Origin of the sequence: Brevibacterium sp. 'Marine' (assembly GCF_012844365.1) — a bacterium.
Classification (GTDB): Bacteria; Actinomycetota; Actinomycetes; order Actinomycetales; family Brevibacteriaceae; genus Brevibacterium.
In genome coordinates this window covers 576,717-634,387 of the sequence record NZ_CP051626.1, presented here as the reverse complement: position 1 = coordinate 634,387, position 57,671 = coordinate 576,717, and the positions used below count along the sequence as shown (strand labels likewise).

General features: G+C 65.6%; 48 protein-coding genes and 1 riboswitch (2 of these 49 cut by a window edge). Of the genes, 23 read left to right on the top strand and 25 right to left on the bottom strand.

The window, feature by feature from the left end; all coding sequences use genetic code 11:
• Positions 1 to 527, bottom strand: partial view of a nitrite/sulfite reductase gene (locus HF684_RS02780; protein ID WP_169251259.1) — the 5' end (the start) only. 1,201 nt of this gene lie to the left of the window's left edge; the window shows 527 of its 1,728 coding nt (coding positions 1–527); its start codon is at positions 525 to 527; the stop codon falls past the left edge of the window.
• 128 nt (positions 528 to 655) lie between these two features.
• Entirely contained in the window at positions 656 to 1,471 is an 816-nt protein-coding gene (locus HF684_RS02775; RefSeq protein ID WP_169251258.1) for a CbiX/SirB N-terminal domain-containing protein, read from the bottom strand.
• Between the two features lie 362 nt (positions 1,472 to 1,833).
• On the opposite strand from HF684_RS02775, the gene HF684_RS02770 reads away from it, so the two are divergent.
• Positions 1,834 to 2,751 (top strand): sulfite exporter TauE/SafE family protein, encoded by a 918-nt coding sequence (locus HF684_RS02770; protein ID WP_169251257.1) that lies wholly within the window; start codon positions 1,834 to 1,836, stop codon positions 2,749 to 2,751.
• A 329-nt stretch (positions 2,752 to 3,080) separates the two neighbouring features.
• Positions 3,081 to 3,755, top strand: a complete 675-nt coding sequence (locus HF684_RS02765; RefSeq protein WP_169251256.1) for a DUF4396 domain-containing protein — start codon at positions 3,081 to 3,083, stop codon at positions 3,753 to 3,755.
• A gap of 131 nt (positions 3,756 to 3,886) precedes the next feature.
• On the opposite strand, the gene HF684_RS02760 is transcribed toward HF684_RS02765, so the two are convergent.
• From HF684_RS02760 to HF684_RS02750, 3 genes are all read right to left on the bottom strand, one after another.
• Entirely contained in the window at positions 3,887 to 4,600 is a 714-nt protein-coding gene (locus HF684_RS02760; protein ID WP_169251255.1) for a class F sortase, read from the bottom strand.
• Between the two features lie 29 nt (positions 4,601 to 4,629).
• Positions 4,630 to 5,442 carry a hypothetical protein gene (locus HF684_RS02755; protein ID WP_169251254.1) on the bottom strand — a complete coding sequence of 271 codons (813 nt, stop codon included), beginning with the start codon at positions 5,440 to 5,442 and terminating at the stop codon, positions 4,630 to 4,632.
• A 242-nt stretch (positions 5,443 to 5,684) separates the two neighbouring features.
• On the bottom strand, positions 5,685 to 6,956 hold the full coding sequence (locus tag HF684_RS02750; protein ID WP_169251253.1) for an MFS transporter: 1,272 nt from the start codon (positions 6,954 to 6,956) through the stop codon (positions 5,685 to 5,687).
• A gap of 256 nt (positions 6,957 to 7,212) precedes the next feature.
• Between HF684_RS02750 and HF684_RS02745 the strand changes: the two genes are divergently transcribed.
• Entirely contained in the window at positions 7,213 to 9,741 is a 2,529-nt protein-coding gene (locus HF684_RS02745; protein WP_169251252.1) for an excinuclease ABC subunit UvrA, read from the top strand.
• 67 nt (positions 9,742 to 9,808) lie between these two features.
• Here the strand turns inward: HF684_RS02745 and HF684_RS02740 are convergent, their stop codons facing one another.
• From HF684_RS02740 to HF684_RS18985, 5 genes are all read right to left on the bottom strand, one after another.
• Positions 9,809 to 10,153 carry a hypothetical protein gene (locus HF684_RS02740; RefSeq protein WP_169251251.1) on the bottom strand — a complete coding sequence of 115 codons (345 nt, stop codon included), beginning with the start codon at positions 10,151 to 10,153 and terminating at the stop codon, positions 9,809 to 9,811.
• Positions 10,154 to 10,203: 50 nt separating this feature from the next.
• Complete coding sequence (locus HF684_RS02735; protein WP_169251250.1) at positions 10,204 to 11,031, bottom strand: ABC transporter ATP-binding protein; 828 nt, start codon at positions 11,029 to 11,031, stop codon at positions 10,204 to 10,206.
• Entirely contained in the window at positions 11,024 to 11,881 is an 858-nt protein-coding gene (locus HF684_RS02730; RefSeq protein ID WP_169251249.1) for an ABC transporter permease, read from the bottom strand. Before HF684_RS02730 ends, HF684_RS02735 begins: the two co-directional genes overlap by 8 nt.
• Before the next feature lie 71 nt (positions 11,882 to 11,952).
• Positions 11,953 to 13,266: an FAD-dependent oxidoreductase gene (locus tag HF684_RS02725; protein WP_169251248.1), complete on the bottom strand. Its 1,314-nt coding sequence runs from the start codon at positions 13,264 to 13,266 to the stop codon at positions 11,953 to 11,955.
• Between the two features lie 101 nt (positions 13,267 to 13,367).
• On the bottom strand, positions 13,368 to 14,225 hold the full coding sequence (locus tag HF684_RS18985; protein WP_169251247.1) for a pyridoxamine 5'-phosphate oxidase family protein: 858 nt from the start codon (positions 14,223 to 14,225) through the stop codon (positions 13,368 to 13,370).
• Between the two features lie 346 nt (positions 14,226 to 14,571).
• Here HF684_RS18985 and HF684_RS02715 point away from each other — a divergent pair, with 346 nt between their 5' ends.
• The 5 genes from HF684_RS02715 to HF684_RS02695 all read left to right on the top strand — a co-directional run bounded on the left by HF684_RS02715 (position 14,572) and on the right by HF684_RS02695 (position 18,996).
• The gene (locus HF684_RS02715; RefSeq protein ID WP_101596644.1) at positions 14,572 to 14,901 is read left to right on the top strand and encodes a rhodanese-like domain-containing protein; all 330 of its coding nucleotides are present in this window, start codon (positions 14,572 to 14,574) and stop codon (positions 14,899 to 14,901) included.
• Between the two features lie 233 nt (positions 14,902 to 15,134).
• Positions 15,135 to 15,431: a hypothetical protein gene (locus HF684_RS02710; RefSeq protein ID WP_169251246.1), complete on the top strand. Its 297-nt coding sequence runs from the start codon at positions 15,135 to 15,137 to the stop codon at positions 15,429 to 15,431.
• A gap of 119 nt (positions 15,432 to 15,550) precedes the next feature.
• Positions 15,551 to 17,191 carry a phosphoglucomutase (alpha-D-glucose-1,6-bisphosphate-dependent) gene (gene pgm, locus HF684_RS02705; RefSeq protein WP_169251245.1) on the top strand — a complete coding sequence of 547 codons (1,641 nt, stop codon included), beginning with the start codon at positions 15,551 to 15,553 and terminating at the stop codon, positions 17,189 to 17,191.
• 561 nt (positions 17,192 to 17,752) lie between these two features.
• Positions 17,753 to 18,223 carry a hypothetical protein gene (locus tag HF684_RS02700; RefSeq protein ID WP_169251244.1) on the top strand — a complete coding sequence of 157 codons (471 nt, stop codon included), beginning with the start codon at positions 17,753 to 17,755 and terminating at the stop codon, positions 18,221 to 18,223.
• Between the two features lie 101 nt (positions 18,224 to 18,324).
• Positions 18,325 to 18,996 (top strand): NADPH-dependent F420 reductase, encoded by a 672-nt coding sequence (locus tag HF684_RS02695; protein ID WP_348981423.1) that lies wholly within the window; start codon positions 18,325 to 18,327, stop codon positions 18,994 to 18,996.
• 404 nt (positions 18,997 to 19,400) lie between these two features.
• Here HF684_RS02695 and HF684_RS02690 read toward each other — a convergent pair whose 3' ends face one another.
• Positions 19,401 to 20,444 (bottom strand): LCP family protein, encoded by a 1,044-nt coding sequence (locus HF684_RS02690; RefSeq protein WP_169251243.1) that lies wholly within the window; start codon positions 20,442 to 20,444, stop codon positions 19,401 to 19,403.
• Between the two features lie 322 nt (positions 20,445 to 20,766).
• Here HF684_RS02690 and HF684_RS02685 point away from each other — a divergent pair, with 322 nt between their 5' ends.
• The 4 genes from HF684_RS02685 to HF684_RS02670 all read left to right on the top strand — a co-directional run bounded on the left by HF684_RS02685 (position 20,767) and on the right by HF684_RS02670 (position 24,193).
• Positions 20,767 to 22,008: an MFS transporter gene (locus tag HF684_RS02685; RefSeq protein WP_169251242.1), complete on the top strand. Its 1,242-nt coding sequence runs from the start codon at positions 20,767 to 20,769 to the stop codon at positions 22,006 to 22,008.
• A gap of 371 nt (positions 22,009 to 22,379) precedes the next feature.
• Positions 22,380 to 22,592 (top strand): helix-turn-helix transcriptional regulator, encoded by a 213-nt coding sequence (locus HF684_RS02680; protein WP_101555675.1) that lies wholly within the window; start codon positions 22,380 to 22,382, stop codon positions 22,590 to 22,592.
• Entirely contained in the window at positions 22,589 to 23,158 is a 570-nt protein-coding gene (locus HF684_RS02675) for a hypothetical protein (protein WP_169251241.1), read from the top strand. The genes HF684_RS02680 and HF684_RS02675 overlap by 4 nt, the downstream gene beginning before the upstream one ends.
• Positions 23,159 to 23,431: 273 nt before the next feature.
• Positions 23,432 to 24,193, top strand: coding sequence for an alpha/beta hydrolase (locus HF684_RS02670; RefSeq protein ID WP_169251240.1), 762 nt, complete (start codon positions 23,432 to 23,434; stop codon positions 24,191 to 24,193).
• An 825-nt stretch (positions 24,194 to 25,018) separates the two neighbouring features.
• Here the strand turns inward: HF684_RS02670 and dld are convergent.
• From dld to HF684_RS02630, 7 genes are all read right to left on the bottom strand, one after another.
• The gene (gene dld, locus HF684_RS02660) at positions 25,019 to 26,725 is read right to left on the bottom strand and encodes a D-lactate dehydrogenase (RefSeq protein ID WP_169251238.1); all 1,707 of its coding nucleotides are present in this window, start codon (positions 26,723 to 26,725) and stop codon (positions 25,019 to 25,021) included.
• A 137-nt stretch (positions 26,726 to 26,862) separates the two neighbouring features.
• A complete protein-coding gene (locus tag HF684_RS02655; protein ID WP_248279089.1) occupies positions 26,863 to 28,221 on the bottom strand; it encodes an MFS transporter in 1,359 nt (452 codons plus the stop codon).
• 8 nt (positions 28,222 to 28,229) lie between these two features.
• Positions 28,230 to 28,901 carry a GntR family transcriptional regulator gene (locus HF684_RS02650; RefSeq protein ID WP_169251237.1) on the bottom strand — a complete coding sequence of 224 codons (672 nt, stop codon included), beginning with the start codon at positions 28,899 to 28,901 and terminating at the stop codon, positions 28,230 to 28,232.
• Positions 28,902 to 29,022: 121 nt separating this feature from the next.
• Positions 29,023 to 30,048, bottom strand: a complete 1,026-nt coding sequence (locus HF684_RS02645) for a hemolysin family protein (RefSeq protein ID WP_169251236.1) — start codon at positions 30,046 to 30,048, stop codon at positions 29,023 to 29,025.
• Entirely contained in the window at positions 30,045 to 31,445 is a 1,401-nt protein-coding gene (locus HF684_RS02640) for a hemolysin family protein (RefSeq protein ID WP_169251235.1), read from the bottom strand. The genes HF684_RS02645 and HF684_RS02640 overlap by 4 nt, the downstream gene beginning before the upstream one ends.
• 352 nt (positions 31,446 to 31,797) lie before the next feature.
• Positions 31,798 to 32,664, bottom strand: a complete 867-nt coding sequence (gene hchA / locus HF684_RS02635; protein WP_169251234.1) for a glyoxalase III HchA — start codon at positions 32,662 to 32,664, stop codon at positions 31,798 to 31,800.
• Positions 32,665 to 32,880: 216 nt separating this feature from the next.
• Entirely contained in the window at positions 32,881 to 34,638 is a 1,758-nt protein-coding gene (locus HF684_RS02630) for an FAD-dependent oxidoreductase (RefSeq protein ID WP_169251233.1), read from the bottom strand.
• Positions 34,639 to 34,741: 103 nt separating this feature from the next.
• Between HF684_RS02630 and HF684_RS02625 the strand changes: the two genes are divergently transcribed.
• Positions 34,742 to 35,695, top strand: coding sequence for a LysR family transcriptional regulator (locus tag HF684_RS02625; protein ID WP_169251232.1), 954 nt, complete (start codon positions 34,742 to 34,744; stop codon positions 35,693 to 35,695).
• A 10-nt stretch (positions 35,696 to 35,705) separates the two neighbouring features.
• Here HF684_RS02625 and HF684_RS02620 read toward each other — a convergent pair whose 3' ends face one another.
• Positions 35,706 to 36,692 carry an LLM class flavin-dependent oxidoreductase gene (locus HF684_RS02620; protein WP_169251231.1) on the bottom strand — a complete coding sequence of 329 codons (987 nt, stop codon included), beginning with the start codon at positions 36,690 to 36,692 and terminating at the stop codon, positions 35,706 to 35,708.
• Between the two features lie 204 nt (positions 36,693 to 36,896).
• Between HF684_RS02620 and HF684_RS02615 the strand changes: the two genes are divergently transcribed.
• Positions 36,897 to 38,096: a PQQ-dependent sugar dehydrogenase gene (locus HF684_RS02615; RefSeq protein ID WP_169251230.1), complete on the top strand. Its 1,200-nt coding sequence runs from the start codon at positions 36,897 to 36,899 to the stop codon at positions 38,094 to 38,096.
• 158 nt (positions 38,097 to 38,254) lie between these two features.
• Here HF684_RS02615 and HF684_RS02610 read toward each other — a convergent pair whose 3' ends face one another.
• The gene (locus HF684_RS02610) at positions 38,255 to 38,902 is read right to left on the bottom strand and encodes a copper resistance protein CopC (protein WP_248279088.1); all 648 of its coding nucleotides are present in this window, start codon (positions 38,900 to 38,902) and stop codon (positions 38,255 to 38,257) included.
• Positions 38,903 to 38,967: 65 nt separating this feature from the next.
• A complete protein-coding gene (locus HF684_RS02605) occupies positions 38,968 to 39,546 on the bottom strand; it encodes a low molecular weight protein-tyrosine-phosphatase (protein ID WP_169251229.1) in 579 nt (192 codons plus the stop codon).
• 53 nt (positions 39,547 to 39,599) lie between these two features.
• Between HF684_RS02605 and HF684_RS02600 the strand changes: the two genes are divergently transcribed.
• Positions 39,600 to 41,570, top strand: coding sequence for a M13-type metalloendopeptidase (locus HF684_RS02600; protein WP_169251228.1), 1,971 nt, complete (start codon positions 39,600 to 39,602; stop codon positions 41,568 to 41,570).
• 108 nt (positions 41,571 to 41,678) lie between these two features.
• On the opposite strand, the gene HF684_RS02595 is transcribed toward HF684_RS02600, so the two are convergent.
• On the bottom strand, positions 41,679 to 43,385 hold the full coding sequence (locus HF684_RS02595; RefSeq protein ID WP_248279087.1) for a DUF1684 domain-containing protein: 1,707 nt from the start codon (positions 43,383 to 43,385) through the stop codon (positions 41,679 to 41,681).
• A gap of 135 nt (positions 43,386 to 43,520) precedes the next feature.
• Here HF684_RS02595 and HF684_RS02590 point away from each other — a divergent pair, with 135 nt between their 5' ends.
• From HF684_RS02590 to HF684_RS02575, 4 genes are all read left to right on the top strand, one after another.
• Positions 43,521 to 44,825, top strand: coding sequence for a M18 family aminopeptidase (locus tag HF684_RS02590; RefSeq protein WP_169251226.1), 1,305 nt, complete (start codon positions 43,521 to 43,523; stop codon positions 44,823 to 44,825).
• 74 nt (positions 44,826 to 44,899) lie between these two features.
• A riboswitch (TPP riboswitch) is annotated at positions 44,900 to 45,008 on the top strand.
• A complete protein-coding gene (gene thiC, locus HF684_RS02585) occupies positions 45,004 to 46,812 on the top strand; it encodes a phosphomethylpyrimidine synthase ThiC (RefSeq protein ID WP_169251225.1) in 1,809 nt (602 codons plus the stop codon). It overlaps the preceding riboswitch by 5 nt.
• Before the next feature lie 98 nt (positions 46,813 to 46,910).
• Positions 46,911 to 47,702, top strand: a complete 792-nt coding sequence (locus tag HF684_RS02580; RefSeq protein WP_169251224.1) for an amidohydrolase family protein — start codon at positions 46,911 to 46,913, stop codon at positions 47,700 to 47,702.
• Between the two features lie 31 nt (positions 47,703 to 47,733).
• Positions 47,734 to 49,479: an ABC-ATPase domain-containing protein gene (locus tag HF684_RS02575; protein WP_169251223.1), complete on the top strand. Its 1,746-nt coding sequence runs from the start codon at positions 47,734 to 47,736 to the stop codon at positions 49,477 to 49,479.
• A 10-nt stretch (positions 49,480 to 49,489) separates the two neighbouring features.
• On the opposite strand, the gene HF684_RS02570 is transcribed toward HF684_RS02575, so the two are convergent.
• Positions 49,490 to 51,901, bottom strand: a complete 2,412-nt coding sequence (locus tag HF684_RS02570) for a DUF255 domain-containing protein (RefSeq protein WP_169251222.1) — start codon at positions 51,899 to 51,901, stop codon at positions 49,490 to 49,492.
• Positions 51,902 to 52,013: 112 nt separating this feature from the next.
• Here HF684_RS02570 and HF684_RS02565 point away from each other — a divergent pair, with 112 nt between their 5' ends.
• Positions 52,014 to 52,967: a hypothetical protein gene (locus HF684_RS02565; protein WP_169251221.1), complete on the top strand. Its 954-nt coding sequence runs from the start codon at positions 52,014 to 52,016 to the stop codon at positions 52,965 to 52,967.
• Positions 52,968 to 53,150: 183 nt separating this feature from the next.
• Positions 53,151 to 53,603: a pyridoxamine 5'-phosphate oxidase family protein gene (locus HF684_RS02560; RefSeq protein ID WP_169251220.1), complete on the top strand. Its 453-nt coding sequence runs from the start codon at positions 53,151 to 53,153 to the stop codon at positions 53,601 to 53,603.
• 24 nt (positions 53,604 to 53,627) lie between these two features.
• Here the strand turns inward: HF684_RS02560 and HF684_RS02555 are convergent, their stop codons facing one another.
• Entirely contained in the window at positions 53,628 to 54,488 is an 861-nt protein-coding gene (locus tag HF684_RS02555) for a glycerophosphodiester phosphodiesterase family protein (RefSeq protein WP_169251219.1), read from the bottom strand.
• A 340-nt stretch (positions 54,489 to 54,828) separates the two neighbouring features.
• On the opposite strand from HF684_RS02555, the gene HF684_RS02550 reads away from it, so the two are divergent.
• Both HF684_RS02550 and HF684_RS02545 read left to right on the top strand, forming a co-directional pair.
• Complete coding sequence (locus tag HF684_RS02550) at positions 54,829 to 56,322, top strand: alanine/glycine:cation symporter family protein (RefSeq protein ID WP_169251218.1); 1,494 nt, start codon at positions 54,829 to 54,831, stop codon at positions 56,320 to 56,322.
• A gap of 111 nt (positions 56,323 to 56,433) precedes the next feature.
• The gene (locus HF684_RS02545) at positions 56,434 to 56,733 is read left to right on the top strand and encodes a hypothetical protein (protein ID WP_169251217.1); all 300 of its coding nucleotides are present in this window, start codon (positions 56,434 to 56,436) and stop codon (positions 56,731 to 56,733) included.
• 147 nt (positions 56,734 to 56,880) lie between these two features.
• On the opposite strand, the gene thpD is transcribed toward HF684_RS02545, so the two are convergent.
• Positions 56,881 to 57,671, bottom strand: partial view of an ectoine hydroxylase gene (thpD, locus tag HF684_RS02540; RefSeq protein WP_169251216.1) — the 3' portion only. The gene runs 118 nt beyond the window's last position; 791 of the gene's 909 nt are visible here — the last part of the coding sequence; its start codon lies beyond the right edge, outside the window; the stop codon is at positions 56,881 to 56,883.

The window sequence follows — 57,671 nt, the reverse complement described above, 5'->3', positions numbered from 1 at the left end:
CAGGCTTCGGTGGTCTGGAGTCCGACGGCTTCGAGGCGGCGCCAGATCTCGGGCATGCTCTCGATCTCGATCCAGTGCAGCTGGATGTTCTGGCGGTCGGTGAGATCGGCGCTGTCGCGGGCGAATTCGGTGGAGATGTCCGCAATGACCCGCAGCTGTTCGGTGGTGAGCTTGCCGCCGTCGATCCGGACACGGAGCATGAAGTATTCGTCTTCGAGCTCATGCGGTTCGAGCTTCGCGGTGCGACCGCCGTCGATTCCGGGTTTGCGCTGGGTGTACAGTCCCCACCAGCGGAAGCGGCCGTGCAGGTCGTCGGAGTCGATCGAAGAGAATCCGCGCTTGGCGTAGATGGTCTCAATCCGGGCGCGAACGTTGAGGCCGTTGTCCTCGGCCTTGTCGATTTCGTTTTTGTTCAACGGTTCATGACCGTCGATCTTCCACTGCCCATTGGACTTCTTCGGGCTGACGGGCCGCTTTGCGGCTCGTTTACCTGCCGTTTCCTTGTTCTCTTCCACCTGAGTGGACATTGCTGTCTCCAAACGCTGAGGGGAACCAGTGATGAGTCACGCTACATGAATGCCGAATTGCTCAACAAATTACCGAAGGGTTTGTGTCACGGAGTGACATATGGCGTCACGGTCTGCCACGAGTGCGGTCAGGCGTTGAGCATGTCCGGCGCGGATTCGTGGATCTGAGCGCGGGGTTGCTGCTGGGCGCGGACGCCTTCGCGGACTCGATCGCGGACGATGTCGACGAGCCGCGGCGGCACAGCGGAAGCGGCGCCGCCGGTGAGCAGAGGCGGAGCGAGGACACCCACCGGGCCACTGTCGCCGTTCGCCCCGGCCTCGACGAGTCTGCGTGCGAGGTCGTCGAAGAATCCCGGAGCCAGCAGGTAGTTCGCGAGCACGGGGCGGGCACCGCGACTGCGGCTCTGCTCGACGAGGTCTTTCAACGGCACTCCCCCGCCGGCGAGGAAGCCGACCTCGACGGGACGCTCGAGCTCTGCCGCCAGCAGCATGCCCATCTCACGGCAGGACTCGTTCGCCCGCTCGTCACTCGAACCGGCGGCGGCGAGGATGACCTCGTCATTGTCCCGCAAGGGCGGAAGTCGATCGGCGAGGATCTCCGCGAGCCGCGGATCCGGGCCGAGCGTGGGGGTCCGTCGAACATCACGGCCCGATTCAGCGGCACGACCGACCGCCTCGGCGAGGTCGACATGGACGTGATAGCCCGGCGAGAGCAGAAGCGGCACGAGAATCACCGGACGGTCGGCGGGCAGTCGGGCGATCACCTCGTCGACGTCGGGCTTCTGGACGTCGACATGCCCGAGCATGACCTCGTCGGCGATGCCCCGAATGCGCAGGTCCGTGGCGACCTCCGCGGCGAGCACCTCGATGAGGACCTGACCGGTCGGCGATGAGGTTCCGTGGGAGATCAGACCCACCGACGGCAGCCCCGTCACAGCGCCCACCGGTATCCCAGCGTCGGCCCGTGTCACAGTGCCCGCCCATGAGTCGAATACGTTGATTGCTCAACGGCTGAGCGGCCGGTGCGATCAGCTTTCGTCACTCTTGAATGCATTGCCACAGCGTAACCCATCCGCTTGGGGCCTGCACTCAGGCTTGTCATCAGCGTAATTTCGCCATGTGGCGTCATCTTTCGACATACGGCGACCGAGTTCGTAGGATTGCCGTTGATTTCCCATTCTGCTCAACAGTTTCGCTAGTGTGTGTTGTCAACGCACTTCTGCGCGTCTGACACGTCCGCGTCGTCGACGTCGTCCTCACCGTCTGCGCCTCCACCTCCTTCGCGTCATCCACGAAAGGCAAGCACATGCGTCAGCTCATCATCCTCGGGATCGTCGGCCTCATTGCGCAGCTCATTGACGGTTCCCTGGGCATGGCCTATGGGGTCACCTCAACCACGTTGCTGCTCGCGGCGGGGACGGCACCGGCGGCCGCCTCGGCGGCGGTGCATTTCTCCGAGCTGGGCACAAGTCTGGTGTCGGGGATCTCCCATCATCGGTTCGGCAACGTCGACTGGCGGACGGTGGGCATCCTCGCCGGGCCCGGCTTCATCGGCGCGGTCCTCGGGTCGACGTTCCTCGCCAGTCTCAATGGGGAGGCTGCGACCCCGTGGATCTCGGGGATCCTGCTCGCGCTCGGGGTGTACGTGATCTGGCGGTTCCTTGCACTGGGTGGGAAGCGTCCGGAGTTCAAGTCGCGGCCGAGTGCGGGGATGCTCGTGCCGGTCGGCTTCGTCGGTGGAGCACTCGATGCCATCGGCGGTGGCGGCTGGGGTCCGGTCGGGACGACGACGCTGCTCTCATCAGGTCGTTTGGAGCCGCGGAAGGTCATCGGATCGATCGACACGAGTGAGTTCGTCGTCGCCGTCGGCGGTTCGCTCGGGTTCCTCATCGCGTTGGGATCGCAGGGCATCGAGTGGCAGATCGTGGCGGCGCTGCTCGTCGGCGGCGTCATCGCCGCACCGTTCGCCGCATGGCTGGTCAAGCTGCTGCCGGCGAAGGTGTTGGCTGTCGCCGCAGGCGGAATCATCATCCTCACGAATATCCGCACCATCCTGCTCGCCTTCGGGTTGGATGCATCTGCTGTGTGGCTGACGCTCGCCGGCCTGGCTCTCGTCTGGTTCGCACTGCTCGCTCACGTCGTCCGCCTGGAGCGGGTGGCCGCGAAGGCGCGGAAGGCCGAGGAGGCCGAGGAGGCCGGCGTCGAGGTGGCCGTCGGCAACTGAAATTGCATCCGCGTGTTCAAAGGGCAGGCGCAGACCCATAAGGCTCTGCACCTGCCCTTTGAACACGCGGTTGCGGGCACTCACCACGGCGGGTGAGCGGCGTCGGGAGGCCGGGCCCGAAGCGACCACCGGCAGGTGAGTGGCGTTCATTCCGCCGCCCCGTCGAGCGGATTCGCTTAAGGTGCGATCGTGGCAACGACCCGGTCCCGGCACCCGGTGTACGAGCGCCGCGCATGGGAATAGAGTGGCCACAGTCGCGTCCGCCCACTGATCGAAGTGTGCGCCTGCGACAGACAGGAAGGCTCGGACCACGGCAGATCGGAGACGCCATGGAATGGCTTGAAGTGCTCGCCTGGACTTCCCTCGCCGTCAGCGCTGGCCAGGCAGTGACGATCAGCATCGACATCACGCGCCACCGGCAGTCGATGATGCCGATCATGAACCTCGTCTGGCCGCTCATCGGCCTTTTCTTCCCTCTCGTCGGCATCTGGGCGTACTTCACACTGGGACGGTCGCACCACGAATCAACGGATGCCACGGACTCCCACGATCAGGGCAAGCCGTTCTGGCAGAGCGTGTTCGTCTCTACAACTCACTGCAGTGCCGGCTGCTCACTCGGCGATATGATCGGTGCACCCTTGGTCTTCCTCACCGGCTTCGTCATCGCCGGTTCGAGCCTGCTCACCGACTACGTCGTTGAGTTCGCACTGGCATACATCTTCGGCATCGCCTTCCAGTACTTCGGGATGGGGTTCACCAAACACGACAGCCCCAAGGACGCCCTGAAGAATGCCATCAAGGCAGACACACTCTCGCTGGTCGCATTCGAAGTCGGCATGTTCGGCTGGATGGCACTGGTGTCTCTGGTCTTCTTCTCCTCGCCGCCAGAACCCGATTCACCGGTCTTCTGGCTGATGATGCAGATTGCGATGATGCTGGGCTTCCTCACGAGTTTTCCGGCGAACTGGGTGTTGGTCAGGAAGGGCGTCAAACATGCCATGTAGGCGGCAACTGAAGTTGCATCCGCGTGCTCAAAGGGCAGGCGCAGACCCCTAAGGCTCTGCACCTGCCCTTTGGACACGCGGTTGCGGGCGCTCACAAGCGGTTGCGGGGACTCACCCGCCGTCGCTTAGCCTCACCCGCCGTCGCTGAGGTGGCCGGTGACGACGATGTTGTCCTCATAGTGACCGGTGTCGTCGTCGAACTCCCCGCCGCAGGTGATCAGGCGGATCTCGGGGTCCTCGGTGTTGCCGTAGACCCGGTAGTCGGGGAACGAGTCCTTGCCGTAGTCGGTGACGTCGTCGATGGTGAACTCGGCTTCGGAGCCGTCTTCCCGGGTGACCGACACGGTGTCTCCGGGCTCGAGTGCACCGAGGCGGTAGAACACTGCAGGTCCCTCCGAGGCGGAGTCGACGTGTCCGACGATGAGGGAAGGCCCCACCTCGCCGGGGGTGGGTGAACGCTTGTACCAGCCGGCGGGCGCGTCCTTGCCCAGGGGTGGGACTTCGAGCTCGTCGTCGGCGGTCAGCCCCAAGTCCATGAGGCTGGTGTCGACGTCGATCGCCGGGATCCGCAGCCGGGTGGGGGCCGAGGCCTCCATACCGGCTTGCTGATCGCCGTCGCTGCTCTGTTCGGTCCGGGGAGTCGAGGGATCCGTCGGCTGTGCATCGGCCGACGGTGTCGTGCGCGACTCGGACTGTTCAGCAGCGGAGTCGGCATCGGGTTGGGGTGGTGAGTGGTCGGTGAGAAGACCGGCGGTGATGAGCACGGCAGCGATGGCAAGCAGGGCCAGGGCCGCCGCGGTCCATGCGATTCTGCCGCGGCCGGTCCTGGCCTGCTTGCCGTTCATCTCGCTCCTGTCTCAGTCGTGGTCGAAGGTCACCGGGTTTCGGCCGATGACTTCCGCTTCCGGGAGATCGCGAAAGCGGCTCCCGCTGCCACGAGGACTCCCCCGCCGGCGGCGAGCATCACGGTGTCATCGGTGCCGGCGGTGCTTCCGCCGCCGGTGTCCGGTCCGCCCTTGGGCGGCTGTCCCATCTGGCTGTCAGCCAGCGTCCCGCACAGTGCCGGGGCCGTGGCGGCCTGCGGCAGGCTGTCGTCGAGGGGGCTCTTGGCGTCCTGGACCTCCTGCGACTGCTTGGCGGGATCGAGTCCGTGCACGACGACGGTGGCGCGACCGTCCTTGATCGCTTCCTTCGTGTCGGCGTCGAGGTCGATGGTCCGCTCGTAGGTGGCCGACCCGCCCTTGATGCCGGCGTGTTCGACATCGACCGCGGCGTCGGCGCTGGTGTCACCGGAGTCGGTCAGGGTCGCGGACACCTCACCGTAGGCGGCTCCGCCTTCGGGGGTGTTGACGATTCCGTCGCCGTCCTCATCCGCCGAGGCGGTCGGGCACTCGGCGCTGCCGTTGGCCTTGACGTGGATGTGCTGGACGTGGGGGTACGGGCCGTCCTGGAAGTCTTCGGCCAGTCCTTCGACGTGTTCGGTGATCATCGCCTGATCGCCTTTGAGCGTGATCATGATGTCGCCCGAGGCGCCGCTGTCGTTGACCTCATTGAGATCGGCCTGGTAGGTCCAGCCCTGTTCGGAGTCGCTGCTTCCGGCTGTCGCCGCGGCCGCGGGGCCTGCTGCCAGGCCGAACGCGGTCAGGGCGAGCACCGGGGTGAGCATGAGCTTCTTCGCTGTGCGCATGGTGTCTTTCCTCCTCATAGTCGGACGGTCCCAGTCGGGATCGAACACTCGTGATTCGGAGCACTCTGCGCATCGGATGGGTCGGTGCGTCAATTCATGGTGAATCGACGTCTTCTCGGCGAGGTCAGCGCCGCCTCGGCGAGGTCAGCGCACCTCGGCGAGGCCAACCCCACCTCGGTGGGGTCGGCACCCGTGCACGAGGTCAGCGCCCCCACATGGGGTCAGCGCCGCCTCGGCGAGGATCACGCCTGCTTGTACCCCTTCCGGGCGACGATGACGCCGATCAGGGACAGCAGCGACAGGCCGGCGTAGTAGAAGCCGGGCACGGTCAGCAGACCCGTCGCGCCGAGCAGGGCGGTGAGGATGAGCGGGGCGAAGCCGCCGAAGATCGCGACACCGAAGCTGTAGGCGATGGTCATGCCGGAGCTGCGCACCTTGACGGGGAACAGTTCGGACAGCAGGGCCGGCATCGGGCCGAAGTAGAAGACCATGAACAGGCCGACGATCGCCTCGCACAGGGTGAGGACGCTGATCGACGGGTTCGCGGTCAGGAGGATGAACATCGGCCACGCGACGATGATGCCGACGATAGTCGTCGGGATCATCACGGTCGTCGGACCCACTCGGTCGGCCAGGCGGCCGGCGAACGGGGCGCCGATGAGGGTGATGAGGCCGGCGACGACGGCACCGGGGAACGCCGCCCACGGTTCGAGTCCGAGGTTGCCGACGGCGAACTGCGGCAGGAAGGTGATGAGGTAGACCGAGATCGTGGCCATCGCGATGATGAGGAACGCGGAGAACAGACGACCGAAGTGCTCGCCGAGGAGGACGCGCAGCGGGTTGTCGGTCTTCTCGGCGGCCTTGAATTCGGGGGTGTCGTCCATCTTCGAGCGGATGTACCAGCCGACGGGTCCGATGAGCAGGCCGAGGGCGAAGGCCACACGCCAGCCCCAGGAGTGCAGGTCCTCTTCGCTCAGGGTCGAGCTGAAGATCCACGAGACACCGGCAGCGAGGAACATCGAGATGCCCTGGGTCGCAGTCTGGAAGGACGCGTAGTAGGCCTTGCCGCGCTTGGCGTTCTCGGTGAGGAAGGCGGTGGCGGATCCGAATTCGCCGCCGGCGGAGATGCCCTGGATGATGCGGGCGATGATGAGGCCGATCGCACCCCAGATGCCGATGGTCGCCTCACCGGGCAGGATGACGATGATGAACACGCCGAGCGTCATCAGACCGATCGTCAGCGACAGGGCGGACTTGCGGCCGTGTTTGTCGGCGTAGCGGCCGATGAGGATGGCGCCGAGCGGGCGGACGACGAAGGTGATGGCGAACGTCGCCCAGGTCATCAGCTGCGCGGACAGGCCCTCGCCGGGGTAGAAGACCGCGGTGATGGAGGTGGCCATGAACCCGAAGAGGATGATGTCGTACCACTCGAGGGCATTGCCCAATCCGGCCGCCACTACGGCTTTGCGGGCCCGCGACTTCTCTTCGCGGGTGACCTCGATCGTCTCACTCATCGTGTGCCTCTTCTTGTAGGTGCCCGGGTGCCGTGGTCGGCGGAGCCGGTGGTGGTTCGTTGGCTTACGGGATGCAGGCACCGTTGCTCGCCATCCTGGGTCTGGTGTTGCTTGCTGTCGTTCCGATCGGTGTCTCTGATCTGGCGAGTACGCCCCTGTTGTCGTCAGCGTGACGATTGTAGTCCGGTCATACCCGGTCGCAAATACTGTCTCAGCAAGCGTCCGGCATGTCAGCGCTGGTTGTTACGATCACGATATGTCGACCGAAGCCCGCAATCCTGCTCCTGCCACGGCGGTCGAGGTCCGCGGTGCCCGCGTGCACAACCTGCAGGGCATCGACATCGACGTGCCTCTGAACACCCTCGTCGCCATCGCCGGCGTCTCCGGGTCGGGCAAGTCTTCACTGGCCATGGGAGTGCTCTATGCCGAAGGGTCGCGGCGCTACATCGAAGCACTGTCGACGTACACCCGCCGGCGCATGGCTCAAGCCGCCCGTGCCGATGTCGACACCGTCCGCCATATCCCCGCCGCCCTCGCCCTGCGGCAACGCCCCGGAGTCCCCGGAGTCCGCTCGACGTTCGGCACCTCCACCGAGCTGCTCAACGTCATCCGCCTGATGTTCTCCCGACTGGCCTCCCACCTCTGTCCCAACGGACACCGACAGAAGCCGACCCTCAACGTCGCCGCCGAGGAGCCCTTCGACTGCCCCGAATGCGGTGAGACCGTCCACGCTCCCGGCGCCGAGGAGCTTGCCTTCAATTCCGGTGGAGCCTGCCCCCGCTGCGAGGGCATCGGCACCATCAGAGAAGTCGACGATGCCTCCCTCATCCGCGACCCCGACCTGTCGATCGACGACGGCACCGTCATCCCCTGGCAGATGTTCGGCTTCAACGTCCAACCACAGATCGCCCGCGAGTTCGGCGTCCGCACCGACGTGGCCTGGCGCGACCTCGAGAGCTGGGAACGCGACATCGTCTTTGCGGGCCCCGAAGAGAAGAAGCACATCACGGTCACCTCGAAGAAGGGACTGCACGACCTCGACTTCACCTTCCGCAACGCCCGCCTGACCGTGACCGAGGAACTCAAACGCGCGGACGATGAGAAGCGCTTCGCCCGGGTCAGCCGCTTCCTCTCCGAACAGGTCTGCCCCGACTGTAAAGGCACCCGACTCTCCCCTGCCGCCCGTGCACCGCGCATCGGTGAGATCGGCCTCGCCGAGGCGACCGCCAAGACCCTCGACGAACTCGTCGACTGGGCCGCGGACGTACCTGCCGGGCTTCCCTCATCGATGCAATCCATGGCCAGATCGTTGGTGAACGTGCTGCTCGGAATGGCCCGCCGATTGCTCGATCTCGGACTCGGCTACCTCGCCCTCGACCGGGCCGGTTCGTCCCTGTCGACCGGTGAACGCCAACGCGTCCAGCTTGCCCGCGCCGTGCGCAATGAGACGACTGGAGTCCTCTACGTCCTCGACGAACCCTCGATCGGTCTCCACCCCTCGAACATCACCGGCCTTCAGGGCGTCATCACCGACCTCCTCGACGAGGGCAACTCCGTCGTCATGGTCGACCACGACCCGCTGGTCCTCCGCGCCGCCGACCACCTCATCGAGATCGGTCCCGGCTCCGGACGCGACGGCGGAACGGTCGTGGCCACCGGCACCGTCGCCGACCTCGACAATCATCCCGAGAGCCGCATCGGCCCCTACCTCACCGGCCGTGCCGAAACGCTCGTACGCGAGTCCGCAGCCGCCTCGGCGACCTTCGATCACGGGCGGATCCGATTGCGCACCGCACCGATCCACACGGTCCATGCCCTCGACGCGGAGATCCCACGGCAGCGGCTGACCGTCGTCACAGGAGTGTCCGGATCGGGCAAGACCACCCTCGTCCTCGACAGCCTCGTCCCCGCGCTCAAGGCCCCCGACGCACGTTCGCGGCCCGGTCATGTGCGTGAGATCGACGCCGACGGGATCGACCGGGTCAACGTCGTCGACGCCACCCCGATCGGCATCAATGTCCGCTCCACCGTGGCCACGTATTCCGGCGTGCTCGACGACCTTCGCCGAGCGTACGCCCGCCTCGAGTCGGCGAAGGTCGACGGGCTCACGGCCGGGGACTTCTCGTACAACACGGGTTCCCTGCGCTGCCCGAAATGCGAAGGAACCGGCGAGATCACCCTTGACGTGCAGTTCCTCCCCGATGTCGACATCCCCTGCCCTGACTGCGAGGGCCGCCGGTACAGTCCGGACGCAGACGAGTACAGCCGTGCCTCGGATGCTGATGGTCAGCCGCTGTCGCTGCCTGATCTGTTGGCGATGACCGTCGCCGAGGCGCTGCCCCACCTTGCCGAGATGCGCAAGGTCCACGCCCGGCTGAGGGCGCTGAAAGATGTAGGACTCGGATACCTCACCCTCCACGAGGCGACACCGGCACTGTCCGGCGGAGAAGCGCAGCGGCTCAAGCTCGCCACCGAGCTCGGGAAGTCGCAGCAGCACACGCTCTTCGTCTTCGACGAACCGACCGTGGGCCTGCACCCCGAGGATGTGCGTGTGCTTGTGCGCGTCTTCCAACAGCTGCTTGACCATGGCGCAACGGTCCTCGTCATCGAACACGACCTCGACATGATCGCAAACGCCGATTGGATCATCGACCTCGGTCCCGGCGGGGGTCAGGACGGTGGACAGATCGTCGCGACGGGAACCCCGCAGCAGGTCGCGGACACCTCACACAGCGTGACCGGTGAGTACCTCAAGGGGCATTTGCAGCCGAACTCTGCCGGATAGGGTCCAACGCATAGGGACAGAGCCGCCCCGCGCGCCCGAGCGCACGTCCCTGCTCGCCTGAGCAGTCTCAGGCTCCGCTCGCGGCAGCGCCCACGCAGAGGACGAGACCGACGAGCGAGGCAACGGCCATGCCGATCATTGCTACGGCCATGACCCACAGACGCACTCGACCCGGTCGAAAGGCGAAGCGGGCGATGAGCAGGATCAGATAGAGCACTGCCGCTATCACGATCGTGGTGATCGCTGTGGGCACCGCCGTGCTGCCGAAGACGATGATCGCTGTGAGCACACCCGCGATGACGACGAGGAAGATCCCTCCGGCCACGATCCAGATCGTGCCGGACGAGCTGCGCAGCGCAGGCTGGTCACTGATGCGACGTGACTCGATCGGCTCGCGTGAACTGTTGTCCATGCCGTCGAATCTACCGAGCGAACTGTGACTCGGCTAGGGGATGCGGTGCCTCAGCCCGGCTCCTGCTCGACTTCCTTGGCCTTTTCAGCTTTGGTGAAGGCCTGGTACTTGCGAATGACCTCGAGCGCCGGGCCGTCGGCGAGCAGCTCGCCCTTCTCGATCCACAGAGCACGGTTGCACGTGTCCTTGATCGTGCGCATCGAGTGCGAGACGAGGAAGACGGTGCCGGCGTTCTCACGGATGGACCGGATTCGGCCCTCGGAACGGTCACGGAACTTCTTGTCACCGACGTTGAGCGCCTCGTCGACGATGAGGATCTCATGCTGCACCGAGGTCGCGATCGCGAACTTCAACCGCTGGGACATGCCCGAGGAGTAGGTGCGCATCGGCAGATCGATGAAGTCCTCGAGCCCGGTGAATTCGACGATCTCATCGAACTTCTCGTCGATCTCGTCACGGGTGAGTCCCAGCGCCAGAGACCCGAGAATGATGTTGCGAGCACCGGAGAGGTCCGGAATCAGAGCGGCACCGACACCGAGGAGGTTCGGCCGTGAGGTCGCATAGATCGCGCCCTCGGAGGTCGGGGTCAGCCCCGTGATCGACCGCATGAGCGTGGACTTCCCGGAGCCGTTGCTGCCGATGATGCCGATGGATTCGTTCTTGTGCGCGACGAAGCTGACGCCCTTGAGGGCGTGGACCTCCCGCAGCTCGCGGCGCTTGGACATGACGTCCTTGCTGCCGAGCTTGAGCTTCTTGCCCGTGGCCAGCGTCTTGTAGCGGACGTGGACGTTGTCGCAGACGACGACGGGCGGGTTGTTCCGCGTCACCTCGGGCAGGCTGCCGGTGTCGAAGGTCTGCTCTTCGTTCGTCTCACTCATCACGACCGAACCTTTCCTCGGCCTGCCAGAAGAACACGAAGCCGATGATGAAGATGCCGAATGCCCAGATCGCCAGGTGCCAGAAGTAATCGTAGGGAATGACACCGTCCTTCATGAGGATGCCGCGGGCGATCGCCAGGACGTTGTTCAGCGGCTGCCAATCAGCGAAGGGCTGCAGCGCCGGGTTGATCTTCTCGACCATGACCTTGAGGTCGAAGAAGACGCCCGAGGTGTAGAAGATCATCCGGGAGATGAACGGAGTCACCTGGGACAGGTCACGGAAGTGGACCGTCGCGCGGGCGAAGATGAAGGCCACACCCTGGTTGAAGACCCAGAACAGGAAGACCAAGGGGATGAAGAGGAACCAGTCCCACCCTGGTTTCGCACCCCACAGCATGACGAGCAGTGCCATGAAGATGAAGGTGGGAATGAAGTTCAGCAGGTTCTGGAACACCGTGGCGATCGGCAGCACGATGCGCGGGAACGGCAGCGATTGGACGAGAGAGGCGTTCGAGATGATCGATTTCGCCCCGCCGTTCATCGAGGTGTTGAAGAACTCGAGGACGAAGACGCCGATGATGACGAAGGGGGCGAAATCGTCGGGCCGGGCGGTGGCGCCCCGCATGATGAAGCCGAAGACCGTGCCGTAGATCAGCGCCGAGAACGCCGGGCGCAGCAGCACCCAGAGCATGCCGAGGCGATTGCGCTCGTTCTCGGACTGCATCCGATACTTCGCAAGCGTGTACGTGAAGTCGCTTCGGTTGAGAAGCTGTTTGACGTACTGGGGCAGAGACGGCCGTCCACCCACTCTCTCGAGCCCGTGGTCGGCAGCAAGCCTGGCCATATCCATGAACAGAAAATTCTCTCGTCGGCGACTGGGGATAGAACAGGAAGAGTCTACGGGATGAGACTAGCGCAGACTCACAGTCGGCTGTGAGCCTTGAAGTCGAAGTCGGGGTCGGCGATCTGGGCCCTCGTCGGATTGTGATTACCGCCGAGTACCCGTCGGGCGGCCGCCTGCATCGGCGGCCAGTTGAACGTCTCGACACCGACGAGCGACGACTCCGGGTCGGGTCCGTCGAAGTGGAAGACCTGGAATTTCGCTCCGCTGGGGTCATATCGGATGATCGTGTCGTCGGCGTCGGGGCTCGTCAGGCCCGCCGTGAACACCTTCTCCGGGCCTTGGAAGCTCCAGTGCCAGGGGACATCGGACCAGACTGTCGAACCGTCTGCCGACCCGCTGCCCGAACCGGCTTCGGGGGCGTCTGCGACACCAATCGATGCCCCTTCCGAGTCTGCGCTGAGGAGTTCGGCGAGGAATTTTCCGTGGCTTTCGGCCACCGGTTCACAGGCCCAGGGGTGGTCGAGTGCATAGGGTCCGGCGGTGACGATGGCGCAGTCGCCGGCGGCGAAGACACCCGGATGGGATGTTGCCAACCTCTCATCCACGTCCCACGCATGAGCGGGCCGGTGACCGTCGATCGGAATCAGTCGCGGGCGCGCTCCGACGCTGGTGATGAATAGGTCGTGAACATCGGCGGGGATGTCATCCGGGCTCGAGGTGTGGGTGACGAAGTCGACTCCGGCGGCTTTGTGCCTCTCGAACAGTGCTTGCCGGACGGGAGCGGAGAGCTGTTTGCGCAGGGGTTCGTTCCCGCGCAGGTAGACCGTGGCGCGGTGCCCGGCCGCCACCGCCGAGGTGGCCACTTCCATTCCGAGATAACCGGAGCCCAGCACTCCGACGTTGAGTGCTTCGGCTGCGTTGTTCACGCGAGCGAGGATCCATTCGGCATCGGCGAGGTCGTAGACCGGCAGGGAGTCCGGGTAGGCGGGAACCTCCGGGCGGTTCGCTTCCATCCCGGTGGCGAGGATGCAGTGGGTGAAGTCGATGGACTCCCCCGAGGCCAGGTGGACGGTCCCTGCGGTGGCGTGGTGGTCGGCCAACGGGTGGGGGTGCCGCTGGGTCTCAGCGGTGTAGCGGGAGTCCGCGGCCGCCTCGGCGAGGGTGATCTCTTCTGCCCGATCACGGACGAAGGTGATGTGCTCGGTCGATTCGAGGTGGTAGGGCAGGTGGTGGCGGGAGCCGTCGAAGAGGTGCTTCGACAGCGGCGGCCGCTCACACGTCTCGCCGGCCCGGGGGTCGATGACGGTGACGGCCTGACCGCGCGTGTTCAGCTCCCGCGCCGCAGTCGTGCCGGCCAATCCTGCACCGATGATGACGATCCGCTTGCTCATGCCTCCATGCTAATCCTCGCCGAGGCGGTCGGGCGGGAGGTGCGGGTGCCCGGCACGGACAGAGGAGGAGCCGTGCCGAGCGCCGTGGAGCCTGGTACGGCTCAGAGTTCGGTGGTCTGAGTGCCGCCGGCCGGGCGGTCTCCGGTGATCTTGGACTTGACCATGCGGAACAGGCCCGATGCCTTGCCGCCGGGCAACCCCCAATGCTGAGCGGAGTGTGTGACGACCGTGATGAGCCCGAGGTTCGGGTCCCGACGGTCATCGAACCATGCCTTGGCGGAATCCGACCACAGCTCATCGACCTTGGCCTCGTCGTCGACGAACTCGACGCGTCCGGCGACCGACAGCCAATTGCCTGCCTCGGCGATGCTGATATTGACCTCAGGGTTCGTCCGCAGCGCACTTGCCTGGTCGCCGTCGAGGGCGAGGAAGAACCAGACGTCGGCATCCTCGGTGACCTCCTGAGGCGCCATCGGGTGGGCGAGGATCTTGCCGTCAGCCAACGCGGTCGCGAGCATGACGGAGTCGGCGCCGCGCAGGATCTTCACGACATCGGCCTGGTTGAGCTCGTCTGTCGCCGCTTCTCCCGCGGGCTTCTGCCTGTCGCCACGGGTGCCGCCGGCTTCCGTGTCGTCGGTGGCGGAGGAGGCCACGGACCCGGCGGAGGAGGATGCGGAGGACCCGGATAGGCGCGATTCCGAGTTCGGGCCCGCCTCGGCGATTTTCGATTCGTCCACCGCCGTGTGTGAGCCGTCGGGGTTCCGATGCAGCGTCACACCTTCCGCGTCGGCAGCGTTCTGGGCACGGGCCTCGACGTTGCGCTCGGTGTATCCGACTTCAGCCTGCGGCTTCATGTCCGAGGTCCCGGCCAGCGGCTCGGCCGCCTCGTCCAGTTTCGCCGCGACGTCACGCGCCTTTTCCTCGGCCGGTGACTCGTCACTCGTGTCTCTGTTGTTCATGACCGTTTCCCTTCGCAGACGGTTCCTGGCGCTGCAGTCGTTGACGCGGACATTAGTCGGCTCGCTCGGGCCCTGGCCCGTACTGCGGGCCGTGGTCGACGGGCGCATCAGCGACTGCACGGTCATTGTCACACGGCTCTCCGCTCGGCAACAGCCCCCTTGGAATTGAACCCGAGACGCCCGACGTCCGGAACTGCTCGGACAGGGCACACGCGGGTGGCCAGAGGCGCGAGCGTGGTCGCGGGGCTGCGCGGCTTCGGAAGCCTCGGGCAGGTGCGGCGCCGCGTGCGGCTGCGGACCTCTCGGGCAGGTGCGAGCACTGGGCCCGCGTGCCTACACTGAAGTCATGGATGAAGAAACGACCGTCACCGTCAACGACATCCCCGAAGGGGCCGCCATCATCGACGTCCGCGAGGACGACGAGTGGGAGGCCGGGCACATCGAAGGTGCGATTCACGTGCCGCTGGGTGAACTGCCGGGCCGCCTCGACGACCTTCCTCTCGACGACGACATGTACGTCGTCTGCCGCACCGGCGGACGCTCGAACCGCGCGGTCGCCTGGCTCAACCAGAATGGCTTCGATGCCTTCAATGTCGACGGCGGCATGGGGTCATGGAACCTCGACAACGGCAAGCCGATCGTCTCCGAGACCGGCGAAGAGCCCTGGGTGAAGTGAGCAGAAAGCCACCTGCAGTCGGCCAGCCAGCAGTCAGCGGATTGATCCCACCATCCGCGAGAGTCGCTCCCATCGTCGCCAGGTCGACCGGATGAGCCGCGAAAATGAGCCCCCTTGCTCCGCTCCCACGATAGGTCTACCGTCGAGACCACGGATCACTCCCGCACCTCTTGTGATCCTCAATCCTCCGTCGAACGGCGTGAGCGTGTTCAACTCCGAAGGGAGCAGAAGTCATGAGTGACGAGAAGAAGAACCTGCCGGAGAACGCAGCAGAACAGCAGACCGAAGACGAGCAGGAGATCGAGAGCTCGACCGTCGGAGTCGGCCCCGATACGGATGCCGAAGGCAGTTCCCAGACTCCTGACGACAGGCTCGAGCGCATCGCCGCCGAGCACGATGTCCCGATCGATCGGGACCCTGAGGAAGCCCAGGCCAAAGCCGAAGGGGCCTACTCCCCCGACAAGGACCGGGATATCAGCGGTGGAGACACGAAGGAAGAGGACGACGACTCCGTGGAGCCGCCGGACTGAGTCTGCGGCAGCGCGGGCTCGGTCATGGAAATCCGATCCGTCGTGCCTGCAGAGTCCACGATGCAAGAACTCCGTGGACACAACTGTGACGGGTGGCCCGGATTTGGCAAGGTAGAAGAATGACAACACGCGCCGGCCAGTTGGCCCAGGACAAGGATCTCGTCGACGTCCCTGCCCTTCTCGATTCCTATCACGACTTGGTTCCCGACCCTTCGGTGCCTTCGCAAGCAGTGAGCTTCGGGACCTCAGGCCACCGCGGTTCGAGCTTCAACCGTTCCTTCAACGAGGCGCACATCGCGGCCATCACCGCGGCCATCGTCGACTTCCGCCGAGACAAAGGAATTCGCGGACCGATCTTCCTCGGCCGTGACACTCACGCACTGAGTGAGCCCGCATTCCTCACCGTCCTCGAGGTGCTCGCCGCCGCCGAGGTTCCTGCGCTCATCGACGAACGTGACGGCTTCACCCCGACCCCTGCCGTCTCCCACGCGATCCTCGGCTTCAACGCCGGGAAGTCACGCGATGAGGCGCAGGCCGACGGCATCATCGTCACTCCCAGCCACAATCCGCCCGCCGATGGCGGCATCAAGTACAACCCACCGCACGGCGGACCCGCCGGCACCGAGACGACGACCTGGATCGCCGAACGCGCGAACCGGTATCTGGCCGAGGGGTGGGAGAAGATCCCGCGCACCCCTTTCCAGCGGGCATTCCACCTGGAGAACACCGAGAACTTCGACTACGTCTCGAACTACGTCGACGACCTCGAGTCGGTCATCGACCTCGATGTCATCCGCTCCTCCGGACTGAAGATCGGCGCCGACCCGCTCGGCGGAGCCAGCGTCGACTATTGGGCGGCGATCGCCGAGGACTACGACCTCAACCTCGACGTCGTCCACCCGGACGTCGACCCCACCTGGTCATTCATGACCCTGGACTGGGACGAGAACATCCGCATGGACTGCTCCTCCCCCTATGCGATGGCCGGCCTCATCGCCTCACGCAATGACTTCGACATCGCCACAGGCAACGACGCCGATGCCGACCGCCATGGCATCGTCACCCCCGATGCGGGCCTGATGAACCCCAACCACTATCTGGCCGCGGTCATCGACTATCTGCTCGACTCCCGCACCAACTGGCCGACCGGCGCCGGGATCGGCAAGACCCTGGTCACCTCGTCGATCGTCGACCGCATCGTCGCGGCCCACAACCGCACCCTCTTCGAAGTCCCCGTCGGCTTCAAATGGTTCGTCCCCGGCCTGCTCGACTCGACCCTGGCCTTCGGAGGTGAAGAATCGGCCGGCGCATCGTTCCTGCGTCGGGACGGCAAGGTGTGGTCGACGGACAAGGACGGCATCATCCTCGCCCTCCTCGCGGCCGAGATGACTGCGAAGACCGGACAGACTCCCTCGCAGCGCTACGCAGGACTGGCCGCGAATCACGGCACCAGCTCCTACGCCCGCCAGGATGCCCCGGCGACACGCACACAGAAGGAACGACTGGGGTCACTCGATGCCTCTCAGGTGGGCGCGAAGACGGTCGGCGGTGAACCCGTGAAGGCGGTGCTCACCTCGGCGCCGGGCAACAACGCCCCGATCGGCGGACTCAAGGTCACCACGGACAACGCATGGTTCGCCGTGCGGCCGTCGGGCACCGAAGACGTCTACAAGATCTACGCCGAGTCCCTGCGCGACGAGGACCACCTGCGCCAGGTCCAGCACGACGCCCGAACTCTCGTCGACGGGGTGCTGGAGTAGGGACCGCGCGTTGCTGCGGAAGTCCGCTCAGGCGGCGAGTCCCGCAGCGTCGCCTCTCAACGCCTGCTTCCGCGGGCTCGAAGTGTGAGCGTAGGGATCTGATTCGTTGCGCTCACACTTCGAACACGCGGATGCGGGAGAGCAGCTTCGTGCGCGCGAGATTCCGAGTGCGGGCAAGTGCGCGGGTCACGATCGCGTATCGCTGCTCAAGCAGAACTGTTGCACAAACGCGAGCCACCAGCCGGATGGCCGCGCCGGCCACCACCGCGCCGGGCCTGCGAGCTGCGCCGGCCGCAGTGCCCACATAGAGCCCTGACCACAAGGTTCATCTGCAAGACTTCTTGTCTTCACCGGTCGAGCACTCACCATGTAACAACGACCGCCGCACAGCCGCAATGTTCCTGTGTTCCGGCCGTAATCGGCTCCAAGTCGGCTTTCAGTCTCTGTTGTCGCGGCCTCATATTCGATCGCAATACTGTTCTGCGTCAGATGACATGCCGCCCCGAAATGACCTCGCGGTCAACTCGCAGAGGCGGCAGAACAGCAGAAGGGATCGACACAATGACGTCCACCATTCGCAACCGCACAGCAGCCATCGGAATCGCCACCGTCGTCGGACTCGCCGGCCTCGGGCTCGCCACAGGACCGGCCATGGCCGCCGACGCGTCTCTGGCCGACTCATCCAGCCAGTCCACTGACTCCGACGTCGGCACGCAGTCCGTGTACTATCCGACCGATCCGGTCACCTACGCCGACGAGCTCGTCCGAGCCTGGGGACAAGGCGATACTGACCGAGTGGAGGCCTTCGCTTCATCCCAGGTCGCCGAGAAGCTCAAGGACCACAGCGACGACGAAGCCACCCACTGGAACCGCGTCGGCGCAGAGGGCGCCGCCGGCACAACCTACGTCGACTACGAGAACACCGTCACCGGCGAGAAGATGTGGCTTGGGATGCCCACCGAGGCCGTCGTCAATCCTGACGACGAGTGGGGCACTCCCAACGCGGTGCACAAGGTCAACTTCGAGGACTGATTCCACCCCGGCCAGGCGAACGACAGCCGGTGGCCGAGTCTCCGCGACCATTCTGAATCAGAATAGTTGAACTTTCAACTGTATTGATATACAGTCGAAGCATGCTCAACGCACTGATCAAGAAGCTCTTCGGGCGAGACGTCAGCCCCGCCCACACAGAATCGCACCGCGCAACCCACAAGGAGACAGGCACTATGAACACATACACCATCTTCGGAACCGGCAACATGGGAACCGCCATCGCCGAGGTCCTCGGCAAGGGCGGAGCCACCACCGTCAACATCTCCCACGCCGAGGCCGCAATCGCCTCCATCACCGGAGACGTCGTCATCTTCGCCCTGCCCTACCCTGCCATCGACGAGGTCATCGGCAATCACCGCGAGGCGCTGGCCGGCAAGATCGTCGTCGACATCACCAACCCGCTCAACTTCGAGACCTTCGACGAGCTCGTCGTTCCAGCCGGATCCTCGGCGACCGCGGAGATCCAAGCCAAGCTGCCGGACTCGTCCGTCGTCAAGGCCTTCAACACGAACTTCGCCGCCACCCTGAGCACCGGCACGGTCGGTGACCTCTCAACCACAGTTCTCGTCGCCGGTGACGACGAGAACGCAAAGAAGACGCTCATCGAGGGCGTCAACGCCGGCGGCCTCGACGCCGTCGACGCAGGCTCGCTCAAGCGCGCACACGAACTCGAGGCTCTCGGCTTCCTGCAGCTGACCCTTGCCGGTGCGGAGAAGATCAGCTGGACCGGTGGATTCGGCCTCGCCGAGTAAGCCGTCGGACTGGGTGGTCAGCCCTGCGAATCACCGCATCACTGAGTCGACCGCCCAGCCGGAACAACCTTCGACAGTGCAAGCGCCCCGCTCCGGGCTGTTCCGGAACGGGGCGCTTGCGCATGAAGCCGAGGGATGCCCGGCGAGAGATGTCCATCGGGGCCGACGTCCGTCCTGACGACGAATGGGGCACACCCAACGCGGTGCACATGATCAGCTTCGAGGACTGAAACTCCGGCCCTCGAGCGGCAGATAGATCGAGCCGCAAATGCACCGAGCCCCGCACCAGGAATTCCTGGTGCGGGGCTCGGTGCGTGACTCAGCGACGCTGGGCGTCGGCGTCTGCGGCTGCGGTGGGCCGCCTCGGCGAGGGACGGCCGGGAATGGGCCGCCTCGGCGAGGTTCTAGAGGTGGGCCTCCGGGGCGTTCTGCACGTAGTCGGCCACGGTGTCGTTCTTGAACGCGTCCTGGACCTTCTTCAGCTCCTCCTCGTCGACGTTGACGATCGACTGACCGTCCGGGGAGGTGCCGACGCCGGCCACGGGGGCGGTGAAGAACTCGATGTCACCGGGGCGGACATCACGCATGTTGAACGCGGTCGAGGAGATGTACTTCGCGTCCAGGCCCGAGTCGACGTACATGTACGGCGCGAAGTTCTTGACCATGTCCTGGATCTTCTTCGGGTTCGACAGAGTATCGGCCGAGATCATCTCGTTCGTCAGCCCGCGGATGAACGCCTGCTGATTGCGCGCACGCTGGAAGTCGCCGTCCTGGAACTGCTTGCGCTCGCGCACGAAGGTCAGCGCTTCATCGCCGTTGAGGACGTTCTCGCCCTTGGTGAACGTGTAGCCGTTCTTCTCGAACGCCTGCTCGGAATTCACCGTCACCCCGCCGAGGCTGTCGGTCAGAGCCTTGAACCCCTCGAAATCGATGATCGCCACGTGATCGAGGTCGGTGCCGATGAAGTCCGAGACCGTCGACACGGCCAGCGGCAGACCGCCGTAGGACAGGGCCGCGTTGATCTTCGCCTTGCCGTGGCCCTCGATGTCGACGTAGGTGTCACGCGGGATCGACATGATCTGGACGTTGCCGCCCGACTCGGGCAGATGCATGACCATGATCGTGTCCGAGCGCAGCCCGCGCGAATCGTTGACGTCGACATTGTCCATCGGCTCATCCGAGCCCAGCAGCAGGATGTTCGTGCCGTCGCCCTCCTTGCCGCCGGCGCTGTCCTTGCCGAAGACCTGCTCATCGTTGAGCTGGTTCGCGTTCTTGTCGAACGACCGGCCGACGCTCCAGACGTAGAGTCCGATGCCGAGCACGCCGAGGATGACGATGATCAGCAGGGCGACGAGGACCTTCCGCCACACGCGCTTCTTCTTGCGTGGGCGCTGCTGTTCCTCATTCTGGTGGTCGAAGAGATCGTCGAAAGTGGTGTTGTCCGTCATCGGCACTCCGGGGTTTGAGCGGTCGGCGCCGGGCGCCGGGGTCATTGGGCAATCCCGCCCATTGTATAGCGACCGAGGTGACCCAATTCTCAGCGGCGCGGCGCACCCCGCGCGAAAGTGCGCGGGCGAACGGGAGGGCAGGGCCGCCTCGGCGAGGTGTTCTGCATTGTCAGACGTTGTGATACTCGGCTCCGACCGGGATGACCGGGACCGATATCCGTTCGTTACCCACGGATGATCCCGGCGCCGAGGTGAGGGGAGTCACCAGCAATTCCGCTGGCTCGACATGGTCGGTCGGGTCAGGGCTGGATAGACTTTCCTGGTGTTCAATAACTATCGGGAAATTCTGTCGCTTCCCGGTGCTCTCAAGTTCTCCTTGGCCGGTCTCGTCGCCCGGATGCCCATCGCGGTGCTGGGGCTGGGCATCGTCCTCTTCATCCAGGGCGTGACCGGGTCGTATGGCATGGCGGGCATCGTCTCCGCCGTGTACATGATCGTCCAGGCACTTGCCGGCCCCGGGATCGCTCGCCTCGTCGACCGCCTCGGCCAGGCGAAGGTCATGGTGCCCATCGTCATCACCCACCTCATCGCGTTGGCCGTGCTCATCGTCTCCGTGTACGAGGAATGGTGGACGGGATTCGTCTTCGTCTTCGCCGGCATCGGCGGCGCCACCGTCGGCTCCGTCGGTTCGCTGGTGCGCTCACGTTGGTCGCATATCGTCGACACCCCGAAGAAGCTGCAGACCGCGTTCTCGTGGGAATCGGTCGCCGATGAGCTGATGTTCGTCTCCGGGCCGGTGCTGGCCACGGTGCTCGCGACGGCCGTGTGGCCGCCGGCCGGAATCATCCTCTCGATGATCACCGTCGGCGTCGGCTCACTGCTGCTCTACATCCAGAAGTCGACCGAACCCCCGCCGGTGGAACGGACCACCGACGCGAAGGGCCACGTGTTCTCGAACCCGGGCATCTTTGCGATCATCATCGTCAACATCTTCCTCGGCGTGAACTTCGGTGCCATCGACGTCATCGCCGTCGCCTTCGCCGACGAACTCGGCGTGAAGTCCACGGCCGGTGTGCTGCTGTCGTGCCTGGCGCTGGGATCGCTCATCTCCGGCGCGCTGTACGGAGCGAGGAACTGGAATTCGGCAGTCCACCATCGCTACGGCACGGCCGTGGCCGGTCTGGCCGTGGGTGCCTGTCTGATGCTTCTGGCGAATTCGATGGTCACCTACGGCATCATCCTCATCCTCGTCGGATCGGCGATCGCACCGAGCCTCATCGGCGCGAACTCCGTCATCGAGCAGCTCGCTCCCCCGCGCAGGCTCACCGAGGCGTTCGCCTGGCTGGGCACCTCGCTGGGCTTCGGCGTCGCCTTCGGATCGGCCGTCGCCGGCAACATCATCGACGCCTTCGATGCGAAGACCGCGATGCTCCTGCCCGCCGGCTGCGCTGTGCTGGGGGCGATCATCGCGCTGTCGCTGCTCAAGCTGCTCAACCCTTCGCGCTCGAGTCACGAAGCTCGGCTGGCGAAGGACCGCCGGCGCGAAAAGGTTGTGGAGGGGTAAGTCTGCGGTGGGGCGACGGGGTTGTTGCGGCGAGGGCCTCGTAGGGCAAGTGTTGTAGCGAGCGCCTCGGCGAGCATCCGTCACCGTCAGCGGCACACCCTCGCGCTAGCGTCTCTTCGCACCGCCGGTTGGGCATCCGTCACCAACAGCGCGAAGACACCCCGTTGCGGCGGGGTGTTTTCGCGTTTGCGGGAGGTGATGCACGGAGGATTCGATGGCTCACCGGCTCAGCCCGGCCGTGGTGGCCCAAGCGCGAGCCTGCGGGGCCATGGGACTGTGGGGCCGCCTCGGTGATGTCAAAGATCATTGACATCCTGATGTCAAGCATGTTTTACTTTTCATGTAAAGAGAAGTTGACATCAAGGAACGGCATGGAAGTTCAGACCTCGGACCTCAAGCAGGTTCGCAAGGCTGCGGGGCTGACGCAGGCGCAGCTGGCACAGCTCACCGGGGTGTCGCGGCAGACGATCATCGCGACCGAGCGCGGCGACTACGCCCCCAGCGTGTATCTGGCGCTGCGCATCAGCCGAGCCTTGGATTCGACAGTCGAAGAGATCTTCTCGCTCCAGGAGGAATCGCCATGAATAACGTCAGTGACAGGAAGAACCGCCCCAATGCTTTTGCCGATCGAATCGCAGGCATCAATGACCCGTCAATGGGCGATGAACGCGAGCGCGACGTCATTCTGCGGGCCTATACTTTCGGGTCGATCATTTCGACGTACGCGTTCTTTGCGCTCGGAGTGCTCTTTGCGGTCATTGGCGGTGGGCTTTGGACTGTGCCGATCATTCTGGCCTCGGGAGCGATGGGAGTCGCGGTCGCCCTATACTGCAGACGAGAGGGCGTCGACTTCAGGATGAGGCTCGCCCGCGTTGCGTCCAAACGCCTGACCATCTCCTATCTCATCTCAGTGCCGTTCATCGCCGTATGGCTCTTCGCGATCATCTACCATCAGACGACGGGGCACCCGCTCATCAACGCGGGACTGGGGACGATGTTCGGAGACCCGGGCGGCGGAAGCTCCATGATCATCGGCGCCGCATGCGGCGTCCTCGCCGTCATCGTCGTCAACATGATCACCCGCCGTCGCAAAATCAAGCAGGCCCGCGCCGAGGCGGCCGCTGCCGATGAGATCGACGACGAGGACTGATTCGACTCAACGCTTGAGGCTCGGTGCTTGAGGGTCAGTGTTTGGGCGTCCATCATTGATGGCGCCAGAACACCCCGGTCCGCTGGGAAGTTTCGCTGTCTGCTGTGCGACATACCGCTACGTCGCCCCTGCTACTCTTGAGACTCCGTGAAAGAGACCGAGGAGGTGGTACCCGTGATTGCAGTAACAAGGGTGCTCCCCTGCGGAGTCACGGTCGGACGATAAGTCGTCCGGGAGCGCCGATCCTTCATCGCGCTCCCGAAAGGCACGACCATGCATTTCACCTCCGAACAGCACTTCGACGGGGATTTCGTCGAACGTCAATTCCGCCTCGGCGATATTCCGGGCATTCTTTGGACTCCGTCCTCCGCATCTGAAACCGAGCCGGTTCCGATCATTCTCATGGGTCAGCCCGGCGGCATCGGCATGGAGCGGATGTACCCGCGACTGATGGCACGCGCCCGCAGCGCCGCGGCACTCGGGTTCGCATCCGCTTGCCTCGAGATGCCCGGTTCGGGTGAGCGTCCACGCCTCCCCGGCATGGATCAGGCACGCAATCGGCTGCGTTCTGCCATTCTCGCCGGCGAATCACCCGCCGCTGATGTCATCGACGCGCTCATCCTGCCGCTCGTCGAGCAGGCAGTTCCCGAATGGCAGTCGCTGCTCGATGAACTCCTGCGCCTTCCCGGCCTTGCCGACAGTGTCGGCTTCTCCGGCGGAGTGATTGCGATCGCCGTCCGGCTGGCTGCGATCGATTCCAGGGTCGCGGCAGCCGGGCTCTTCGCCGGCAGCTTCATTCCGCAGTCGACTATGGAAGAAGCCCGGCGCGTGAGCATTCCGCTGCACGTCCTTCTGCAGTGGGATGACGAAGGCAATGACCGTGCGGCCGCTCTCGAACTCTTCGACGCCTTCGCTTCCAAGGAGAAGACGCTCTATGCCAATTTGGGCGGGCACACAGGAGTTCCGGATTTCGCCGGCGAGGATGCGGCACGGTTCTTCACGCGGCACTTGGAGAGGAGAGTAGAGTGCCCCTGATTCCCTGACGTGCCGGCAACGTGGTGGCGCGGTCAGTCTGATGAGGCCTTCCGGGGTCGCCGCTCCAAGATGCTGGGGACCTTCGATTGGCTCCGAAGCATCTCCTCTGCCTGCACGTCGACGTACCGAGCTATCAAGTAGATGTCGCCGAGGTACCGCGCTGACGAACGATTGTAGACAGGCTCATGGTGAGCGACTCTATTTCGGAGGTCGTTGATTCGCTTCGCAGCAGTTTCGAGTTCAGATCGACTCCGTTCGTGCCGGGGCACTCCTTTGAAACCCGGTGAGACTTTCGGCCAGATCGTTGCGGAATAGTGCGAGCTGAGGAGGAACCGCCAGAACCCAAAGGATAACTCGGCAATGACTTTGCCCGGTCTTTCAGTAGTCTTTCCATTTGCCGTTGCCCTCCGAACCGCAGTACTGATGTCTCTATCGGCTTGCCGGGTAAACGGAAACTGCGAGTCCAAGTACCATCTGCCCTCATCACTCAACGGGTAGAGGCTGCTGTGGAAGACGTTGCGGAGGAACACTTCCACGTGTCCGATCAGCTCAAAGTATGCAGCGCTGAGCTCGGCATTCCACAGGTACAGTTCGGACGTCGGTTCCGGTGCCGATCGATATCTGGCCAACCGATCTGCGCTGATCCACGTCTCGAGCAGGGACTCGTCAGGAAGGTGCACTTCGCCTCCTCGTTGAAGCATCGTGCTAAACTGTATCGTGAAAGCCCCGGAATGATCCCTGGTCTGAAAAATCGACCACATCACCGGGGCTATTGCATTCACGTTTACGGTAGTGAAGCGACGCTCATGCAAGCTTCCGGGTCGCTCAGGCCCAGTCCTTCTTCGCAGACGTCTCGCCGACTCCGGCGTTGAAGACGTTGTGCGGGTCGAGGTCCTTGAAGTGCGCTTCCATCTCCGGTGGCACGGGGTAGAGCCTGCCGTAATTGTGTTCGGCGGGAACGGCGGCGCCGCGGGCTTCGAGCAGCTCGGTCATCTGCTTCTTCAGCGCCACCGTGTCGACGCCCTTCTTCGCCACATGGTCCTGATGGAAGACGTGGCAGAAGAAGTGCCCGTAGTAGGAGCTGATGTGGAGCTGGTCGGCGATCTCGTCGGGCAGCACCTCGAGCCAATCCTCGTCATCGCGGCGCAGCGCCACGTCGAAGGTGATCATGTCCGAGGAGTCCTCGCGGTTGAGGTTGAAGTACCGGGTCGCAGCACTCGCGGCGCCGAAGCGGTGCAACATCGCCGACTGAGCCTCATCAGCACTGCACACGAAATAGTCACCGTCGTGGGCCTCCTCGGCGAAGAAATCGTCGAGGAACGCACCCATCCGCGCTTTCTCCTCGGCACTGACGACGAGGAGAAGATGATGCTCGAACCGGTCGCGGTACTCGAGCATCCGCGTGGGCAGCTGCTGCGGGAGCAGGCCGAACGCGTTCTGCGCGATCGTGTCGGCGACGGTCTCGCCGAAGAACGGCAGCTTCGCGAACACGCCGTTGGCCCAGTTCTTCAGCGCGAACAACTTGATCTGCTCGCGGCTGCCGGCGTGCTTGATCGAGACGAACGTGTCCTTGCCGTACTTCTCGGCGAGGTCGAATGAGGGCCGGCCCATGTATTCGCCCGAGATCGGCAGCGGCATCTCCGAGGTCAGTATCGCCCGTCGCAGGTCTTCGAGTTCGGCTGGGGAGTTCGTACCGACGTAGAACGTCGTCGCTCCCTCTTCCTTCGGGAAGGTGCGGGTGCGCACGGCGAAGACCATGAGCTTTCCGGCGGAACCGGAGGCCTCGTACAGGTAGTCGGAGTTCGAATTGAATCGAGCCGGTGAGTCGACGATCCTGCGGACCTGCTCGCCGTATTCGGTCTCCGTCGTGTCCTCCGGTGCGGGGGTGACGCCGGCAGGGTCCCAGTCCCCGCGCTGGAGTTTGTCGAGGATGTGGGCGGGGTCGTCACCGAGCTCCACGCCGAGGTGGTTGACGAGTTCGAGTCGCCCCTCCTCGTTGACGCGGGCGAAGATTGCGTGCTTCGTGAATGCCGGGCCTTTGCGGATCTGGGAGCCGCCGGAGTTGTTGGCGATGCCGCCGATGACGGAGGCGCCGATCGACGATGAGCCGATGACCGAGTGCGGTTCGCGGTGGAACGGGGCGAGTGCCTCGTCGAGTTCGTACAGGGTGGATCCGGCCAGGCAGATCGCTTCGCGGGCGTCGTTGATGAGGTAGATCTGGTTGATCCGCAGGGTCGAGATGATGACGATCGGGCGGTCGTAGTCCTGCGCGCCGGGTCCGGAGCCGCCGGTCAGCCCGGTGTTGGCCGACTGCGGGATGACGATGAGGTCGTTGTCGACGCAGACCTGCAGGGCCCGCCACATGTCGACGAGGCTGCCCGGGCGCAGCACGGCGAGCACATTCCCTCCGCCGAAGCGGTTGCCCTTGGCGAACGGTGCGGTCGCCCGCGCGGAGGTGAGGACGTGACGCGGCCCCATGATGTCGATGAAGGCGTTGACGGCCGGGGACTGGTGACGTGACTTGCCGGGCATGTGGTCGATCCCTATCGGTAGGCGACGGTTGTTCTCATGGTAGGCCGCTGGCCGCGAACCCCGCGACCTCTCTCCTTGCTACCCGACGGCGGCTTAGCAACCTCGCGCGAGGTTGCTGGGCCGCCGTCGGGTAGCAATCAGGGGTGTTTGGTGGATATGGCGACTGCTGTGAGGCAGGCCAGGCAGACGACGGCGACCGCGGCCAAGGACACCATGTACGACAGCACGGGCAACAGCGCGGCAAGCACGGTGGGCAGCAGGAACCCGGAGTACGCCAGCGAATAGTAGACCCCGGTGATGCCGGCGAGCTCCTGCGGTGTGGCGATGGCCTGGAGGATGATGAGCCCCGAGACCACACAGATTCCGTAGGCGACACCGAGCACGATCGCCACGATGAACGCGAGGATCGGGTCCGCCAGAAGTGCGGCCACCGCCCCGAGCCCCATACCCACGGTCATCAGCCCGAGTCCGACGACGAGCGCCCGCCCGCCGGTCAGTCGGTTGATCCACGGCACGATGTTCTGCACCAGCGCACCGGCTCCGAGCGTGACGACGGTGAGCACCGTGGCGTACATCGTCGTCCACTCCCCCAGCTCTGCCTGCACGATCGCCGGCATCACGGCATAGGCGACGCCGGCGGCACCGAACACCCAGGGCGCGGCCGGCACGATCAGTCGCAGGAACGTCCGATGCGCGATGAGCGGAACGCGCAGACCGTGCCACCAATGGCCTGCTGCCCGTTGGTCGCGAGGCATCGATTCCGGCGCGAAGATCACCAGGATCAGTGCGGCGAGGTTGAGCACTCCGTGCACCGCGTAGGGCACGACTTCGGGCACCGGCCCCCATTGGGCCAGGCACCCGGTGACCGCCGCGCCCATGGCAAACCCCAAAGTCAGCGTCAGCGAAGGACGCCGGGCGCCGGCGGTGATTCCGGCCCGGTGATCGAACGGCGGGGCCGAGAGCTCCTTGATCCAGCTCGTGCCCACCGACATCGCCACCCCGACGCCGATCCCCGCGAGCACCCTGCCCAGGCAGAGCAGCCAGAACAGATCGAAACCGACCCCGAGGCCGAGGCTGCCGGCGATCGCGGCGAGCGATCCGGCGATGAGGACCGGTTTGCGTCCATGCCGATCCGACAGCGCCGAGGCGACCAACAGTCCCGGAATGAGTCCGCCCACGTACATGCCCAGCAGCAGGTTCGCCTGCCAGATGGCGTAGCCGCCGTCCTCCTCATACATGTGCACGAGCGGGGTGAAATGATTGCCGCCCCACGCGAGCAGGAACATCGCCGGGGCCACCCGCAGCCACGCCCGTGGTCGTCGTGGCCGCTGCGGCCCACGATCGGGAGCCACCTGGCCGAGGCGGGACCGGGCAGGGTTAGGAACCGTCGTTTCGATGTCCGTGGCGGGGGCCGCCTCGGCGTGGCTATTCCGGTCCCCTGTGGGGACTGCCTCGGCGGCGGTGTCGTTCGTGAAGGTCGAGGGGTAAGCGGTCATGGTCCTCCTCAGCGGGACTGCGGGAAGTGGGAGCCTTCGATGTGGGCGCGGACGAGTCGGGCGAAGCCTTCTGCGTCGCCCGACTCGGCGCGGTCGGTGAGAGTTTCGTGCTCGGTCAGGAGCGTGTCGAGGGTGTGCGGCGCGTCGATGGCGACCTGGAAGGTCAGGCGGGCCAGGCGCGGGCCCATGGTGGTGAGCATCTCGGTGACGATGGCGTTGTCGCCGCTGCGGATGAGGCGGGCGTGGAAGGCGTAGTCGGCGCTGGCGAAGCCGAGCGGATCGCCCGCGTCAAGGGCCTTCCTCTGCTCGCCGAGCAGGGTGCGCAGATCGGCGGCCAGAGCGGTGAGGTCGCCGCTGTCGGACAGTGTATCGACGGCGTCGATCTCGAACATCGAGCGCACGGCGAGCAGGTCGCGGCGCTCCTTGCCCGTCACGGTGGTCACGAGCGCGCCCTTCTTGGGGACGAGGCGGACGAGGCGCCAGCGTTCGAGCTGGAGCATCGCCTCCCGGGCGGGAGTGCGACTGGCGTTGTGCGCGGCGGCGAGGTCGGACTCGATGAGGAGGTCGCCGGGTTCGTGTCGGCCTTCGATGATCTCCCGGGCGGTCGCCGCGGCCATCCGAACGGCGATCGGAGCGGAGTCGTCGATGCGCTGCCAGGGCAGTGTCAGCAAATCATTCACGGGCCCACGATAACAGATGCATACATTGATGCATGCATCTAACTTTTCGAACTACCCGACGGCGGCCCAGCAACCTGGCGCCAGGTTGCTGGGCCGCCGTCGGGTAGTAATTAGGGTGTGGTCAGGTTGGGGAGGCCGCTTGGCCGGTGGTAAGCAGGTGGGTGAGCACGTCGGTGACGGTGACGACCGCGTGGCCGCCGTCGGCTCTTTCGACCAGCGCCAGCTGCACGCTGTCCTCACGCATCGTCTCGAACGCCCGCACCACGGTCGTCGATCCGTCCACGATGGTGACGGGACGGGCCGCCTCGGTGATGGGAGCATCCTCGGCGAGTCCGAGCACATCCCTGACATGCACCACATGACTCGGCGGGCCGTCACCCTCGGCGCGGACGAGGACGCGACGATGTCGGTCACGGCGCGACGCCTCACGCACCTCACCCGCGGTCGCGTCCGGCCCGACCGCCGTCGGCTCCGGACGACCGGCCACGAGCTCGCCGAGGCTGAGCCGGGTGAGGTCGAGGGCTCCGAGCAGAGCCTCCGAGGACTCCTTCTCGAGAGTTCCCGCCTGCGCCGAATGCTGCAGCAGCTGCCGCAGGTCCTCCGGCGTGTGCGCCTGATCGACCTCGTCGACGGGCTCGACCCGCACGAGGCGCAGGCACGCGTTCGCCGCGTTGTTGAGCACGTGCAGCAGCGGGCGGGTGAGGAACATGAAGGCCCGCATCGGCAGTGCCAGCATGATCGCCGAGCGTTCCGGATGTGCCACCGCCCACGACTTCGGCGCCATCTCACCGACGACGAGGTGGAGGAAGGTGACGACGATGAGGGCGAGGACGAAGCCGATGATGTCGGCGATCCACAGCGGCAGGCCGAGCGCTTCGGCGACCGGGGTGATCCAGTGGTGGACGGCCGGTTTCGTGATCGCCCCGAGCGCCAAAGTACACGCCGTGATGCCCAGCTGCGATCCGGCGAGCAGCACCGACAGCTCGGTCGAGCTGCGCAGGGCAGCCCTCGCTGAGCGGCTGTCGACGGCGGCGTCTTCGAGGCGGTGGCGTTTGGCGGCGATGAGCGCGAATTCGACGGCGACGAAGAACGCGCTCAGCCCGATGATGGCGATCGTGATCGCGGTGATGACCCAGGGATTGCTCATCGTTCCACCTCGATTCCGATCCGCAGCCGCGCGGGCACATGCGTGGCCACTTCGACGACGTCGATGACGAGGCGCTCGGTCTCCGGGGTGCCGTGTTCGCTGAGGTCGGCGGGGTCGATCGGCAGTTCGATCGCGACCCGGTCGCCCACCTCCGGGAATCCGCGGAGATGTTCGATGACGAGTCCCGACAAGGTCTGCGCCGAGGTGGCCGGCAGTTCGCGTTGAAGGACGCGGGCTGCCTCGTCGAGAGGGATGATCCCGGGTGCCGTCCAGGCGCCGTCTCCGGTCTCGACGAGTTCGTCGACGGTGTGGTCGTGTTCGTCGGCGATGTCACCGACGAGTTCCTCGCCGAGGTCCTCCATCGTCAGGATTCCGGCGAAGCCGCCGTATTCGTCGACGACGCAGGCCATCTGCTCTCCGCGTTCGAACAGCGTGGCCACCGCGTCCGGCAACGGCAGGGATTCCGGCACGAAGACCGGGTCGCGCAGGAGGGAGCGGACCCCGGTCGCGGTGACGGTGTCCGTCGAGCCCGGTGCCTCCTCGGCGACGTTTTCGCGGGTGCCCGGCCCCGCCTCGGCGAGGACGTCGAGGAGGTCGATCGTGCCGATCACCTGATCATCGGCGTCGAGCACGGGGTAGCGGGAGTGGCCGCGGCTCATCCTGTCGCGCACCTCGTCCAGGGGCGTGTCGATGTCGATGACGTCGACGCGTGAGCGCGGCACCGTGGCGTGGGCGACCGTCTGGGCCGGGAAGTCGAGGATGCGGTCGAGCATGAGCGAATCGTCGTCGACGATCTCGCCGCCCTCCCGGGATTCGGCGACGATGTGCTTGAGGTCGCGGCGGGTGGCCGAATGATCGACGTCGTGGACCGGTTCGATACCGAGGACGCGCAGCAGGGCGTTCGAGGCTTTGTCGAAGATCGTGATGAGCCAGCCGAACAGGGTCAGATAGATCGAGGTCGAGCGGGCGAGCCAGGTGGCGAGCGCCTCGGGGCGGGCGATGGCCAGGTTCTTCGGGAACAGTTCGCCGAAGAGCATCTGGATGAGCGTCGAGACGAGCAGGGCGAGGACGGTGCCGATGAGGATGCCTGTGCCGGCGGGGATCGGGGTGCCTCCCAAGGCTTCGCCGACGGCTGTGCCGATGAGCGGTTCGGCGACGTAGCCGACGAGCAGACCGGTGACGGTGATGCCCAGCTGCGCGCCGGAGAGCATGAAGGAGGTGCGGCGGGTGATGGACAGGGCTCGGTCCGCGGCGCGATCACCGGAGGCCGAACGAGCGGCCAGACGGGAGCGGTCGACGGCCATATAGGCGAATTCCTGCGCCACGAAGTAGCCGGTGGCCACCGTAATGAGGAGGACGACGAGGAGGCCGACGAGAAGTGAAAGCAGCCAGGTCAACGGCGACCACCTGCCCGCGCGCTCTGTGCTCGCAAAGCGTCTGCCCGCGCGCTATTGACTTGTACTGAGGTGCTGAAGGTGATGTCCCAGCCGGGACTTCGATAGTCGTCCATGGTCCTTCCGAAAGTGATCAAGTGGGCGGCTGGTCACGATTATCCTGGCCCCGGCTGACAGAACGCTGAACCCGCGCCCCTCCCACAACTAGCCGACGGCGGTTCAGCAATCTTGCGCCAGTTTGCTGAACCGCCGTCGGCCGCGTCTCTGAATCACCGTGACGTCGCTGAATGCGCCCACAGCAGTGCGAATTCAGTGACGTTACCGTCGTCTGGCAGAACGCTGAACGGCGAAGGTCTCAGCTGCCGAAACTCTCCAGGAGCGCGATCACAGACTCTTTTCCGAGCTGATGCGCCGCGAGCGGACTGTCCCCGGTCAGGAGGTTGCGGTCGCGTGTGGTGGCACCGGTCATCTCATCGTTGATGATCTCGATGCCGTCCTTCTTCAACGTCTCGCCGAGAGCCCACGGCATCTCGCCAGGTAGATAGCCGATGTCGATGTTCGCGCCGAAGTCGAGTGCGTCCGGGAACGCAGTGACACGATAGTCGGCAAAGGGATTCGTGGAGCGACCGAGACCCGCGGCCAACAATGCCGCCGGACCATGACAGAGAGTGATGATGAGCCTGTCGTTGTCTAGGAAGAAGTCCAGGGCAGCCTGCACGTCCCGGTCGAAGGGGATGACGTTCATGGCACCGTGACCGCCCGGGATGAAGATCGCGGCGTAGTCGTCGAGGCCGTTCGCGATGACGTCGGAGAGCCTCAGCGGAGCCTTGAATTTCGTCTCGGTGCTCGACCACGCGGAGGCGATGGCCTCGTCCTGCCCGGGGTAGGCCCACCATTCGAATTTTCCGGGCCCGCCGCTGACGGTGGCCACATCGATCTCGTAGCCGGCCTCAGCCATGTGGTGGAGTGGCAACAGCGTCTCGACGGGATGGTTGCCGGTGGAGAAGAACATGCCATTCCTCATGAGCATGTACCGCTCGTCGGTGGCGATCGTGAGGATCTTCCACTTCCCGCCAGTGTATGTCTCCTCGGTGACGAGGCCGTCGAAGTCGGTCCTGCTCGACGTGTACTGGGAGAGCGAGTACGGGCTCGGGAAGAAGGCGTTGGCCTCCGCCTGATCGGGCACCGGGCTCCGGTCTTGAGATTTGTCGCTGTCAGTCATGTCTTCACCTTTCGCTCGTGTGGCTCACTTGCAGGTCGGTGTCGTCGGTGCATCGACTGACCTGTCAGCATACGGCACACGGAAAGGCACCGCCAACGACTCGGCCCAACGGGCACAGGAGCATCAACTGATCGCTGAACCTCACCCCTCCCCGGAACTACCTGACGGCGGCTCAGCAACCTCGCGCGAGGTTGCTGAGCCGCCGTCAGGTAGCAATTATTCGACTAGTTTGCCTTCTTGGCTGATTTCGCCGGAGTGCATGAGGGCTGCGACGTCTGCTGAGACCGCTGGGATCGACTCGCGGACGACTCCGGCCGACGGCGACCAGACGAGATTGACCGTGAGCTCCGGGTCCATCTGAGGGTAGTCGCTGCGGTTGTGGCAGCCGCGGGTCTCCCTCCGCTCCAGAGCGCATTCGAGCGTCGCCCGGGCCGCGAGCACCGACGACCGCAGGTCGAAGGCATGGGAGAGGTCGGCGAAACCGGCGATGTCGGGATGAATTCCCACAGACCCCATCCGCGCCTCGATGCCGGAAAGCTTCTCCAGTCCAGCCAAGAGTCCGGCCTCGTCACGGACGACTCCCGCGTGTTCGGTCATGAGATTGCGGACCTCGCGCTGCAGGGCACGCACGTTCTCCGTGCCCTCGGATGCCAGCAGATCGGAGATCTCGACTCTCGCCTCGTCGACCGCGGCATGCGACCGCACTTGGGCCTCCAGCGAATCGGAGTACGCGACGGCGGACCGTCCGACGATGCGGCCGAAGACGAGGAGCTCGATGAGCGAGTTCCCGCCCAACCGGTTCGCCCCGTGCAGACCCGATGAGGCCTCGCCGATGGCCCACAGTCCCTCGACGTCGGTGCTGTGATCGACCGGGTCGACCCACACTCCGCCCATCGAATAGTGCGCGGTCGGGGCGATCTCGATCGGCGAGGCCGTGATGTCGAGCATCTGCGTCTCCATGAGTGTCTGGAACACCCGCGGCAGCCGGCTCATGATCGTCTCGCGCGGCAGATGGGACACGTCGAGCCACACTCCCCCGTTTTCGGTGCCGCGGCCCTCGGCGATCTCCGTGTAGGCGGCCAGCGCCACCCGGTCACGGGTCGACAACTCCATCCGCTGCGGGTCGTAGCGTTCCATGAACCGCTCCCCCAAGCCATTGCGCAGGATCCCGCCCTCGCCGCGGGCCGCCTCGGAGACCAACGTACCTGCCGCGTTCTCGGGTTCGAGGATTCCCGAGGGATGGAACTGGACGAGTTCGGCATCGCGCAGCCGGGCGCCTGCTTCGACGGCCAGGCGGAAGGAGTCGCCGGTGTTCTCGTCCCGGCGCGAGGAGGTCCGCCGCCAGATCCGGTTGTGTCCGCCGGCGGCGAGGATGACGGCGTCTGCGTAGATCCGGTAGCCGGTGCCGTCGATGACGTCGAAGCCATAGGCGCCGAAGATGCGACCGCCTGAGACCAGCAGCTTCGTGATGTAGACGCGGTCGAGGATCGGGATGTCTAAGGCTTCGGCGCGACGAATGAGGGTGCGCTGGATTTCCAGCCCCGTGTAGTCGCCGGCGAAAGCGGTGCGACGCCAGGTGTGGGCGCCGAAGAAGCGCTGAGAGATCCGACCGTCGTCCTCCTTCTGGAAGTCCATTCCATATCGTTCCAGGTCAGCGATGCCTTCTGCTGCTCCCTGGGTGACGATTTCGACGGTGCGGGGGTTGGCGAGGTCATAGGATTCCTTGATCGTGTCGGCCGCGTGCTGGGCCCACGTGTCGTCCGGGTCCATCGTTGCCAGAGCTGCGTTGATGCCGCCGGCGGCCAGTGAGGTGTGCGCGTCCTCCTTCGGCCGTTTGCCGACCGCGAGGACATCGGCGCCTGATTCGGCGACCTCGATCGCGGCCCGCAGGCCCGATCCGCCGGTTCCGATGACCAGCACCGAGGTGGAGATGGAGTGTTCTTTTCGGCGGGGTCCGCCCTGTGTGGTGTTCATGGATTCCACTATGAAACCGCCCACTCCATACGTCCAATGCATTGTTCGAGTCACCTCGATAGAGATATGCTATCTTCATGTCTGACCTGCAGAGAGAGCGCTCATGAACCTCGAACAGCTGCGGAGTTTCGCCGAGGTGGCCGCCACCGGCCATTTCACGAAAGCCGCCGCGACGCTTCACCTGGCACAGCCCTCGCTGTCGAGGCAGATCTCGACGCTGGAGAAGGAGCTCGGGGCCGAGCTCTTCCACCGCGCGCATGGTCACATCACGCTCACGGATGCCGGAGCGACCCTGCTGCCGACGGCGAAACGCATGCTCGCCGACGCCGAGGCGGTCCGCCGTGACATGGATGAGCTCGCCGGTCTGCGGCGCGGTCGCGTCCAGCTGGGTGCGACCCCGACCCTGTGCGTGGGCCTCGTGGCCGAGGCGATCAGCCGGTTCCACACCGCCCATCCCGGCGTCGAACTCGAGTTGGTCGAGAAAGGCTCCCGTGAGCTCATCGAGGCCTTGGCCGGCGGCGAGCTCGACCTCGCGCTCATCACCCGCACCTTCGACCTCGCCCCGCAGATGCCCAGGCTCAGCCTGCGCGGGATCCTCGCCGAGGATCTCGTCGTCATCGCCGCCGCCGGTTCCGATCTGCTCACCTCGGGCCGCGCGCAGACCGATCGGATCACCCTCGCCGAGGTGGCCGACCGTCCCCAGGTCCTGTTCCATCACGGTTACGACCTCAGGGAGGCGACCTCCTCCGCGTTCGACTCGGCCGGCCTGACTCCCCGGGTCGTCGTCGAGGGCGTGGAGATGGATGCGGCGCTGCGGTTCGTCGAACGCGGTCTCGGGGTCGCGATCGTCCCCGCAATGGTCCTCGTCGACCGCCCCCTGCTCGACTCAGTGCCGCTGGTCGACCCGCGGCTGCCGCGCACGGTCAGCCTCGCCACGCGCGCGGACGTGCGGGCGACGAGGGCCGCCTCGGCGATGGAGTCGACGATCCTCTCAACCGCCCACACGCTCACCGACACCGAACCCGGACTCTCCGACTACGTCCGGGTCCTCGACTGACCGCCGAACCTCAGAACCAGGCGTCGGCGAGCAGCGTGAGCGACCGGCGCTGCACCTCGGGGTCAAAGGCATAGGTGACGGTGATGAGTTCGTCGGCGCCGGTGCGTTCGACGAATTCGGCCATCTGCGCGGTCGCGGTATCCGGTGAGCCGACGGCGCTGATGGACAGCATCGGGCTGGTTCCGCCCTGCGCATCGATCTCGGCCGGGTCGACCGGGGGCTGCAGATTGCGGCGGCGGCCGGTGCGCATGTCGTTGAACATCTGCTGGACCGAGGTGAACTGGCGGGCCGCCTCGGCGTCGGTGTCGGCGACCATGACGTTGATCCCGGCCATGACATAGGGCTGATCGATCTGCGCGGTCGGGGCGTCGGTGGTGAACGAATCCCGGTAGGTCTTGATCGCGATGTCGATCTGGTCGGGTGCGAAGTGCGAGGCCAGGGAGAACGGCAGGCCCAACTGACCGGCGATCGAGGCGCCGTTCATCGTCGATCCGAGCACCCAGATGGGCACGTTCATCCCCGCCGAGACCGCGGACTTGATCGGCATGGTGTGCGCCTGCCCTGTCTCGGAGAACCAGCCCTGCATGTCATAGATGTTCTGCGCGAAGTCCTGCGGTTCGGCCGAGGACCGGGCGAGCGCCTGCGCGGTCATCCCATCCGTGCCGGGGGCACGCCCGAGGCCTAAGTCGATGCGCTCACCGTGGATGTTTGCCAGCGTTCCGTACTGTTCGGCGACCATGAGCGGGGCATGGTTGGGCAGCATGACACCGCCGGATCCGACCCGGATCTTCTCCGTCACCGAGGCGGCCCGTGAGATGAGCAGGGCCGTGGCGCTGGCCGCCAGGCCCATCGTGTTGTGGTGTTCGGCGAACCACAGGCGCTGATATCCCAGTTCGTCGGCGAGCTGCGCGTTCGTCATCGATTCGGCGATGGCGTCACGGGCGTTCGACCCTTCCCGGATGGAGACGAGATCGAGGATGTTCAACGGAACGGACAAGGCGGAGGGCTCCTTCGGTGGGGACGCAGTGCGACCGCAGAACGCGATCACACGACTTCAGTCACCTGTGGCAACAGTCCGGACAGACGGTTCTATTCCTGGTCCATTCCTGGGCAGACGGTCACAGTCGCCGGCAGACGGTTCATTTCGAGGGCTGCCGACGGATAGTCTTGTGCAACCGGACTCCCCGAAGAAGGAGAGAGCATGAGCACCTCAGCACAGCGCCGAACCGGACGATTTCTCACCGGTGCCGTACTGTCACTGGCCGTCGTCCTCAGCGCCTGTTCCTCGGATTCGGACGCCGGCGAGACCAACGGTCGGGGCGGGTCGGAGTCGGGGGCCGCCTCGGCGAGCGCTGGGTCCGGATCAGCCGACGCCGGGTCCGCGGCGGGTGCGGACTCTCCCGAGGTTGTCGCCACCGGCCTCGAATCCCCGTGGTCGATCGCCTTCTTCGGGCAGACCATGTTGGTCAGCGAACGCGATTCGGGTCGAATCCTCGAAGTCTCCGCAGGTGGAGAGGTTCGTGAGGTCGGCCGAATCGATGATGCCTCGGCCTCGGGTGAGGCCGGCCTCCACGGTCTCGCCGTCGACGATGACCGTCTCTATGCCTTCTTCGCCGCTGGGACGGAGAATCGGATCGTGCGGTTCGACCTCCTCGGCGAGGCCGGGGACCTGTCCCTGGGTGAGGAGGAGACGATCCTCGACGGACTGCCGACGGCGAACTTCCACAACGGTGGGCGGTTGGCCTTCGGCCCCGACGGGATGCTCTATGCCACGCTCGGCGATACGGGCGATCGCGACAGTGCCCAGGATGAGCAGGCGCTGTCGGGAAAGATTCTGCGCATGACCCCCGATGGCGAGGTGCCCGACGACAATCCGTTCGGCGATTCGCTCGTGTACAGCATGGGACATCGGAACCCGCAGGGCATCGGGTGGGACGACGAGGACACGATGTATGCCTCGGAGTTCGGGCAGGACACGTGGGATGAGCTCAACGTCATCGAAGCCGGCGGCAACTACGGCTGGCCCGAGGTCGAAGGCATCGCCGAGGATGACGGTGCAGGTGACGGCGACTCGAGCGGAGGCGAGGGTGGCGGTGACTCGGGCAGCGGAGCAGGCGATTTCATCGATCCGGTGCAGCAGTGGTCACCCGACGAAGCGAGCCCGTCCGGACTGGCCGTCACCGAGGACAGCATCCTCATCGCCGGACTCCGTGGGCAGCGGCTGCACCGGGTGCCACTTGATGACCTGGCGTCATCGTCGCAGCTGTGGACCGGTGATTACGGGCGTCTGCGCGATGTGGTCGAGGCACCCGACGGGTCGTTGCTCGTGCTGACGAACAACACCGATGGCCGCGGAGATCCCGGCCCGGACGACGACCGCCTCCTGCGCTTCACGCCCTGACGGCGCCTGCCCGGTTATCGCTGCGTATACCGGCCGACAGCCGGGCACACGCTGGAACGCCGGGCTCGCCCGCCTCGCAGGTACGACCGAGGCCCCGAACGCTCTTCGCGTTCGGGGCCTCGTGACAGACGTGCTGCGTCGGTCACCGGACTGCTGACTCAGTTGTCCTTGGTTCCGGGCAGTCCCTGGGACTTGCGGCGCATGAGCAGGACGACGATGACGATGATGGCCAGGCCGCCCACGGACAGCAGCACGATCATCGGCGTCGACATTCCGGAGTCGCCGCCGGTGGATTCGCCGATCTCGCCGCGATCCTCGGTGTCCTTGCCCGGTTCGTCGACGACTCCGCCGCCGAGCCCGGCCTTCGTCGACTCTCCGGACGACTCCTTGACCTCACCGCCGGCCCCTTCGGAATCCTTGATAGCGAACGAGTAGTCGCCGGAGATCGGGTGGCCGTCCTGCGACACCACGCGCCAGGTGACCGTGTAATCGCCGGGCTTGAGATCGTCGGGCAGAGCGACGCTGAGCTTCTTGCCCTTAACGGTCAGCTCACCTGCGGAGACGTCTTTGCCGTCGACGACGACCTTGACCTCGGAGCCGACTTCCTGGATGTCGCCGGAGAAGGTCATCTCGAGCCATTTGGGCTGCTGGTCGAGCTCGGCACCGTCCTCGGGGTTCGACGACACCAGCTGATCATGCGCACTGGCGGCGGGAGCGAAAGCGAACACGCTCATCGCGGCCACCAGCAGGGCGGCGAAGCCCAGCCTGAGAGCGGACCAGTTCTGTCGTGTCATGAGACGAGTCATGAGAGTTTCTCCTTCGAGGCGTACCTGCGATTTCGATCGTGTCAGCGAGCTTGTGCTTACCAGTATCACTGAGATTTCGCGGCCAGCGTGCGCAGACGATCCGTGATTCCCGGCACGGATACTTCAATTGTCTCAAGAGTTTCTTCGAAATGCTTGAATTCCCCGTACCAGGGATCCTCGACATCGGGGGCGGGGATGTCGTCGTCCCCCGCCGAGGCGGCGCTGACCTCCCCTGCGGCCACCGCGGTCCCATCGGCTCCCGCGCCTCGGGCCGAGACGGCCACCCGCGGATCGAATTCGCGCAGCATCCGCAGCTCCGGGGCCGCCTCGGCGGGAAGACCTGAGATCATCCGCTGCAGCGCACGGTAGTGGCGGGCGGTCATCGCGACCGCCAGATCGCGCTGCGCCAACCATTCGGCCGTGATCTGCCGGGCGATGTGATCGTCGGTGCGGTAGCCGGCGGCGGCGAGCACACGAGCCTGACGAGGGTCGATGGGGTTGCCGGCCTCCTCGTCGCTGATCCCGGCGGAGTCGACGACCGCCTCGGCGCCGGTCTCGGCCAAGTGATGCACGAGCACACGTTCGGCGGTGACGGACCGGCAGATGTTGCCGGTGCACACGAAAACGACGGATGCCAGACTCATGCGGTCCTCCTCGGGCGGGGCGTACGGGGCACTGATCACGATACTGTGGGGCCATGACTTCTGAAACCTCACAGACCTCGATCAGGCCCGCCGACGACCTGTACCAGCACATCAACGGCGAGTGGATCGACTCGTTCACGATCCCCGACGACCGGGCCGGCGACGGAGCCATGCGTGAGCTCTTCGACACCGCCGAGACGAAGGTCCGCGACATCATCACCTCCGTGTCGGACACTGCGCAGGAGCCCGGGTCCGAGGGGCAGAAGGTCGCCGACCTGTTCACCTCGTTCATGGACGTCGAGCGCATCAACGACCTCGGCGTCGCCCCGCTGACCTCGACGTTCGCCGCCATCGACGCAGCCGAGGACAAGTCCGAACTCGCCGCGACGCTCGCCCGCCTCGAGACCGAAGGCATCGGCGGAGTGCTCGGCGGGTACGTCACCGCCGATGCGAAGGACTCCGACGTCTACGCCCTCTACCTCGTCCAGGCCGGGATCTCCCTGCCCGACGAGGACTACTACTTCAACGACGACCACGCCGAGGTGCGCGCGAAGTTCCTCGCGCATGTGCAGAAGATCGCGGCCCTGGCCGGTCTCGGGGAGAAGTCCGGGATCACCGATGCCGAGGTGGCCGCCAAGGTGATGGCGTTCGAGACCGAACTCGCCCGCCACCACTGGGATCGGGTGGCCTGCCGCGATGCGGAGAAGACGTACAACAAGTATTCGATCTCTCAGCTGCGCGACCTCGGCCCCGAGTTCGACTTCGACTCGTACCTGGGGATCCTCACCGCCGAGGCGGCCGATCTCAAGCACCTCGTGGTCTCCCAGCCCTCGTTCGTCACGGGCATGGCGAAGGTGTGGGCGGAGACCGATATCGAGACCATCAAGACCTGGCTGCGCTTCGTCGTCGTCTCCGACACCGCCTCGCTGCTCTCCGATGAGTTCGTCGAGGAGAACTTCGACTTCAACTCCCGGACTCTGTCGGGCACCCCGGCACTGCGGGAGCGCTGGAAGCGCGGGGTCAGCCTCGTCGAGGGCTACCTCGGTGAGGCCGTGGGCAAGCTCTATGTCGCCGCTGAGTTCCCGCCGTCGTCGAAGGACGCGATCGATCACCTCGTGGGCATGCTCATCAAGGCCTATGACAAGTCGATCCGCGAACTCGATTGGATGAGCGAGGAGACGAAGGAACGCGCGCTGGTCAAGCTCTCGAAGTTCACTCCGAAGGTCGGCTATCCGGAGGTGTGGCGGGAGTACCCGGCCACGATCGACGCCGCCGACCTGGTGGGCAATGTGCGTCGCTGCTCGCAGGCCGAGCATGTGCGGCAGGTCAAACGGATCGGCGGACCCATCGACCGCACCGAATGGCTGATGACCCCGCAGACGGTCAACGCCTACTACCACCCGGTGATGAACGAGATCGTCTTCCCTGCCGCGATCCTCCAGCCGCCGTTCTTCGACGCCGCCGGTGATGTGGCGGCGAACTTCGGAGCCATCGGCGCGGTCATCGGCCACGAGATCGGGCACGGCTTCGACGATCAGGGTTCGCGCTATGACGGCGACGGCAACCTCGTCGATTGGTGGACGTCTGCTGATCGTGAGCGCTTCGAGGAGCGCACGAATGCGCTGATCGCCCAGTATGAGGAACTGGTTCCGGCCGGTCTCGAGGCCAACCAGCATGTCAACGGGGCGCTGACGGTCGGTGAGAACATCGGTGACCTGGGTGGCCTGTCGATCGGCTGGAAGGCGCTCGAGCTCGAACTCGGCGAACGGGCGGGCACTCCGGGCGTGCCGGTGGCGCCGAGCCCCGAGCAGGCGAAGGCGTTCTTCTCCGCGTGGGCGAAGGCATGGCGGTCGAAGATGCGCACCGAGGAGCGTGTGCGCAGACTCTCGATCGACCCGCATTCGCCGGAGGAGTTCCGCTGCAACCAGGTCGTGAAGAACATGACCGCCTTCCACGACACCTACGGCGTGACCGAGTCCGACGGCATGTACTTAGCCCCCGACTCCCGAGTCACCATCTGGTAATTACTACCTGACGGCGGCCCAGCAACCTCGCGCGAGGTTGCTGGGCCGCCGTCGGGTAGTTCGGGGAGGAAACGGGCGCTGGGAGCCCGGGGATCCGAGTGGAGTGACTCAGCGGTGGTGGCGGATGAGGGCGACCATGCGGTAGTCGAATTCCTGCCAGCTCGAGATCGAGGCACCGGATTCCATCGCAGCCTGGAAGTCCTCGACCTCGGTGCGATCGGATTCGAGCGGAATGTCGAAGGGCATCTCCACGTAGAGCAGCCCGCTGGCGTCGGTGTGGACGATGTCGAAACCGGCCTGCTTCGGGTCGAGTTCGTTGTTCATCACGATGAGCAGCCGGTCCTCGGGGGCCGAGTATTCGGTCTCGATGCCATCGACATACCCCTGCTGCGACCGCAGCTCGCGCTGGGCCTGGATGACGAACGCCGAGTATGCGCCGATGCCGATGACCGGAATCCGTGAGGTCAGCGCTTCGGTGGCGACATCGATGAGCCGCGACCGGGCCTTGCGCCCCAGCGGGGACAGATCCCCACCGGACATGGCGACCCCGTCGAAGCCGACCAGCGAGATCCGCCCGTCGTCGTGGTTGGGGTTGAGGATGGTGATGTCGAGGCCGAATCGTGAGTACCAGGGGCGGGTCACCTCGGCGCTGTTTTCGTCCCACCACACGTAGAAGAGGAACGGCACGTTGATCCCGGCCTCCGAGTAGAAGAACGGGGGACGCCGCTCACCTGCGGTGACGTCGAAGGGAACGACGTTTCCCTCGATCGGGGCCGGGCAGGTGGCGAACGAGGTGAACGCGAACGGGTAGTTCACCGCACGGTTGAAATCGACGACGAGCGACCCGTCCTGATTCGGCACTCCGAGATCGATGGTCCGCCACGCCGAGGTGGTGCTCCCGTTCGTCGAATCGTGGAAGTCCAGCTGGAGCCCGGTCTTCGGACACCCGGTGGCGAGCAGGTTCACCTCACCGTGCTGAGTGTCGAACGTGACGATTCCCGCCGCCTGCGTCTGCAGCTGCAGATCCTCTTGAGCGGTTTCGATCGGGTAGGTCTTGAACGGGTCGAACCGGGTGAATCGGGCGAGGAAGACGAAGTCCGGGTCCGGGTCGAAGACCGGAACCTCGAAGAACTTGCCCAACAGCGGGGACTTCGAATTGCGCACACGCACACCGAGGCGGCCGGCCCGGTCGATGAGTTCGTAGAGGACGTTGCCGACGGTGAACCAGTTGAGCGATCCGCCGGTCGGAAGTTTCGCGCTGAACCCGTTCTCCTCGACGCGGACCTGAGGTCGAGCGGGCACGGCTGCGTGTCCGCCGGTCGCCTGTGAACCGGCATCCGATCCGGCATCCGCACCAGCAGAACCATCCGCACCAGCCGCAGAATCTGCGCCCGCACCGGCCGCCGCGTCGGCCTGGTCCGTGACCCTCGGCAGGGTCGAGGTGTCGCTGGGCACGGCCGGGCTCGTCGCCCGGGTCGGCCCCGAGTTGGTCACACCCGCGCCGTTCGCCCCAGTCCCAGCCCCAGGACCTCCCCCAGTCCCAGCCCCGGAACCAGTCGAATCCGAACCGTCTCCGCCGTCGCCGACCGCGCTGAGCAGGTCGAACGTCTCCGCCGCTGGACCGGCCTTGATTCCGGTGTCCAGGGACACGGTCACCCACCCGTCGTCGACGGTGAAGGTGCCGGGGGCGTCGGTCCAGGTCGATTCGTCCTCGAGCCAGTGCAGCCCGACGACGCTGAGCCAGCCGAACGGTTTCGCCAGTGCCGAGTTCCGTGAGTCGCGCCAGGTGTTCCACTCCGTCACGAACTGGTTCACGTCGAACACTCCTTGCCGTCGCTGGTGCGGCAGCAGGATCGCTGCTCCCGCCTGATTCTCGGACCCGGTGGCAACCCGGCGTCTGAGACCTGATCTTCTTCACCTCCAAACTACCGCAAACGATAGGCTGGGGAAATGAATGAATCACTCCCGAGACCGGATCGGGCCGCGACGACAGCGGCCGACCTCGGCGACTTCGTCAGCGCCTCCCCCAGCTCCTATCACGCGGTGGCCACCGCCGCGAAACGCCTGGAAGAAGCCGGATTCTCCCACCTCGACGAGTCCGTTCCCTGGGCGCTGACACCTGGGACCGGGCACTACGTCATCCGGGACGGCGCGCTCATCGCGTGGATGAATCCCACCGTCACCGAGGCGGCTGACCGGTTCCGTGTGTTCGGTTCCCACACCGATTCCCCGGCGTTCAAACTCAAACCCGGCGGCGAGTACACCGCTGAGGGCACCCGTCAGGTCGGGGTGGAGGTCTACGGCGGGCCGTTGCTGAATTCGTGGCTCGATCGTGAGCTCGCCTTCGCCGGTCGTCTCGGCCTCGCCGACGGCCGCATCGTGCTCGCCCGCACCGGACCGATCGCCCGCATCCCGCAGCTGGCGATCCACCTCGACCGTCAGGTCAACGAGGGGCTGACCCTGGACAAGCAGCGTCATACCGCTCCCGTCATCGGCCTGGCCGACCTCGCCGAGGCGGACATCATCGAACTGCTCGCCGCGTCCGCCGGAGTCGATGCCGAGACCGTCGTCGGCCACGATGTCTACACCATCCCCACTCAGGAACCGGCCCTCTTCGGTGCGGCCGAGGAGTTCTTCGCCTCGCCGAGGCTGGACAACCTGCTGTCCGTCCACGCCGGTGTCACCGCGCTCACCCAGCTCGATGCCGACGGCCTCGACGGCATCCCCCTGTTCGCGGCCTTCGACCACGAGGAGATCGGATCGAATTCGCGCTCGGGAGCATGCGGCCCGTTCCTCGCCGACGTCACCGAACGCATCGTCGCCTCCTTGCTGCCGCAGTCGACGCGCAGCGATTATCTCGCGTCGATGGCCTCCTCGGTGTGTGTCTCCTCCGATGCCGGGCATGCTGCTCATCCGAACTATCCGGAACGACATGACCCGCATGTCCGCCCCCGCCTCGGCGGCGGTCCCCTGCTCAAGCTCAACGCTCAGCAGCGCTACGCCACGGATGCGGTCGGCACGGCCGTGTGGTCGCAGGCATGCACGGCCGCTGGGGTCGACTACCAGGATTTCGTGTCGAACAATGCGATGCCCTGCGGGTCGACGATCGGACCGCTGACCGCGACCCGACTGGGAATGACCACCGTCGACGTGGGTCCGGCCCTGTACTCGATGCACTCGGCCCGCGAGATGGTCGCGGTCTCCGATGTGCTCGCTCTCGGTGCCGCTGCGAAGGCGTTCCTCCAAGGCAGCTGACCTCGCACCCCCGGCGGGCCTCGAATCCGCCGACACCGCGGTTGTCCTCACCACGACGATCGTGATACGAATTGCACGACCCCACGGGAGCCCGCTGCACGGGCTGAGATCGGACTGCATCGTCCGAGACCGTAGAACCTGATCCGGTTGATACCGGCGTAGGAAGTGAGGACTGCAGATGACTGCATTCACCCCTGAAACACCCGCCCCTGCCACGACTTCGTCTGACGCAGATTCGCACGACGAATTCACCCTCGAGCAGTATCCGACGCATTCGCCGGCGTGGGTCGACGACACGGAGCACGGCATCCGCGTTCCCGTGACCCGCATCGAACTCGAGGACTCGAACGGCCGGGCCAACGATCCCGTCGACGTCTACCGCACCGTCGGACCGGGCAGCACTCCGGAAGAGGGACTTCCAGCTCTGCGATTTCCGTGGATCGAGGATCGCCTCGACACCGAAACGTACGCAGCCCGCGGCCACCGCATCGCCGATGACGGTCGTGCCGCCGTCCGCCGAGGTGCCCCGTCGCAGCAGTGGAAGGGACGCAGACCGGTTCCGCGTCGGGCCAAGACCGGTCGCACGGTCACCCAGATGCACTACGCAAGGCAGGGCATCATCACCCCGGAGATGCGGTTCGTCGCACTCCGCGAGCAGTGCGATGTCGAGCTCGTGCGTGCCGAACTCGCCGCCGGTCGGGCGATCATCCCGAACAACATCAACCACCCCGAATCCGAACCGATGATCATCGGCAAGGCATTCCTCGTCAAGATCAACGCGAACATCGGCAATTCCGCGGTCACCAGCTCCATCGCCGAGGAGGTGCAGAAGCTGCGGTGGGCCGCGAAGTGGGGTGCCGACACCCTCATGGACCTGTCGACCGGCAATGACATCCACACCACTCGGGAATGGATCATCCGCAACTCCCCCATCCCCATCGGCACCGTCCCGATCTATCAGGCGCTGGAGAAGGTCGACGGTAATGCGAACGCGCTGACCTGGGAGATCTATCGCGACACGGTCATCGAACAGTGTGAGCAGGGTGTCGACTACATGACCGTCCACGCCGGTGTGCTGCTGCGCTATGTTCCGCTCACGGCCGACCGGGTCACCGGGATGGTCTCCCGCGGCGGGTCCATCATGGCCGGCTGGTGCCTTGCCCACCACGAGGAGAACTTCCTCTACACCCACTTCGACGAGCTCTGTGAGATCTTCGCCCGCTACGATGTCGCGTTCTCACTCGGCGACGGACTGCGACCGGGGTCCATCGCCGACGCCAACGATGCCGCCCAGTTCGCCGAACTCGACACACTGGCCGAACTCACCGAACGTGCGTGGGCCCACGATGTCCAGGTGATGGTCGAAGGCCCCGGGCACATTCCGCTCCACCTCGTACGGGAGAACGTCGAACGCCAGCAGGAGCTCTGCCACGGCGCACCGTTCTACACCTTGGGTCCGCTGGTCACGGATATCGCACCCGGATACGACCACATCACCTCGGCGATCGGGGCGACCGAGATCGCCCGCTACGGCACGGCGATGCTCTGCTACGTCACCCCGAAGGAGCATCTCGGCCTACCCGACCGCGACGACGTCAAGACCGGGGTGATCACGTACAAGATCGCCGCGCATGCCGCGGATATCGCGAAAGGCCACCCCGGCGCGACGGCCCGCGATGATGCGCTGTCGAAGGCTCGGTTCGAGTTCCGCTGGCGGGATCAGTTCGCGCTCGGCCTCGATCCGGAGACTGCCGAGGCGTTCCACGACGAGACGCTGCCCGCGGAACCCGCGAAGACCGCGCACTTCTGTTCCATGTGCGGGCCGAAGTTCTGCTCGATGCGCATCTCCCAGGACATCCGCGACACCTACGGCAGCGCCGAGGCTCAGGAGGCCCTGGCAGGAATGCAGCGGAAGAGCCGCGAATTCCTCGCCTCTGGCGGAGAGGTCTACCTGCCCGATCCGACCGTCGGCCTCAAGGCGGACTGACCGTCGTTCAGGGCGTGGCGCGTCTATCGCAGTGTGCACGATTCGACTGACGCGCCAGGCCGTGAACGAGCGTTGCGGAGGCGATGTAGGTTGACGGTATGAGCGAACTTCAGCGTGCCTTCGACGCGCATCTGCACATCATCGATCCGACCCATCCGCTGATCGAGAACAACGGCTATCTGCCCGACCCATTCACGGTCGCCGACTATCGCGCGAGGCTGCAGAGCCTGCCCGAGGTGGGAGTCGACGTCGCCGGAGGTGCCGTCGTCTCCGGCTCGTTCCAGGGCTTCGACCAGGGGTACCTCGTCGAGGCGCTGCGGGGGCTCGGCGGCAGCTATGTCGGTGTCACACAGCTGCCGGATGCGACCACCGATGAACAGATCCGCCGCCTCGACGAGGCCGGCATCAAGGCGCTGCGCTTCAATATCGCCCGCGGTGGTTCGGCCACTCTCGATGCCCTCGACAGCTTCGCCCGACGGGTCCATGACCTTGTCGGATGGCATGCCGAGCTCTATATCGACGCCCGCACCATCGATGCCGACCTCACCGCACGCATCGCCGCACTGCCGGCGGTGAGCATCGACCACCTGGGCATGCACGAGGACGGACTGCCCACCCTGCTGCGCCTCGTCGAGGCCGGGGTGAAGGTCAAAGCCACCGGTTTCGGTCGCGTGGAACTCGACCCCGCCGAGGCGGTCCGTCGCATCGTCGACACCGACCCGACCGCGCTCATGGTGGGCACGGATCTGCCGTCGACGCGGGCACGTCGCCCCTTCTCAGATGCTGATTTCACACTCCTCCTCCAGGTGCTCACCCCCACCGAGGCGGACGCCGTGTTCTGGTCGAATGCGGCGAGGTTCTACGGCCTCGAACCGTCATCCGCTGAGTAGACGTTCATCTCCGCCCAGTAGCATGAGTGAGATGAGTTCACGTCAGTCGAATCTCGCCTCCACTCTGCACACCCTCGACGGTCGCAGCTACGGCAATCTCAAACAGATCCGCGGCCGCTACACCTTCGGACCGGTCACCGTGTTCATCGATCGGGTCCAAGCCGATCCGTTCGCCTCCCCGTCGAAGGTCCGGGTCCGTGTCGATCGTGCCGATGCGAAGGTTCCGCTTGAGCTCACCACCGAGCGCGCCGATCGCATCGCAGCGGCCGACTACCTTCTCCGTGCCGGCAACGCGGTGCTCGCGAAGCTCGATCAACGCGCACTGATCCTCGGCCGCCCCGGGCAGGAGATCCTCGAACGGACGAACATCCTCATCGACGACGCCGGGCTCGAGGCACGTCTGCTCGTCAACCTTCCGGCCCGCGGCCGCCGCATCCTCGGCCACCAGGCCGCCGACATCCTCACTCGCGATCTGCCCGAATTCGCCGAACGACTCTTTCTCTTCGACCGCTGGTCGGACGCCCCGGCAGGCAGGGGAGGGAACACTCCCGCCCCATCGGCCCACGGGCTCGCCGACCACGTCCAGCTGCACCGGGATCAGCTGGAACTGCGCAGCCGCCTCGGCGAGGCCGGACTCATCGGGTTCATCGGCAACGGGGCGATTCTGCCGCGGAAATCCGGGGATTCGGACCTGCCGATGACATCCTCCGATGCGGTGGCCTTCACCTCCCCTCCCGAACTCGAACACACGGTCGATCTCTCCAGCGGCCACAGCGTCACCGGCATGGGCATTCCCCGCGGGGTCACCGTCATCGTCGGAGGCGGCTATCACGGGAAGTCGACGATTCTGCGCGCGCTCGAACGCGGCGTCTACCCGCATATCGCCGGCGACGGGCGCGAATGGGTCATCAGCGACCCGACTGCCACCTCCATCCGAGCCGAGGACGGTCGCGCCGTGACCGGCGACGACATCTCGGCGTTCATCAACAACCTACCCTCGGGCACTGACACGAGATCCTTCTCCACCACGAATGCCAGCGGATCGACCTCGCAGGCGGCCAACCTCGTCGAAGCGATCGAGGCGGGTGCACGCACCCTGCTCATCGACGAGGACACTTCGGCGACGAACTTCATGATCCGCGACGAACGCATGCGCGCGCTCATCCCCGCCGAACGGGAACCGATCACCCCGTTCGTCGACCGCGTCCGTCCTCTGCTGACCGAGCAGGGCGTATCCACAGTGCTCGTCGCCGGCGGATCGAGCGCGTTCTTCGAAGTCGCCGACCACGTCATCGCCCTCGACGCCTATGTCCCCCGCGAAGTCACGAACCAGGCACATGACCTCGTCGGCGTCACCGCCGCCGACCTCAGCCCGGACTCCGGTTCAGACTCCCCCGCCGCCCCCGCTTTCACCGCCGCACCGCGTGTGCCGACGGCGAAGGCGCTGCGTCCGGCGTCGAAGACGAAGACCGCCCGCGCTAAGGGATCCGACCGGATCCAGTTCGGCCGCGACTTCATCGATCTCATCGCCATCGCTCAACTCGTCGACACGCAGCAGGCCGCCGGAGTAGCCGAGACACTCGAATACCTCGCGGAGATCTTCGACGGACGCACCTCCCTGACCGAGGCGCTGGCCGAGGTCGAGGACATGCTCGATGCCGAAGGGCTCGACGGAATCACGGGCCACCGCGACCATCCGGGTCACCTGACCCGGCCGCGCCGGCAGGAGATCGCCGCCGCGCTCAACCGCTTCCGCGGGTTGAACCTCGAACGCTGACGAGCGCGACCTACCTATCCAACAGTCCAACCAGCTCGGCGTTTGTACCCACCGGCAGTGAGCAGGAGGTCCCTCGGCACACGATCGCCGTCCCCGCGGGGACGTCGACCTCCCGACCGTCCGGTCCGGGCACCCCGGTCGAAGCGGTGAGCAGAGTGACCGCTGGATGCCGGGCAGCGATGGTCCGCAGCGCCTCGTCGCCGGTGGCGACCCGCACGGGCGACAGTGCCCGCTCGGCCTGCCACAGCGCATGGCCGCACCCGCGCGGAGCCTGACCGGCCAGTGCCCGATAGACCCCGAGCAGCCGATCTCTCACCTCCAACAGTCGTCCGGTATCCAGCGCGGCCGCCTCCCCTGACGACTCTGCCGCACCAGGCGTCGCACCGGATTCTGGACCACCGGACGTGGCAGCGTCGACGCCGAGCTCGGCGAGCAGCAGCACCGCCTCGGCGGCCGCCGATCGTCCCGACGGCACGGTGTTGTCGACGGGGTCCGCCGACTTCACATCGATGATCCCGTCGCCGAGCGAATCGACCGCCTCGAGAACTCCGTCCCCTTGTTCGGAGGTGAAGAGGTCGAGCATCGTCGCCGCGAGGTCGACCAGATCCCCCACTCTCACCGAGGCGGCCCCGCCCGACAGCTGCCCGACCGTGATCCCAGCGGTGATCGTCTGCGCCCAGTCTGCAAGCCCGCCCCGCCCGGGGCCGGCGACTCCGCCGGTGAAGCTGCGCCGCACATCGAGCGAGGCCGAGCCGGCCGACTCCACCGATCCGGCCTGCTCCATCGAACCGGCGGTCGCTCCTGCCTGCTTGTTTCGTTCGTCCATCGCCGTCCAGAATCGCACGGCGGTTTCTGCCCATCGCGCCGAATCGGCACCACCGTCAGACTCAGCGCCCGCACCGGAGTACAGGGCCGCCTCGGCGAGGGCGGTGACGGCCAGGGAATTCCATTCGGTGATGATCTTCTCGTCACGGGCCGGCTGGGACCGGCGAGCGCGCAGCTGGTCGAGCATCTCGCTCTGATGCTTCGTCGCCTCGATGTCCCACGGCGCGGGGTGGTCCGCGTCGAAGGGCACGTCTTCCATGCCGAGCCAGTCGATGATGCGCACGGCCGCGACGACCTGGCCGGACAGCTCGCCTCCGGCCGGCGAATCGACGAGCCCGAGCAGCCCGGCCTGCCCGGCTTCAGCGAATTCTTCGGGGGCGAAGACATAGGCCGCGCCCTCTTCGGAGACTCCCGCCGAGTTGAGTGAATCCGCGTCGAGGGCGGCGATGAATCCGTCATCGGTCGACAGGTCGCTGATCAGGAAGTTCGCGGTATCGGCGATCTCGCGTTCGGCCAGGGCGAGCCATTTCGACCTCGGGTCCAGGGCGCGTTCGACCTTCGCCCAGGCGACGACGGCACGCAGGTAGAGGGCGTTGTCGTAGAGCATCTTCTCGAAGTGCGGCACGAACCACTGCCGGTCGACGCTGTAGCGGGCGATCCCGCCGCGCACCTGGTCGCGCATGCCGCCACTGGCGATTCTGGCCAAGGTCGAGCGCACGGCGATGAGGCAGTCGAGGACGGGCTCACCGGTCAGGTGCCCGTCGGCGCCGAGCCAGCCGAGCCGTCCCTCGGCCCGGACTCGATCGATCGGGTGTTCCCCGGCCTCTCCCTCATTCGCCGAGGCAGTCCCGCCGGTTCCCGGGCGTCCCGAAGCACCGTCGTCCTCTCCCTCACCCGCCGAGGCGGTCCCGCCCAAGCGCACGAACGCGGCGAGGAGCTGGAGGACGTTCATCATCGGCGGGAACTTCGGGGCACCGCCGAATCCGCCCCAGGCCGGATCGTAGGAATCGAGCAGCGCTGCGGCAGCGGAGTCGAGCTCATCGGGGGTCAGGGACTCCGCGGCCGCCTCGGCGGGGAGGGCGCTGGTCACGGCATCGGCCATCTCGGCCAGTCCGCGGTCCATCCGGGATGTCATCTGATCGACCTCATCGCGGCGGTCCGTCCACGTCGCCGACACGGCCGAGAGCACCTGTGTGAATGCGGGCAGATTGCCCCGCGGCGCGGGCGGGAAGTAAGTGCCGGCATAGAAGGGACTGCCGGCAGGTGTGGCGAAGATCGTCATCGGCCAACCGCCCTGTCCGGTCATCGCCTGCAGGGCGTTCATGTAATAGGCGTCGATGTCCGGCAGTTCCTCACGGTCGATCTTCACGGGCACGAACCGGTCGTTCATCATCGCCGCGACCGCTTCGTCCTCGAACGACTCATGGGCCATGACGTGGCACCAGTGGCAGGTGGAGTAGCCGATCGAGATGAGGAGGGGGACGTCACGGCGGGCCGCCTCGGCGAGGGTGTCCTTCGTCCACATCCGCCAGTCCACGGGATTGTCGGCGTGCGCGCGCAGGTAGGGGCTGGTCGATTCGGCGAGTTCGTTCGGCATGCCTCCAGCGTCTCACTTCGGACGATCACACGCGAGGCCATCTCCCGCCCGCCGACAGAGATCGCCGCCCTCCAGCCGACAAGGCAGCTGGTTTTTATGGGAGCATGGGGCCATGAGCACCGCACCGGACACCGACGCCCCCGACCTGAGAATCGGCCTCGACGCCCGCAGAATGGCCCTCACCATCGTTGCCGCCGTCGTCTTCCTCGTCACGTGGGTCGGTGCAGGGCTCCTCGAGGTCAAGGCTCAAGACTCCTCTGTGTCGTCACCGGGTCCGAGCCTCCTTCGCCTCGCGCTTATCGCGGTCTCCGGCGCCGCCGCGATCACGGTCGCCCGCGGTCTTCGCCCGATCCCCCGCAGCGTGTTCATCGTCGTCACCGTGGTTCTCTGCGCCGTCGAAGCGCTCAGGTCGATCTTCACCATCGACACGTTCGGCGCCGACCCCGGGGGCCTGGCCGACAATCCCGCGCTCACCACGGCCTTGGCCTCCGCGAGCCTCATCGTCGCGGTCGCTTTCCCGATCGTTGTGGCCCTTGCCCTGGCCGCGGTCACGGCCCGCCTCGTCCCCGTCGCCGAGGCGGCCTCCCCCGCAGTCCTCCGCCGCCGTTCCCGTGCCGCCGCCATCGGATTGTTCGTGGCGGTCGGGATCGTGCTCCTCGTCTGGCTGCTGCGAACCATATTCGTCGACGCCCTGCTCCTGTTCGAGTACGGTGATGCCTTCAATGCTCTGGGCGCAGCGGCCGGAATCGTCTCCGCCGTCCTCGCCCTGCGGCTCATCGCCGAGTCCCGATCACTGCCTGCCGATGCACCGGCCGTCGGCTCGGCGCCGTCCGGCACCACGCCTCGATCTGCTCGCACTCTCGCGTTCGTCGTCATCGTCTGCGGACTGTACCTGTGCCGGGAGTCGACCATACTGGCGGTCGGATACCCACCGGCGTTCACTTTCGGATACTCGGGCTGGGTCGTCTCCATGTTCGGCCTCGTCCTCGGCAGCCTCGTGCTCGCAATCCGCACACTCAACTGCGCCCCGACCGGTGACATCGCCCCGATAGCGGAAGCTGGTTGAGCGACAAGCTCTGCCCAGGTGAACAGCCGACCGCCCAAACCTGAGCCGGACCATCTGCCGAGACGGCATCATCCGCGTCGCAGTTCCCTCTTCCCCCGCATCCGGCATTCTTCTACACTATGTAGAACTTAGTGGAGCGGGAACCGATCCCGGTGCCCGCCGCTGGGAGACAGGAGAACGACAATGAACGCCGAATCACCCTGGACGCTCGACGCCGCGGACTGCTGGGACCTCCTGCGATCCGCCTCCGTCGGTCGCCTGGCCGTCATCGCCGATGGTGCCCCGGAGATCTTCCCGGTGAACTTCACCGTCGAACATTCCGCACTCGTCATCCGCACCGGCGATGGCACGAAGATCGACGCCGTCCGCAGCCATCCCCGCGTCGCCTTCGAAATCGACGGCGTCGACGGGCAGACCGCGTTCAGCGTCGTCGTCAAAGGCGACGCGAAGGAGATCAAGGCTCCCGACGAACTGCGCGACACGGTCTCCCTCGACGTCTCCCCGCTGCAGGCCGGGACGAAGAATCATTTCGTCCGGATCCTCGCCGAGGAGGTCACCGGTAGGAGCTTCCCGGTGACCGATCCCGCGACGTGGAAGTCAGCGCTGCGCGACGTGGCACGCGCACCGCACGAGTGACGCCGTCGACCGGCTCTTCGTCGATCAGAGGGCTTCGACGACCTCGACGAGGCGGTCGGGGGCGTTGGTGATGATGCCGTCGGCGCCGACATCGATGGCCCGTTCCATCTCGCCGATGTCGTCGACGGTCCACACCAGACTCGTCATTCCGAGCTCGTGGATGGCGGTGAGGAAGTCCTCGTCGGCGGCACAGAATTCCGGGTTGACCTGGTCGACCCAGTCGGCGAAGTCCTGGAGTTCGTCCGGGCACGGGCGCCCGAGCACGCCGACCGGGATCTCCGGGGCGAGCGCGTGGAATTCGGCGACGAATGCCCAGTTCGCGGACTGGACGACGAGCATGCCGGCGGCCAAAGCCCGCTCGAGATAATTCGGCACGGTGCGCAGGGCGGACAGGACCGCCTCGGCGATTCCGGGATAGACCTCGGGATGCTTGACCTCGAGCAGCAGGCCGGTGCGGGTGTCGTGGGCGAGGGTGAGCACCTCGGCGAGGCGGGGCACGCGGACACCTGCGAACTCCGCACCCTTCCAGCTTCCGGCATCGAGCGTGGCGATCTGGGCGGCATTCATGCCGGCGATGCTGCGGTCTTCGCGATTCGGATACAGGGTGCGGGCGTCGGTCGTGCGATCGACTGTGGTGTCGTGCATGATCACGAGCTCGCCGTCGGCGCTCATGTGGACGTCGGCTTCGATCATGTCTGCGCCCTGGTCGATGCCGGCGATGAACGCAGGGATCGTGTTCTCCGGCCACTCGGCGGACGCACCTCGGTGTGCGATGACCAGGGGCGGAACCCGAACGCGGGCAGGATCGATCACGGTGTCGGCGATGCCGGCGCTGAGGTCTCTGGGCGAGGGATCGGAGGTGGGGGTGGCGAGGGTGATGGGCATTTCAGAACTCCTCCACGGAGACTGCGGGTGGCGTTCGGGCGCCGGATCCAACTGCTGCTTAGGCGACCGAACGATGAGTACTAGGCCGCCCAGACTAGGCGGCCCGAGCAAGGCCCGGGTGATGCGCGAGTGGACGGGACATGAATCCTGCCGGTGTCGGCACTGGCCGTCGCCTGAGCCGATGCTGACTCGGCTGCGAACCACCGGCATCTCTCACAGCAGGGGCCAATGCCACACCGGCAGGGGGTGGGGTGGCAGACTGGGGATAACCCCGGACGGAGTTCTCGCGTTCCGCACCTCCGATCCTCTCCAGCACGATTGCCGAAGGAGGCGCAGTTCAATGGAGATGCTCCAGAGTGCATTCGACAGTGTCAGCACCGTATCGTCATACATCCTCGTAGCTGTTCTCATCCCCACTGGTCTGTATTTCACGATCCGCACGGGAGTGGTGCAGATCCGCCTGCTGCCCGAGATGTTCCGCACCCTGACGGAGCCGGGCGGACGGGATTCCGAGGGCAACCGGAACATCTCGCCGTTCCGCGCCTTCTCGATCTCCGCGGCCTCGCGAGTGGGGACGGCGAACATCGCCGGTGTCGCATTGGCGATCTCGCTCGGCGGTCCGGGGGCGATGTTCTGGATGTGGCTGACGGCCATCGTCGGCGGGGCCACGGCTTTCGCCGAGTCCGCCCTCGGCCAGTTGTACAAACTCAAGGACGGCCCGAACTTCCGCGGCGGCCCCGCCTATTACATCAAGCACGGGCTGAACATGAAGTGGCTCGGGTTGGTCTTCGCCGTCATCGTCGCCATCACCTACGGCGTCGTGTTCAACTCCGTGCAGTCGAACTCCATCGTCGACGCCGTCGGCGCATCCTTCGGAGTCGAGAATTCGGACGGCGTCTTCGCCGCGGTCGCCGGTGCCATCATCGCCGTCGCCGCATTCGCGATCTTCGCCGGCGGTGCCAAGCGCATCTCGAACATCTCGGCTTATCTGGTGCCGATCATGGCCGGTCTCTACCTCATCGTCGGCATCATCGTCGTGGCGATGAACATCGGTGCCGTTCCGTCGATGATCGCGACGATCTTCGCTGATGCGTTCAGCATGCATTCGCTCGCCGGCGGCACTTTGGGTTCGATCATGCTCATCGGTGTGCAGCGCGGTCTGTTCTCCAACGAGGCCGGCATCGGTTCGGTCCCGAACGCGGCAGCCACTGCATCGGCGTCGCACCCGGCCAAGCAGGGCTTCGTGCAGGCGCTGGGCGTGTACTTCGATACGATCCTCGTCTGCTCGATCACCGCGTTCATCATCCTGCTGTCGAACCCGGAGTACGGCAGCTCTGCCGAGGGCATCCAGCTCACGCAGACGGCGCTGAGCGGTCAGCTCGGGCAGTGGGCGATCCACTTCCTCACTTTCGCGATCTTCCTCTTCGCGTTCTCGTCGATCCTCGGCAACTACTACTACGGCGAAGCGAACATCGAGCATCTGACGACGAACCGCGCCGCATTGCGGGTGTATCAGGTCATCGTCATGGTCTCGGTGTTCATCGGCGCGATCGCTGCGCTCGACCTGGTCTGGACTGCCGCAGACATCTTCATGGCGATCATGGCGCTCATCAACCTGTTCGCTCTGCTGATGCTCTCGCCCCTGGTGTTCTCGCTGTTGAAGAACTACCAGCAGCAGCGCCGAGCCGGTTTCGAACCCGTCTTCCACCGCGGCGATCTGCCCACGTTCAAGCGCATCAACACCGAGGTCGACGCCTGGGACGGCACCGACGAGGTGACCACCGCGAAGTTCTGGCAGGACCGCGGGAAGAAAGTTCGCTCCGACAGCGAGTGACGCTGCCGAACAGCAGTCGACAACGCACATCGGGCGCTCCCTTTCGGGGCGCCCGATGTGTTTTCATTTCCCAAGTTCCGCAGGCAGTCCGCTGACCCTAAGGAGGTCCCGATGAGTATCGATCGCGCCGAGTTGGCGAACGCACTCGCCGAGGCGACCGGATGGTCGGTCACGGCCGATCCCCACCGTGTGACGTTCACGAATGATGATCCAACACAGGTGGTCATCTGGACTGTCACCGATTCCGAGATCGGGGAACTCCGCTATAACGAGAATCGCCGTGCCCAGGGTTACGGAGGCAAGAGGACTGCCGATTTAGGTGCCTTGTGGCTTCCCCTCTTGGAAGCCTTGGGCCCGTTCGAAGGATCACGCGGGATGATTCGTGGGACTGACCTGAGGATCATCGAGTAGCCGCGACCCGTCGAGGTCTGCGGGGAGGCAAAGGGGTCCGGCGTCGCGACTGCGGCACCGGACCCCTTCTGTGCTGATGCGTTCACTCCGCAGGGAGTGTCCGGCGGGTGCAGGGCATCAGCGACCGGATTCATTGCGTGTATGGAGTCACCGACCGGCAGGAGTGAAGTCCGTGCTGCCGACGAACTCCGGACGCGACTTCGGCGCTGCGAAGGGGTCCACACAGGTGTTCTCCACCGAGTTGTACACGATGAAGATATTCGAGCGTGAGAACGGAGTGACGTTGCCATTCGACGCATGCATGCAGTTGGAGTCGAACATGATCGCTCCGCCCGCGTCTCCTTCGAGCACGTCGATGCCGTATTCGTCGGCGAAGTCGCTGAGAGTCTGACGATCCGGGGTGCCTGCGCCCTGCATGATGAGTGACTTCCGATAGTTGTCCTCGGGAGTGCCTCCCACACAGCTGATGTAGCGCTTGTGCGAGCCGGGCATGATCATCAGCGGACCGTTGAAAGAGTAGTTGTCCGTCAGCGACAGCGAAAGACTCACCGCACGCGGGCCGGGCATTCCGTCTTCAGAATGCCAGGTCTCGAAGTCCGAATGCCAGGAGAACTCCTTGCCCACGAATCCCGGCTTGTAGTTGATCCGGCTCTGATGGATATAGACATCGGATCCGAGGATCTGACGTGCGCGGTCGACGAGACGCGGATCGTTCGCGATCTTTCTGAAGATCTCATTGGTGCGATGGATGTCGAATATCGACCGGACCTCGTCGGACTCGGCTTCGACGACGGTGCGCTCATCGGCCTTCACCTCGGGGTCGTGCGACAGCCTCTGGAGCTCGTCGGTGAAGAGTTTGAGCTCTTCGGGGGTGATGAGCTGATCGATCGTCAGATAGCCCGTGTCCTCGAAGTGCTTGAGCTCCGCCGCCTCGAGGG

Coding starts and splice junctions, on each gene's coding strand:
- HF684_RS02770 (WP_169251257.1), top strand. CDS start 1,834: ATGCGTCAGCTCATCATCCTCGGGATCGTCGGCCTCATTGCGCAGCTC.
- HF684_RS02765 (WP_169251256.1), top strand. CDS start 3,081: ATGGAATGGCTTGAAGTGCTCGCCTGGACTTCCCTCGCCGTCAGCGCT.
- HF684_RS02760 (WP_169251255.1), bottom strand. CDS start 4,600: ATGAACGGCAAGCAGGCCAGGACCGGCCGCGGCAGAATCGCATGGACC.
- HF684_RS02755 (WP_169251254.1), bottom strand. CDS start 5,442: ATGCGCACAGCGAAGAAGCTCATGCTCACCCCGGTGCTCGCCCTGACC.
- HF684_RS02750 (WP_169251253.1), bottom strand. CDS start 6,956: ATGAGTGAGACGATCGAGGTCACCCGCGAAGAGAAGTCGCGGGCCCGC.
- HF684_RS02745 (WP_169251252.1), top strand. CDS start 7,213: ATGTCGACCGAAGCCCGCAATCCTGCTCCTGCCACGGCGGTCGAGGTC.
- HF684_RS02740 (WP_169251251.1), bottom strand. CDS start 10,153: ATGGACAACAGTTCACGCGAGCCGATCGAGTCACGTCGCATCAGTGAC.
- HF684_RS02735 (WP_169251250.1), bottom strand. CDS start 11,031: ATGAGTGAGACGAACGAAGAGCAGACCTTCGACACCGGCAGCCTGCCC.
- HF684_RS02730 (WP_169251249.1), bottom strand. CDS start 11,881: ATGGATATGGCCAGGCTTGCTGCCGACCACGGGCTCGAGAGAGTGGGT.
- HF684_RS02725 (WP_169251248.1), bottom strand. CDS start 13,266: ATGAGCAAGCGGATCGTCATCATCGGTGCAGGATTGGCCGGCACGACT.
- HF684_RS18985 (WP_169251247.1), bottom strand. CDS start 14,225: ATGAACAACAGAGACACGAGTGACGAGTCACCGGCCGAGGAAAAGGCG.
- HF684_RS02715 (WP_101596644.1), top strand. CDS start 14,572: ATGGATGAAGAAACGACCGTCACCGTCAACGACATCCCCGAAGGGGCC.
- HF684_RS02710 (WP_169251246.1), top strand. CDS start 15,135: ATGAGTGACGAGAAGAAGAACCTGCCGGAGAACGCAGCAGAACAGCAG.
- pgm (WP_169251245.1), top strand. CDS start 15,551: ATGACAACACGCGCCGGCCAGTTGGCCCAGGACAAGGATCTCGTCGAC.
- HF684_RS02700 (WP_169251244.1), top strand. CDS start 17,753: ATGACGTCCACCATTCGCAACCGCACAGCAGCCATCGGAATCGCCACC.
- HF684_RS02695 (WP_348981423.1), top strand. CDS start 18,325: ATGCTCAACGCACTGATCAAGAAGCTCTTCGGGCGAGACGTCAGCCCC.
- HF684_RS02690 (WP_169251243.1), bottom strand. CDS start 20,444: ATGACGGACAACACCACTTTCGACGATCTCTTCGACCACCAGAATGAG.
- HF684_RS02680 (WP_101555675.1), top strand. CDS start 22,380: ATGGAAGTTCAGACCTCGGACCTCAAGCAGGTTCGCAAGGCTGCGGGG.
- HF684_RS02675 (WP_169251241.1), top strand. CDS start 22,589: ATGAATAACGTCAGTGACAGGAAGAACCGCCCCAATGCTTTTGCCGAT.
- HF684_RS02670 (WP_169251240.1), top strand. CDS start 23,432: ATGCATTTCACCTCCGAACAGCACTTCGACGGGGATTTCGTCGAACGT.
- dld (WP_169251238.1), bottom strand. CDS start 26,725: ATGCCCGGCAAGTCACGTCACCAGTCCCCGGCCGTCAACGCCTTCATC.
- HF684_RS02655 (WP_248279089.1), bottom strand. CDS start 28,221: ATGACCGCTTACCCCTCGACCTTCACGAACGACACCGCCGCCGAGGCA.
- HF684_RS02645 (WP_169251236.1), bottom strand. CDS start 30,048: ATGAGCAATCCCTGGGTCATCACCGCGATCACGATCGCCATCATCGGG.
- hchA (WP_169251234.1), bottom strand. CDS start 32,664: ATGACTGACAGCGACAAATCTCAAGACCGGAGCCCGGTGCCCGATCAG.
- HF684_RS02630 (WP_169251233.1), bottom strand. CDS start 34,638: ATGAACACCACACAGGGCGGACCCCGCCGAAAAGAACACTCCATCTCC.
- HF684_RS02625 (WP_169251232.1), top strand. CDS start 34,742: ATGAACCTCGAACAGCTGCGGAGTTTCGCCGAGGTGGCCGCCACCGGC.
- HF684_RS02615 (WP_169251230.1), top strand. CDS start 36,897: ATGAGCACCTCAGCACAGCGCCGAACCGGACGATTTCTCACCGGTGCC.
- HF684_RS02610 (WP_248279088.1), bottom strand. CDS start 38,902: ATGACTCGTCTCATGACACGACAGAACTGGTCCGCTCTCAGGCTGGGC.
- HF684_RS02605 (WP_169251229.1), bottom strand. CDS start 39,546: ATGAGTCTGGCATCCGTCGTTTTCGTGTGCACCGGCAACATCTGCCGG.
- HF684_RS02600 (WP_169251228.1), top strand. CDS start 39,600: ATGACTTCTGAAACCTCACAGACCTCGATCAGGCCCGCCGACGACCTG.
- HF684_RS02590 (WP_169251226.1), top strand. CDS start 43,521: ATGAATGAATCACTCCCGAGACCGGATCGGGCCGCGACGACAGCGGCC.
- thiC (WP_169251225.1), top strand. CDS start 45,004: ATGACTGCATTCACCCCTGAAACACCCGCCCCTGCCACGACTTCGTCT.
- HF684_RS02580 (WP_169251224.1), top strand. CDS start 46,911: ATGAGCGAACTTCAGCGTGCCTTCGACGCGCATCTGCACATCATCGAT.
- HF684_RS02575 (WP_169251223.1), top strand. CDS start 47,734: ATGAGTTCACGTCAGTCGAATCTCGCCTCCACTCTGCACACCCTCGAC.
- HF684_RS02570 (WP_169251222.1), bottom strand. CDS start 51,901: ATGCCGAACGAACTCGCCGAATCGACCAGCCCCTACCTGCGCGCGCAC.
- HF684_RS02565 (WP_169251221.1), top strand. CDS start 52,014: ATGAGCACCGCACCGGACACCGACGCCCCCGACCTGAGAATCGGCCTC.
- HF684_RS02560 (WP_169251220.1), top strand. CDS start 53,151: ATGAACGCCGAATCACCCTGGACGCTCGACGCCGCGGACTGCTGGGAC.
- HF684_RS02555 (WP_169251219.1), bottom strand. CDS start 54,488: ATGCCCATCACCCTCGCCACCCCCACCTCCGATCCCTCGCCCAGAGAC.
- HF684_RS02550 (WP_169251218.1), top strand. CDS start 54,829: ATGGAGATGCTCCAGAGTGCATTCGACAGTGTCAGCACCGTATCGTCA.
- HF684_RS02545 (WP_169251217.1), top strand. CDS start 56,434: ATGAGTATCGATCGCGCCGAGTTGGCGAACGCACTCGCCGAGGCGACC.